The sequence below is a fragment of the Bradyrhizobium sp. UFLA01-814 genome (genome assembly GCF_046718885.1).
GTDB lineage: Bacteria > Pseudomonadota > Alphaproteobacteria > Rhizobiales > Xanthobacteraceae > Bradyrhizobium > Bradyrhizobium elkanii.
Map to the genome: position 1 here is coordinate 1 of NZ_JAQOSR010000062.1, position 44852 is coordinate 44852.

Here is a 44852-nt window from a genome sequence, read left to right on the forward strand (position 1 = left end):
AGTGCGGCGGAGACTCTGGCGGAATCCCATGACTGGAATTTGGTATTTTGTCCAGCAAACTCACAACTTTATCGACCCAGCGCAAAACTGTCGCAGGACAACCATGGTATTGACCTAATCCCGCTCTTGGCAGATGGGCTGTGACCGGCTAATTCGACGGTCCCCCGGAGGATGGAACCGATTTCGCTTCGTACGCCGCTGGCGCTTCTCCTGATCTCGCTCGCCGTGATTGCATCCGTGTGGTGGTGGCTCGCCACGCCGATTACGCTCGTGCGCGCGCCGATCGATCCTGCTGCAAAGCTGCAATGCGTGTCCTATACGCCGTTCCGCGGCGCGCAGACGCCGTTGGATCCCACCACGCAGATTCCAGTCGAGCAGATCGAGCAGGATCTGACCGATCTCGCCAAGGTCACCGACTGCGTGCGCACCTATTCGATCGAGAACGGCCTCGACCAGGTCCCCGGCGTTGCGGCCAAGGTCGGGCTGAAGGTGATGCAGGGCATCTGGCTCAGCAGCAACCGCTTCAAGAATTTGCAGCAGATCGCGATCGCGGTCCGGCTCGCCAAGGAGTATCCCGGCGTCGTCACCTCGCTGATCGTCGGCAACGAGGTGCTGCTGCGCGGCGAGATGACCGCCAACGATCTTGCCGGCAACATCCGCGCGGTGAAGGCGGCGGCGGGCAATCTTCCCGTCACCTATGCCGACGTCTGGGAATACTGGGTGAAGAACCGCGAGATTTATGACGCGGTCGATTTCGTCACCATTCACATCCTGCCGTATTGGGAGGACATCCCGGTCAAGGCGAAGTACGCCGCGGCGCATGTCGACGATATCCGCAAGCGGATGGCGGTGACATTCCCCGGCAAGGAGATCCTGATCGGCGAGACCGGCTGGCCGAGCCAGGGGCGGATGCGGGAGGGCGCATTGCCGTCGCGCACCAACCAGGCGCGGGTGGTGTCCGAGATCCTCGACCTCGCCAAGCGCGAGGGCTTTCGGGTCAACCTGATCGAGGCCTACGACCAGCCCTGGAAGCGCAAGCTCGAGGGCACGGTCGGCGGCAATTGGGGCCTGTTCGATTCGGTCAAGCGGCAGGTGAAATATCCGCCCGGCGTTGCTATCACGAACTATCCGGACTGGAAGCTGCAGATGGCGGGCGGCATGGCGCTATCCGTCGCCACCTTCCTGGCGGCCTGGCTGACGCTGCGCCGCCGGCCCTGGACGCCGCGGCCGTCGGCCTGGATCGCGGTCGCCATTTCGGCGACGACGGCGGGGGCGCTGCTCGGGATTGCCGGCGACAAGATGTATTACGAGAGCTACGGCGTCGGCGGCTGGCTGCATTGGGGCGTGCTGCTCGCGGCGGGCATTGCTGCGCCACTGCTGACGGCGCATGCGCTGATCGCCGGGCGATCGCTGCCGACCTTCCTGGAGCTGGTCGGGCCGCGCGACTATCGCGGCAAGGGCGTGATCGGCGCGGTGCTGGCGATTGTGCTGATCATCACCACGGTGATTGCTGCCGAAACCGCGCTCGGCTTCACCTTCGATCCGCGCTACCGCGATTTCCCGTATGCCTCGCTGACCATGGCGGTGGTGCCATTCGCGCTGCTGACCATGCTCAATCGCCCGAAGGAAGGCATCCGGCCGCTCGCGGAATCCGTATTCGCCGGCCTGTTGGCGATCGCCGCCCTCTACACGATCTACAATGAGGGTACGATCAACTGGCAGTCGGACTGGACCTGCGTGATGTACCTTTTGCTTGCCGCTACGCTGTGGCGGGCGCGGGCCGCGCAAAACCCAGGATGAACAGCCCGATCGCAAGCCCCGACAGCACGACGTTGTAGAGCACGATCCCGAGCCCCGCAGCGATCAAGCCGACGGTGAGCAGCACGATCGACGGCCGCGTCAGGTTGAGCACCGCGATTACCAGCGCGGTGATCCCGAACACCGAGTTCTTGAACAGTACGGTCGACAGCGCGCGAGCCTTGCAGAGCATGGTCTGCGTGCCGGCGTCGCAGGCCAGTGCAACGGGAGAGAACTCGATTGCCAGATAGCGCACGTAGAGCGCATAGCCGACGGTTACGAAGCCCACGACCATCAGGAACTGGACCTGATAGGGGGAGAGGCGGAACGGAGGTTTTGTCATCGCGGCACTATGGTCGGGATCGGGTTGCGGGACAAGCTCGGTCGGAGCATCGAAATCGGTTGAAAATCCGGCCACAATCCCTTGGCTAACATGATTATTGGCTGTTCCGCCGGAACATCGAGGAGATCGTGGTCGGCTCCGGCTTCTTGTCCTCCGCGACCGGTTGCGGCGATGGCGGCGGTGCGACGGCGCGCTTCGGCACGGCCCGCCGATGCGATGGCGCCGGCTTGGCTCCGGCGGGCGGCTCGTTGAGGGCCAGCCGCTGTCCGTCATAGATCGCCGTCTCGCAGGTCCGCTGCACCAGGTTGAGGCCCGCGCAGATCCTGGCGGCGGTGCCGGCATCGTTCAGCGGTCCGGCCACCAGGCGCAGCTGCATGCCGAGCCCGTTGCTGTTCTCCTTGATCACGATGATCGGCCGCAGCGCCGCCAGCGGCGCGTTGGCCTTCGATTTCAACAGGCCGCGCCACAGCGCGCGCAGTCCATTGACCGAATTGGCCGTGCCGAGATCGACGCCGAACTCGGTGCGGTGGATCTGTGCCTGTGGCGCATCGTCCTCGGAGTCCGGATCCGCCGTGATCACCAGCGGAGGGATCGGTGCGGCGGTGACATCGTTGGCGGTCGGCGGCTTGACCGCTTCGGTTGCCTTGTTCGCTGCAGGATCGAGCGATGCCAGGACCGGCTTGTCGGCAGGCGGCTTGTCCGCGATCGGCGCCGGCGCAGCGGGTGCATCCTCGGCGCTGACCGCCGCGGCGCTCATCGGACTGGCGATCGATGCGGCGGAGGCGGAATTCGGCGGCGAATTGTCGGAGGCTGGCGGCTTCTCCGCCGCAGCCTGCGGCTTGGCGGCCGCGAGCGCCGGTTTCTTGTCGGCCGTTACCGGCTTTTCGGCCGCCGCAACCGGCTTCTCGAGCGGCCCAATCGCCTTGCTGTCGCCGGCTGCAGGCGGCTTGTCGATCGCTGCCGGCTTGTCCAACGCGACCGGCGGCGGCGTTGCGACAGCGGCAACGGTTGGCGCGGAGGCGGCGGGAGACGAGCTGGCGGTTGCGGGCGAGGCACCGGACGCCGCCGCCAAGGGCGATGGTGCCGCCGCTGGTGCCGGCGGCTGCCTGGCGATCGCGCCGGTCACGGAGTCGAGACCCTGCTCCAGCGTGGTGACGCGCGAATACAGCCGGTCGCGGTCGCCGTTGAGCGTATCGATCGCGGACGCCAGCCGGCGCGTCTCGTTGTGGCTCTCCTTCGCCAGCGTCTGCAACTGCTGGGCCTGTCGCGCGAGGTCCGCGGCGGCGACCTGGTCGCGCCGCAGCGTCAACGCCGACTGGTTGGCCATCACCGCGACGGTGATGGCGCCGACGGCGGCAACGCCCCACGAGCCGAGCCGCCACAGCATGCGGCGATCCAGAGCATCCTCCTCGGCCAAAAAGCCGGTGGTGCTCTCGGTGTCGAATTCCGCCGCCAGATTGTCGCGATCTTTGGCCAAAGCCCGCTTGGCCCTCCTCAAGGCCCGCCGAATCACGAGGCAAAGATTAACAGGAAATGGACCGGGAACTTGAATCCGGAGCGCCACCGAGGCGAATCGGTTTCTTCTGCCGGGGAAAACAATTAAAGACGGCCTCGAAGAGAGCTTTGCGCAGCGAAACTGCGCGCGACATCGAGGATTGCGAATGACTGCGCGAACGAGCCTGACAGTGGTGCTTGCGGCCGGCGAGGGCACGCGGATGCGCTCGTCGCTGCCGAAGGTGCTGCACCCGGTGGCCGGGCAGCCGCTGCTGGCGCACGTGCTCGACGCCGCGGCCTCCGGCGAGGGATCGCAGCTCGCGGTCGTGATCGGCCCGGACCACGAGGCGGTCGCCGCCGAGGCGCGGCGGGTGCGGCCCGACGCGCAAGCCTTCGTGCAGCGCGAGCGGCTCGGCACCGCGCATGCGGTGCTGGCGGCGCGCGAGGCGATCGCCCGCGGCGCCGACGACCTCTTGATCGCATTCGGCGACACGCCGCTGATCTCGGCCGAGACCTTTGCCCGCATGCGCGCGCCGCTGCGCGGCGGCGCGGCCCTTGCGGTGCTCGGCTTCCATGCTGCCGACCCGACCGGCTATGGCCGGCTGGTGGTCGAGAACGGCAAGCTGGTTGCGATCCGCGAGCAGGCCGATGCCAGTGCCGAAGAGCGCAAGATCACGCTGTGCAATGCCGGCGTGATGGCGTTCGACGGCAAGAAGGCGCTCGCGATCATCGAGAAGATCGGCAACGCCAACGCCAAGGGCGAATATTATCTGACCGATGCCGTCGGCATTGTCAGGGAACTCGGACTGGAGGCCGTCGTGATCGAGACCAGCGAAGACGAAGTGCGCGGCATCAACACCAAGGCGCAGCTCGCCGAGGCCGAGGCCGTGATGCAGGCGCGGCTGCGCAAGCAGGCGCTCGAGGCCGGCGTGACCCTGATCGCGCCGGAGACCATCTATCTCGCCGCCGACACCAAATTCGGCAAGGACGTCACGATCGAGCCATTCGTGGTGATCGGTCCCGGCGTGTCGATCGACGACGGCGCCGTGATCCATTCCTTCTCGCACATCACCCAGTCCACGCTCGGCAAGAAGGTGGAGCTCGGACCCTACGCGCGGCTGCGGCCCGGCACTTCGCTCGGCGACGGCGTGAAGATCGGCAATTTCGTCGAGACCAAGGGTTCGCGGCTGGAGGCCGGGGTCAAGGTCAACCATCTCTCCTATGTCGGCGACGCCCATGTCGGTGCCAATTCCAACCTCGGTGCCGGCACCATCACCTGCAACTATGACGGCTTCCTCAAGCACAAGACGCTGATCGGCGAGGGCGCCTTCATCGGCACCAATACGTCGCTGGTCGCGCCGGTCACGATCGGCAAGGGCGCCTATATCGGCTCGGGCTCGGTGATCACCAAGGATGTTCCCGACGATGCGATGGCGCTCGAGCGCAGCGAGCAGTCCATCCGCGAAGGCGGCGCCGCGCGCTACCGCACGGCGAAGCTGAAGGAGAAGGCCGCGAAGGGGAAGTGATCTTCTCGCGACGTGATTCCGAGTCCCCACGAAGTTGTCGTCCCTGCGAAAGCAGGGACCCATACTCCGCGGCCAGCGTTGTGAACGGGATTCGTCGTTCCAGCATCGTGAAACAATAACCATCGGCGGTTATGGGTCCCTGCTTTCGCAGGGACGACACCGAATAGGTGGCACGGTCAGTGCGACATACATCTGCGTCCCCCGCGCCGCGGTTCATGCCGCATTCTTCGCCTGGCGCGGCTCGTCGGTCTTCTGCTGGACAGGTCCGAGCAGGATGCGCCGCTGCATCTCGTCAAAGGCGAGGTTTGCGTTCTTCTCGCGTGTGACCAGCGACAGCAGGATCGCGACCGCAAAGGATAGCGGCATGCTGATGATCGCGGGATTGCGCAGCGATATGAACCACCATTGATGCTCGACCGCGGCGAGCGGCTTGCCGAGAATGTCGACCTGGATGGTCGGGGACAGATAGATCAGCACCAGCGAGCTCAGCGTGCCGACGAGGATGCTCGCCACGGCAGCAGGCGTCGTGAAGTGGCGCCAGGTGATGGCGAGCACGAGCGAAGGGAAGTTGGCGGCGCAGGCGATCGAGAACGCAAGTCCCGCCATGAAGGCGACATTCTGGCCTTCGAACGCGATGCCCAGGCCGATGGCGAGGATGGAAATCAGAACAGTCGCGACCCGCGCGACCTTGAGCTGCTCGGCCTCCTGAGCGGTGCCGTTCCGGATCACATTGGTCCAGACGTCGTGGCAGAGCGTGGCGACGCCCGACAGCGTCAGCCCCGCGACGACGGCGAGCATGGTCGCGAACGCGACCGCACAGATGAAGCCGAAGAACGCATTGCCGCCGACGGTGAGCGCGAGCAGGGGCGCTGCCATGTTGCCGCCGCCTCCGGCCTTGGCCACCGCCTCGGGGCCGACCAGCACCATGGCGCCAAAGCCGATGATGAAGACCATGAGATGAAAGACACCGATCAGGCCGGTGGCATAGAGGATCGACAGCCGTGCGGCTTTGGAATCCTTCACCGTATAGGCCCGCATCAGCACATGCGGCATCGCGGCGGTTCCGAACATCAGGCCGAGCCCGAGCGAGATGGCATCCCATTGACCCGAGACCACCTTCGATCCCGGCTGCAGCACCTTGGTGCCGTATTTCTCGGACGCCGCGGCGAACAGCTTCAGCGGGTTCATGTCGAAATGGGTCAACACGAGGAAGGCGAGCAGGATGCCGCCGCCCATCAGCAGCACAGCCTTGACCACCTGCACCCAGGTCGTCGCCAACATGCCGCCGAACAGCACATAGACCAGCATCACGCTGCCGACGACGATGACCGACCAGGTGTAGGGCAGGCCGAACAGCAGCTTGATCAGCGATCCTGTCGCGACCATCTGGGCGATCAGGTAGAACAGGATGACGGCAAGTGTACCGATGGCGCCGGCGAGGCGCACCGGGCGCTGGCGCAGGCGATAGGCCACGACGTCGGCGAAGGTGAAGCGGCCGACATTGCGCAATGGTTCGACGATCAGGAACAGAATGATCGGCCAGCCGACCAGCCACCCGATCGAATAGATCATGCCGTCGAAGCCGTTCGAGGTGACGATGCCGGCAATTCCGAGCAGCGCCGCGGCGCTGAGGAAGTCTCCCGCGAGTGCCCAGCCGTTCTGCCACGGCGTGACTTGGCCGCCGGCGGCAAAGAAGTGCTCGGTGGTGCGCGTGCGCCGCGCAGCCCAATAGGTGATCGCCAGCGTCAACGCCATGAAGGCGAAGAAGAACCCGATCGAAAGCGTGCTGCTGCCCATTTGCCTGTCCCCTTAGCGAAGCTCGCGAACGCCTGCGTCGAACACCCGGTTCGCCCACAGCACGTAGACCAGGCAGAGCACGAAGGAAGAGATGATGACGAGCGGGCCGAGCACGATACAAAGCGACAGGCCGGGCATCAGGATGGTGCCGAGCAGCGGCTTGTCGAACGCGAACAGCCCCATGAAGCCGAAATAGATCGCGATCATCGCGACGCTCAGAACGAGCGCGACGGTCAGCCGCTTCTTGGCCAGTTGCTCGGCCTGTTTCTTGGCCGCTTTCTTGGCCAATGCGCCGCCGCTCTGCGCCGGATCGGCATTGCCGGGAATAACCACGTTCATATCGGCCCCCTCAAAACTTCAGCGCGCTCTGCTTGCGCCAATCGGACGAGCTTCAGCCGGGGTCTGACGGAAGGGAATTATGGATTTTTGCAATCTGCTGTGCGCGGCTGCGGCACGACATCGGCCAGCGTGACCTGCATGTCGGGATCCTGCTTCAGGGTATTTTTCAGGAAGGCGCGGACGGCGCGGATGCGCGGGGCGAATTGCAGGTCGCTATGGACGTTGAGCCAGACCTCGCGAACGGTGCCGGCGAGAGTGGGCAGCACGGGTATCAGGTCGGGCCGGTCCCTGGTGGCAAAGCTCGGCAGCATCACGATGCCGAGGCCGCCCGCCGCGGCGTTCATCTGCGCGATCATGCTGTTGGAGTGGAAGGCGATTTTCGGCTCTTCGATGACGTCGGCGAGCCAGCGCACCGAATCGACCTGGATCAGGTCCTCGATATAGGACACGAACCAATGATCCTGCAGGTCGCGCAGGCTTGCGGGCATCCCATGGTTGTCGAGATAGTCCTGGCTCGCGAATAGCCCGAGCCGAAACTTGCCGATGCGCTCCGAGATCAGGCCGGGACCAGGTGGTCGGAAGAAGGACACGAACAGATCGGCCTCGCGCTTATGGACGTAGACCGTCTGGGCGGACGTGACGAGTTCGACGCTGAGCTGTGGCGCGGTGCGTCGCAGCCTGGCAAAGCGTTGCGCCAGATAGAGCGAGGCGATCCCCTCCATGGTGGCGAGCCGCACGGTCCCGACGAGCTCCTGGGTGTCGCTGGCGCTGGCCTCCTCGCGAATGGCGATCACCGCGCTCTCGACCCGCTCGGCATGACGCAACAGCCGCTCGCCGACCTCGTTGAGCTTGAGCCCGGTGCGGTGACGTTCGAACACCGCCATCCCGAGGGAAGCTTCCATCTGGGCGATGCGCCGGCTGACGGTGGAATGGTCGAGCCGCAGCCGCTTTGCTGTCTGACTCAAATTTCCGGCGCGGGCGGCGCAGAGAAACACCCGCAGATCGTCCCAGTTGATCGTGTCGAACATGATCTGCCTCCAGGTTGCGGCCGTTGAGATTGCGGCCCTTGTCAGCAAAGCAATTCCCGTTCCAGCGCGTGGCGGTTCCGATCCTTCGCAACCGACATTGCGACAATTCCCATGCACGCCGGCAAGGCAGGGATGATACCGCTTCGCTCCCCTCATCCTAGAGCCTTCCGTTCCGATTGGATCGGAACGGGCTCCAGATTTTTGTTTTGACGCGTTTCTTCATGCGAACCGGTATCCACTTCGCTGGAAAACGCCTAGCCGGGATTTTCGACATGCTCCCTCGTTTCAAGGCTGCTGCCGTCCACGCCGCGCCCGTCTTCCTCGACAGCTGGGCGACCACCGAAAAGGCGATCGCCATCATTCGCGAGGCGGCGAGGGCCGGCGCCGAGCTGATCGCGTTTCCCGAGACCTATATTCCCGCCTTTCCGGTCTGGGCCGCGCTGTGGCCTCCGATCGACAACCACGATCTGTTCGTGCGCATGGCGGAGCAATCGGTGCTGGCGGACGGACCGGAAGTGGCGCGGCTGTGCGCCGAGGCGCGCGCCCTCGGCGTCACCGTCTCGATCGGCATCAGCGAGCGCTCGGCCGTCAGCGTCGGGGGGCTGTGGAACTCGAACCTGCTGATCGGCGAGACCGGAGAAATTCTCATCCATCACCGCAAGCTGGTTCCGACCTTCTATGAGAAGCTGGTGTGGTCGTCCGGCGATGGTGCGGGCCTTAAGGTCGCGGAGACGCGGCAGGGCCGGATCGGCGGGTTGATTTGCGGCGAGAATACCAATCCATTGGCCCGCTTCGCGCTGATGGCGCAGGGCGAGCAGGTGCACATTTCGAGCTGGCCGCCGATGTGGCCCACCCGGCGCCCGGCAGGCGGCGGCAATTTCGACAACGTGGCCGCCAACCGCATCCGGGCCAGCGCCCACTGCTTCGAAGCCAAGGTATTCGGGATCGTCACCGCCGGCTACATGGACCAGGCGATGCGCGCCTTCCTCATCGAACGCGATCGAACGATCGCCGACGTGATCGACCAGACGCCACGTGCGGCGAGCTTCTTCGTCGATCCGACGGGCAGCGTCTTCGGCGATGCATTGCAGGACGAGGAGGGGATCGCCTACGCGGAGATCGATCTCAATCGCTGCGTCGAGCCGAAACAGTTTCATGACGTGGTCGGCTACTACAACCGCTTCGACATCTTTGGCGTGACGGTCGACCGCAGCCGGCTGACCCCGGCGCGATTCCGCGATGCAGATCAACCGATAGCGGATACGCAAAACGCGGCAATTCTGTCGATCGATGCCGACGCGGGTTTGAACGGGCAGGGGCGCGACTGCCGGAGCTGACGAAGAGCTGGTGCGGCCTCATACAATCCTTCGTCCGCTTGCGGGATCCGATGCGAACATCGAAGTCCGGCATTCTCGATAGCCCGTAAACCTGCACCGTTGCCAACGCGGGAATGTATGGCTACGCTTTACCCCGGGTAGGCTGCCAAACGCTTCTTCGATCGGCCGGACGCTCATGCCAAAATTCCTTCGCATCGGAGTCCATCAGTCGAACGTTTCCGGATACACGTCGAAGGCATGGTGCATTCGACGGGCCGGCTCGATGGTTTTCCTGAAGTGGGGCGCCGTGCAGGTTGATGGCGCGGGCGACGGGCGAAAGGTCTACTGGACGTTTCCACCGCAGGAGAAAACCATTCGCTGCCGCACGGTGCAGCGCGCTCAGGACTACACCAAGGCTGCCATCGCGCGGCGACGCAGCCATCGCTATGAACCGCTGGCTGGGAATATCGCGAACCGGCGCCGAACCGCCGATCGGGACTCGCAGCTCAAGCAGGCGCTCGCCACCATCCTCTATGTCGATATCGTCCGATCCACCGAAAAGGCCGCGCGGCTCGGCGACACGCGCTGGGCGACGGTGATGAATCACTACTACGTCGCTGTGCGCAGGGAGCTGAAGGCCTTGCGGGGGAAGGAAGTCGTGACGACGGGGGACGGGGTGCTGGCGACGTTCCGCGCGCCGGCAGCCGGGATCCGTTGCGCGACGGCAATCCGCGAGTCCGTGCGCACGTTGGGGCTGGAGATCAGGGTTGGACTGCACGCTGGCGAATACCAGGTGAGTGGGGCGGAGGTGATCGGTCTTGCGTTTCACATCGGCGCGCGCGTCGCAGCGAAAGCGCGGGCCGGCGAAGTGCTGGTCTCGAGCGCCGTCAAGGACCTGATGTCAAAGTCCGAAATCCGCTTCAAGGACCGCGGCGCGCACCAGCTCAAAGGCGTGCCGGAGCGATGGCGGCTCTACCGGGTTGAGCATTAGGGCGTCCGGCAAGGATCGACGTCGGCGTTGCATCGCGCTTTCCCGGATCGTGCTCTAGCCCTTGCGGGTCGAGATGTTCTCTCGAATCCGTTCCAGCCAGCCGATGATGGCGCCGAGCGCCTGATCGCCCTTGCCGAGAAGTCCCGCCAGCTCGCGCTCGGCACTGCCGCGCCGCGTGGAATCGGGCTCGGGCAGTGGCGGAAGAATGTGGGCATAGTAGGTCTTGTCGAGCAGCCGGTGCAGCAGGCGTTCGCCCGGGAATGGTTCGTTGTTGTTCAAGGCACGGGCGCCCTTCAGGATGGTCCGGATATCATATTGCGTGGGGCTGATGTCCGGCACCTGCTTGGCGAGTTTGAGCAGCGTGTACACCGCGACCCGCGCGGTGCGGACCGAGCTGTCCATCGTGAAGATGATGTCATTCGATGTTTCCACGAACTGGCCCATCAGGCCCAGATTGGTGCAGCCCGCGGGGACGGGATGCGGCCGGTCGCCCGCCGCGCGCGGCATGAACATCGCGGTGATGTAGGGCATCAAGGCGAGGCGGGCCTTGGTGTTCGCCACGACCGCATCCAGCTTGTCCTCGATGCCGAGGTGGTAGCAGAGCTCCGCCAAGATCTCGCGGCCGGTGCAGGCCGGCATCGGCTTCTTGACGTAGTTGCCCTCCTTGTCCATCAGCAATGCATAGACCCAGACCACCAGGACGTCCTTCGGCTGGGTCGGAAAGTGCGGCTGCCGGTTGCAGGTGAAGCTGAGCACCCAATTGGAGTCGGTGAAGGTGATGATCCCGCCGGTGACCGTCTTGCCGGAATAGGGATCGTTGACTGAAAGCTCCTTCAGCCGGTCGACGAAGGGCGACGGCTTGCAGGTGAGCGTGACCGACTCCCACATTGACTTGTCGACATTGCCGTAGAACTTCTCGGGCTTGCCGAAGATCGGCGATTTCTTCGCCAGGTTCGTCCACAGCGTCCAGTCGCTGGCTTGACCCGGATCATGCTTGCCGCGCTGAAGAACCGGAGCGTGGTCCATGTCGCCATAGGCGGTGCCCTCGGTCATCGATCCCGTGAGCGCGAAGACCAGATCTTTCGGACCGACCGGAATGGTGGTGTCGGCGCCGCCCACCTTGGCGTGGATCGCGGTGACCGTGCGGGCATCGCCGTCGACCTTGATGTCGAGATCGTGGGCGCGGGTATCGAACTGCACCTTGACGCCGCGCTCACGCAGATGCGTCACCAGCGGACGGACGAAGCTGTCGAACTGGTTGTATTTCGGAAATACCAGCGCCGACATGTCGCTCAGCCCGTCGATCGCATCGAGGAAGCGATGCATGTAGAGCTTCATCTCGAGCAGGCTCTGCCAGTTCTCGAAGGCGAACATCGAGCGCCAGAGGAACCAGAAGTTGGTATCGAGGAAGCCCGGGCTGAAGTACTGCTCGATGGTGATGTCGTCGAGATCCTCCTTGCGCTTCAGCAGCAGGCGGATCAATTCCCATTGCTGCGGCTTCGACAGGCCGAGCGTCGAGAAGTCGCGGATCTGGCCGCGCTTGTGCATCAGCCGCGCCTTGGAGAAGTTCGGATCGTTGTCGTTGACGAGCCGGTATTCGTCGAGAACGCTGTAACCCTCGGGCAATTCCAGCGCCTGGACGTCCTGGAACATGTCCCAGAGATTGTCGTAGTTCCAGTTCATCTCGCGACCGCCGCGAATGATGTAGCCGTTCTCGGGATCACCGGCGCCGTCGAGCGAGCCGCCCTCGATGTGCATGGTGTCGAGAATGGTGATGTCGTCGCCCTTCATGCCGCCGTCGCGGATCATGTAGAAGGCCGCGGCCAGTCCCGCGATGCCGCTGCCGATGATCCAGGCCTTGCGGGCTTCGACCGGCTGATTCGACACGGGACGGTTGCGCATGTACGCGCCCATCATGTCCGGCGGCGGCAGCGTGTTGTGGCTCCCGTTGTGCCAGTAGCGCCTGGACGCGTCGGTTTCGACCTCGAAGGTGGGCGTGCCGGAAGCTGCGACTTCAGTCATTGGCGACCTTTCTGCGTGATTGGCTTTCGCGATCTCCGTGGGGCCGATGTTGGCAGTTCGCCATGTCATTTTCTGGCCCGGGCCCGGTTGCGGCGAAGATGTCGCGGCGCGACCGGCGACGCTTCGTTAAGGGAGGGTGTCGCGGAGCCGGCAAATTTTCAGTGATTTGGGGAGGTCGACCGGATCGCCGCGCGCCGGTCCGGGATCGCAGGTGCGTCTCTACCGCGCGCCGAGGATGCGCTGCCATGGCGTGCAGCCGAGCACCTTCTGGGAGCGCCGACTACCTCCGGCGTCGGCTGGCCTCGCCGAAAGGCGTTAATGACGTATTGATGCGGTTAACGGCGTTTGCCGCCGGCGGTTTCATCGCTTTTAGGAGGCGACGAGGCAAAACACGTCATGCGCAAACATGCTGCGACCGCTTTGATTGGAGTCTTTTGCAGCCTCGTGACGTACTTCAGCGCCGCGCGACTCTGCCAATGGGCCGAGACCGGACAGTTGGCGGTGCTGTCCCGGAAGACACACGACCAACCTGAGTTCGTTTCCTGGGGCGACGATCGGCTCAGCTTCGTGCTGCTGTTCGCGCTCTATCTGTTTTTCCTCAAGAACGGACTGCACGGCATGCTGGTTACCTGCCGCGACGTCTGGCTGCGTGGCCGGGGATGGGAACCGTGAGCGCGCGGCTGATCGCTGGATTGATCAAGGTGCTGCTCGGAGGTCTTCTCACGGCCGGTCCGCCGCTCGCGCACGTCGCGCGCGGCGACGAAACTTCGAGCATCAATGCACGACGCGAGGCGCTTCGCGAATGGAGCAGTCTTGCCAATGGACGCACGGACTTTGAAATTTCCGATCCGGCCCTGGTGCCAAGGGTGCTTGCGCTTGCGGCCGAGCAATCCGGCTGCAAATACAGGGATGACATCGAGAAGTTGCCGGTTCGCTTCATGAAAGTGGCCGGGCACCGTCTCGCGCTGATGTTCTGTCGCCTTTCCGTGACCGGATCGCATCGCGCGTTCGATCTTTCCGACGTCAGCAGACCAAAGCCAATGGAGTTTCCGTACGTCGCGCTGAACGGCTTCGGTACGACGGACACTCCGGGTTTCATCACATGGAGGGAGGAGGCCGGCTTGTTTCAGGCCGAAACCGGATCCGACCTGTGTCCCAGCCGACACCTGCGGCATGTCTATCGGCTGGACGTGACCAATCGCGAAAGCTTTGTGGTGCTTCGCGTCGAGGTCAGCGCGCCTGCGTGCGGCGCGGGTCAAGAATGGACCACGATCTGGGAGGCGAAACCGTGGCCAGCGCCGGCGGATCCCCGCTGACGCGCTCTTGCCAAAATGGTTAGCCCCGATTAACCAGCCTTTCGCATCAACCTTGCCGTTTAAGACTGTCGCAATCGGCAATAATTATTGAGTATCTTGCGGCCGGCGATTCCCGTTAAGGGACCGTGTCGCCGCTTTGGCAAATTTTCGGCGATTTTTGGGGACATTGAACCGCATGTGCGGCATCGTCGGCATTCTTGGACGCGCTCCGGTCGCGGAGCAGTTGGTGGATTCGCTCAAGCGGCTGGAATATCGCGGCTATGATTCCGCCGGTGTCGCCACGCTGGAGAATGGCGGCCTGGCGCGGCGCCGCGCCGAGGGCAAGCTGAAGAACCTCGAAGCCCGGCTCGAGGCCAAGCCGCTCGGCGGCCATACCGGCATCGGCCACACCCGCTGGGCCACGCACGGGCGGCCGACCGAGAACAACGCACATCCCCATGCCACCGAGCGCGTCGCCGTGGTGCATAACGGCATCATCGAGAATTTCCGCGAGCTGCGCGAGGAACTCGAGGCCAAGGGCGCGGCGTTCTCGACCGAGACCGACACCGAGGTCGTGGTGCATCTGGTCGACAATCTGCTGAAGGGCGGCGTCAAGCCGATCGAGGCGGTGAGGGCGGTGCTGTCGCAGCTGCGCGGCGCGTTTGCGCTCGGCTTCATCTTCGCCGGCGAGGATGACCTGATGATCGGCGCGCGCAACGGCCCGCCGCTCGCGGTCGGCCATGGCGAGGGCGAGATGTATCTCGGCTCCGACGCGATCGCGCTCGGGCCGTTCACCGACACGATCAGCTATCTCGAGGACGGCGACTGGGTGGTGCTGAACCGCAAGGGCGCCACGATCTTCGACAAGGACAACGCCATCGTCCACCGCGAGGCGATCAAGCACACGACGGCGACTGCGCTGGTCGACAAGGCGAACTACCGCCACTTCATGGCGAAGGAGATCCACGAGCAGCCGGAAGTGGTCGGGCACACGCTCGCGCGTTACGTCGACATGGCGACCGAGCGCGTCACCATGCCGGTGAAACTGCCGTTCGACTTCAAGGATATCCAGCGCATCTCGATCACGGCCTGCGGCACCGCGAGCTATGCCGGCTTCGTCGCGAAATACTGGCTGGAGCGGCTGGCGCGGCTGCCGGTCGAGCTCGATGTCGCCTCCGAATTCCGCTACCGCGAGGCACCGCTGCGCAAGGGCGACCTTGCGGTCTTCATCTCGCAGTCGGGCGAGACCGCCGACACGCTGGCGGCGCTGCGCTACGCCAAGGCGCAGGGCGCGCACACGCTCTCGGTCGTCAACGTGCCGACCTCGACGATCGCGCGCGAGAGCGAGACCGTGCTGCAGACGCTCGCCGGCCCGGAGATCGGCGTCGCCTCGACCAAGGCGTTCACCTGCCAGCTGATGGTGCTGGCCTCGCTCGCGGTCGCCGCCGGCAAGGCGCGCGGCGAGCTGTCCGATGCCGACGAGGCCAAGCTGGTGCATGGCCTGGTCGAGATCCCGCGCCTGATGTCGGAAGCGCTGACCACCGAAGTGCAGATCGAGAAGCTGGCGCGCGAGATCTCGAAGTCGCGCGACGTGCTCTATCTCGGCCGCGGCACCAGCTATCCGCTGGCGCTGGAAGGCGCGCTGAAGCTGAAGGAAATCTCCTACATCCACGCCGAGGGCTATGCCGCCGGCGAGCTCAAGCACGGGCCGATCGCGCTGATCGACGAGCACATGCCTGTCGTGGTGATCGCGCCCTACGACAAGGTGTTCGAGAAGACCGTCTCCAACATGCAGGAGGTCGCCGCCCGCGGCGGCAAGATCATCCTGATGACCGACGCCAAGGGCGCGGCGGAAGCGACCATCCAGTCGTTGGTGACGATCGTGATGCCGGACATGGGGGCGACCTTCGCGCCGATCGTCTACGCCGTTCCGGTGCAGCTGCTCGCCTATCATACCGCTGTCGTGATGGGCACCGACGTCGATCAGCCCCGGAATCTGGCCAAATCGGTCACGGTCGAATAGTCGCAAGCCGCGGCTTCACGCGGCCCTTCAAAAAGCTGCTAGAATGGCTTAGCTGGGTGATGGACTACGGCCGCTCCGACGCCGCTTCGACGACCTTGGAACCGCAATGACCTCCAACCAAGTGCCTCCCGCCTCGACCGGTGAATTGCCCCCGGATGCCCCGCGCGGGCTGATGGCGCGGTTTCGCAACTATTTCCTCACCGGCCTCGTGGTGGCCGGTCCGGTTGCGATCACCCTGTATCTGACCTGGTGGTTCGTGAACTGGGTCGACAATCTGGTCCGGCCGTTTGTGCCCACGGCCTACCGGCCGGAAACCTATCTGCCGTTCGGCCTGCCGGGTTCCGGCCTGATCGTCGCGGTCATCGCGCTGACGCTGCTCGGCTTCCTCACCGCCAACCTGATCGGGCGAACCCTGGTCGATCTCGGCGAACGGCTGCTTGGCCGCATCCCTGCGGTGCGCGCGATCTATCGCGGCCTGAAGCAGGTGTTCGAGACGCTGTTCTCCGGCAACGGCTCGAGCTTCCGCCGCGTCGGCCTCGTCGAGTTTCCCTCGCCCGGCATGTGGTCGATCGTGCTGATCTCGCAGGCGCCGAGCACCGAGCTCGCCGCCAGCTTCCCCGGAGAGGAGGAGCATATTTCGGTGTTCCTGCCGTGCGCGCCGAACCCGACCACCGGCTTCTTCTTCTATGTGCCGAAGAGCAAGATCATCGAGATCGAGATGAGCACCGAGGATGCCGCGACGCTGATCATGTCGGCCGGCGTGGTGCAGCCCGGCGCCAACGACCAGAAGCGCACCGCGGCGCTCGCCGGCATGGCCAATGCCGCGCGCATTGCGAGCCAGGCCTCGACCAACCACGCCTCGCTGCAGCCAGCAACTCAGCCCGCGCCGGCGAAGGTGGAAGGATAGGTGGGAGTCATTCCGGGGCGCATCGAAGATGCGAACCCGGAATCTCGAGATTCCGGGTCTGCGCTTCGCGCATCCCGGAATGACCGTGCAATTCACCCCGCGCCGATCAGCGGCACGGCCTCGTCGCGTTCGTAGAGGTAGAGCAGGACGCGCAGCGCTTCGCCGCGTTCGCCCTTCAGCTTCGGATTGTCCTTCATGATCCGCAGCGCCTCGTCGCGGGCCTGGGTGATCAGCTGGCCGTGCACCTCGGAGCGCGCGATACGGTAGCCGGGCAGGCCGCTTTGGCGGATGCCGAGCACGTCGCCTTCGCCGCGCAGCTTGAGATCCTCCTCGGCGATCCGGAATCCATCCGTGGTCTCGCGGATCACCTTGAGCCGCGCCTTCGACATCTCGCCGAGCGGCTCCTTGTAGAGCAAAAGGCAGGTCGAGGCTTCCGAGCCGCGGCCGATGCGCCCGCGCAATTGATGCAGCTGCGCAAGCCCGAAACGTTCGGCGTTCTCGATCACCATGATGGTCGCCGCGGGCACGTCGACGCCGACCTCAACCACCGTGGTCGCCACCAGGAGGCCGATCTCGTGCGCGGCGAATTGCGCCATCACGCGATCCTTCTCCGCTCCCTTCATCTGGCCGTGCACGAGGCCGACACGATCGCCGAACCGCTGCTGCAAACTCTCGAAACGTTCTGTCGCGTTGGTGAGATGCTCGGTGCCCTCGGCCTCGGATTCATCGACCAGCGGGCAGATCCAGTAGACCAGCTTGCCGGCGGCGAGCGCGCGGCCGACGCCGTCCATGACGTCCTCGATCCGGCTCATCGGCACGGCGCGGGTGTCGATCGGCTGGCGGCCAGCGGGCTTTTCGCGCAGCTCCGAGACGTCCATGTCGCCGAAGTAAGTCAGCACCAGCGTGCGCGGGATCGGGGTGGCGCTCAGCACCAGCACGTCGACGGCCTCGCCCTTGGAGGTCAGCGCGAGGCGTTCGCGCACGCCGAAGCGATGCTGCTCGTCGACCACGGCAAGCGCCAGCGCCTTGTAGATCACATCGTCCTGGATCAGCGCGTGGGTGCCGACCAAGAGATCGATCTCGCCGGCCTCGAGCCGCGCCAACAGTTCGCGGCGCTCCTTGCCTTTCTCGCGGCCGGTGAGGATGGCAACGCGCAGGCCGGCGCTCTCGGCGAGCGGCGCGATGGTCTTGATGTGCTGGCGCGCCAGAATTTCGGTCGGCGCCATCAGCGCGGCCTGCTTGCCGGCTTCCGCAACCGCAGCGGCTGCCAGCAGCGCCACCACGGTCTTGCCGGAACCGACATCGCCCTGCACGAGGCGCAACATTCGCACCGGTTGCTGCAGGTCCGCGATGATCGCCGCGACCGCCTCTTGCTGCGACCTGGTCAGCGCATAGGGCAGGGCATCGATGATCTTCCTGCGTAGATGACCGTCGCCGGCGTTGCGCACGCCGGCTGGGCGGCGCAGCGTGGCGCGGATCAGGGCGAGCGCGAGCTGGCCGGCGAGCAGTTCGTCGAACGCGAGCCGCGACCAGAACGGGCCGTCGGGCAGGATGTCGGTTAGCTCGACCGGCACATGCACGCGGGTCAGCGCCTCCCTGATCGGCGGGAAGTTGCAGCGGCGCAGCACCTCGGGGCTGATCCACTCCGGCAGATCCGGCAGCCTGGTCAGCGCCTGCGCGATGGCGCGGCGGAGCGAGCCGATCGCAAGCCCCTCGGTCAGCGGATAGACCGGATCGATGCCGGACAGTTTTGCAAAGCCCGCTTCATCGACGACGCGATCGGGATGCACGATCTGCGGGATGCCGTCATACATCGCCAGCGTGCCGGAGACGTAGCGCTTCTCGCCGACCGGCAGCAGTTTCTCGACATAGCCGGGCTGGGCGCGGAAGAAGGTCAGCACGACGTCGCCGGTGTCGTCGCTGGCGTAGACGAGGTAGGGTGCGCGCGAATTGCGCGGCGGCGGCGGACGATGGCGGTCGACGGTGACCTCGAGCGTCACCATGGTTCCGACCGCGGCGTCGCGGATCTTCGGCCGGGCGCGCCGGTCGATCACGCTCGCCGGCAGATGCAGCAGCAGGTCGACCAGCCGCGGCGTCTCGCTGCGGTCGAGCAGGTAGCGCAGCAGCTTGTCCTGCTTCGGGCCGACCCCTTGCAGGGTCGTGACCTGGGCAAACAGCGGATTGAGCAGGGCTGGGCGCATCGGTGCCTTTACACACGACTCACGGCATGCGCGCAAGGAAACCCCAAAACGCGGCGAATGAGGGCTGACATCGGCCCTTGCCATGGCTATATCAGGCCCGCCCGGCACGTCCGGGCTTTTGGCGTTGGATGGATTTTGGGACATGACGGGATCGACACGATCGAGCAGCGGGCTCGATGACCGCCGCAAGCGGCTTTTGTTTCGCTGCTGGCACCGCGGCACCCGGGAGATGGACCTGATCCTCGGCCGCTTCGCCGACGCGACCATTGGCGAACTGTCCGACCACGAGCTCGGCGAGCTCGAGCATCTGATCGAGGTGCCGGATCCCGACCTCTACGCGGCGCTGACCGGGGACAAGGTGCTTCCCGCAGAGTACGCGACCGCGCTGTTTGCCCGCATCAAGGCGTTCCGGGTCGCGGATCCCAGCGCATGAAACAGCCTCTGAAATCACCGGCCGCGATGCTCGCGCCCGGCCGGGTGCTGACCATCGCCAACGTCGCCGAGGGCGCCGAGGGGCTCGTCATCTCCGATCTGGCGCGCGCCATCGCGGCGCAGCCGAAGCGTCCGGCGGTGAGCCTTGCCGTGGTGTGCCGCGACGGCGCGCGGATGCAGCAGCTCGCCCGCGCGCTGGAGTTCTTCGCGCCCGACATCGCCGTGATGCAGGTTCCGGCCTGGGACTGCCAGCCCTATGACCGCGTCTCGCCGCATTCCGGCATTTTGGCGCAACGCCTGACCGCATTGGCAAAACTGTCGCGGCTGGTCGGCAGCGACAAACCGCTGATCGTGCTGACCACGGTGAATGCGGCCGTGCAGCGCGTACCGGCGCGCGATCAGGTTGCAGCGCAAGCGCTGTCAGTTGCGCCCGGCAATGTGGTGCCGATGGATTCGGTCGTGGCCTGGCTTGAGCACAACGGCTACACCCGTTCGTCAACGGTGCGCGAGCCCGGCGAATATGCCGTGCGCGGCGGCATCCTCGATCTGTTTCCGGCCGGCCTCGACCAGCCGGTGCGCTTCGACTTCTTCGGCGACAGCCTGGAATCGATCCGCACCTTCGATGCCGAGACCCAGCGCACGCTGCTCGACATGCGCGGGCTTGATCTCGTGCCGGTCTCCGAATTCCAGCTCACCACCGAGACCATCCGGCGTTTCCGTATGGGCTATGTCGCCGCGTTCGGGGCGCCGGAGCGCGACGATCAGCTCTATGAAGCCGTCTCCGAGGGACGGCGTCATCCTGGCATGGAGCACTGGCTGCCGCTGTTCCAGGAGCGGATGGACACGCTGTTCGATTACCTCGACGGCGCGACGGTCGCGATCGAGCCGCAGGGCGAGGACGCCGCGCGCGAGCGCTTCTCGCAGATCGTCGACTACTATGACGCACGGCGCGAGGCGCTGGAGCATCCCGGCAGCGGCGCGATCTACAAGCCGCTGCCGCCGGACCAGCTCTATCTGACCGAGGCCGAATGGACCAAGCTGCTCGGCGATGCGCCGCTGGCGCGGCTGACGCCGTTCGCGGTGCCCGAAGGCACGCCCGACGTGTTCGACGCCGGCGCGCGGCAGGGCCGCAATTTCGCTCCCGAACGCGCCGACAGCAACGTCAACGTGTTCGAGGCCGTGGTCGGCCATGTCGGCGCGCTGCAGTCGCAGCGCAAGAAGGTGGTGATCGCGCTGTGGAGCGAGGGCTCGCGCGACCGCATGGGCGCGATGCTGCGCGACCACAAGCTGCTCAACACCACCAGCGTCAACACCTGGCGGATCGTGCAGGCGACGCCGCGCAACGAGACCATGCTGGCCGTGCTCGGCATGGAATCGGGCTTCGAGACCGACGAGTTCGCCGTCATCAGCGAGCAGGACATTCTCGGGGACCGCCTGGTGCGGCCGCGCAAGGCGAGCCGCAAGCTCGACAATTTCATCTCGGAGGTGACGAGCCTTGCGACCGGCGATCTCGTGGTCCATGTCGAGCACGGCATCGGCCGCTTCGTGGGCTTGCAGACGCTCGAAGTCTCCGGCGCGCCGCATGACTGTCTCGAGTTGCATTATGCCGCCGAGACAAAACTGTTCCTGCCGGTCGAGAACATCGAGCTGTTGTCGCGGTACGGCTCCGATAGCGCCAATGTCGAACTCGACCGTCTCGGTGGCGGCGGCTGGCAGGCGCGCAAGGCCAAGCTCAAGAACCGCATCCGCGAGATCGCGGGCGAGTTGATCAAGATCGCGGCCGAGCGGCAGCTGCACGAGGCGCCGAAATTCCCGCTGCAGCCGCATGTCTATGACGAGTTCTGCGCGCGCTTCGCCTATGAGGAGACCGAGGATCAGCTCGGGGCGATCACCTCGACCTTGAAGGACCTCGAGATCGGCCGCCCGATGGACCGCCTGATCTGCGGCGACGTCGGCTTCGGCAAGACCGAGGTGGCGCTGCGCGCGGCGTTCGCCGTGGCGCTGGAGGGCAAGCAGGTCGCGGTCGTGGTGCCGACCACGCTCTTGGCGCGCCAGCACTCACGGACCTTCACCGAGCGCTTCCGCGGCTTCCCGGTCAATATCGCGCAGGCCTCGCGGCTGGTCTCGACCAAGGAGCTGAACCAGGTCAAGAAGGGGCTCACCGACGGCAATGTCGACATCGTCGTCGGCACCCATGCGCTGCTCGGCAAGGCCATCAAGTTCAGGGATCTCGGCCTGTTGATCGTCGACGAGGAGCAGCATTTCGGCGTCAGCCACAAGGAGCGGCTGAAGCAGCTGCGCGCCCAGGTCCATGTGCTGACGCTGTCGGCGACCCCGATCCCGCGCACCCTTCAACTTGCATTGACCGGCGTCCGCGAGCTCTCGATCATTGCCTCGCCGCCGGTCGATCGCCTTGCGGTGCGCACCTTCGTCGCGCCGCACGATCCCCTGATGATCCGCGAGGCGCTGCTGCGCGAGCGCTACCGTGGCGGACAGGCGTTCTACGTCGTGCCGCGGATCGAGGACCTCGCCGGCGTCAAGGACTTCCTCGACAAGAACGTGCCGGAGATGAAGGTCGCGGTCGCCCACGGCCAGATGCCGCCGACCGTTATCGAGGACATCATGTCCGCGTTCTACGACGGCAAGTACGACATCCTGCTGTCGACCACGATCGTCGAGTCCGGTCTCGACATCCCGAACGCCAACACGCTGATCGTGCACCGCGCCGACATGTTCGGCCTCGCCCAGCTCTATCAGCTGCGCGGCCGCGTCGGCCGCTCCAAGCTGCGCGCCTATGCGCTGTTCACGCTGCCGGCGCAGCAGAAGATCACGGCGCAGGCGGAGCGCCGGCTCAAGGTGTTGCAGTCGCTGGAGACGCTAGGGGCCGGCTTCCAGCTCGCCTCGCACGACCTCGACATCCGCGGCGCCGGCAATCTGCTCGGCGAAGAGCAGTCCGGCCACATCAAGGAAGTCGGCTTCGAGCTGTACCAGTCGATGCTGGAGGAGGCGATCGTCAACCTCAAGGCCGGCGTCGCCGAGCCGGCTGCAGATCGCTGGTCGCCGCAGATCACGATCGGCATGCCGGTCCTGATCCCCGAGGACTATGTCAACGACCTCAGCGTACGGCTGTCGCTGTATCGTCGGCTCGCCGATCTCGACACCGACGAGGACATCGACGCCTTCGCCGCCGAAATGCGCGACCGCTTCGGCGTGCTGCCGGACGAGGTGCGCTATCTGTTCAAGGTCGCGGCGATCAAGGCCTATTGCCGAAGGGCCAATGTCGGGAAGGTCGACGCCGGCCCGAAGGGCGCCGTGATCGCATTCCGCGACAACAGCTTTGCGCATCCGGAGCGGCTGGTGAGCTTCATCCGCCAGCACGGCCAGGCCGCCAAGGTGCGGCCCGATATGAAGGTGGTGTTTTTCCAGGAGTGGGATACACCGGAAGAGCGCCTCGCCGGCACCACCGAGATCCTGCGCCAACTCGCCAACCTCGCGGAGAGCAAGAAGGCGGCTTGACACGCGGTTCGACGCAAGCCCCCGCTCAGGATCGGATCAAATATGGCGCAACGTGGTCGTCGAGTAGTTTCAGGAACTGCTCGGCGAGAACGCTGAGTTCGCCGATCGTCGGCTTGAGGACCCCGACCTCGTAGTGGATCGCCGGCGCGAAGGGGCGGACGACGAGCGCGCTCGCACCGCTGGTTCGCCTGAGCGTTTCGGACGCGCTGAGCGCGTCGACGAGGCAGACCCCCGCGCCATCGATGACGAGGTTGAGCGCGACGGCAAAGAATTCACACTCGATCGCCGGATGAAACGGCGTACCGCTGGCTTCGAAGGCGCGCGATACCGCGGCATAGGTCGATCGGCTCTGCGAGGTGATGATCAGATCATGTCGCTCGAGAAGATCGGGAGTGACGACTTTCCGGTCAGCCAGTGCATGCGTTGCAGGGATCACGCAGTCGAGCGACATCCGGTAGCGCCGCAACACGACATTGGTGCGGTCGAACGGCGGCTCGGCGACTCCGAAGTCGAATGCACGCGCCGAGACCAGGCTCCGGACATTCTCGGAGCTTCGGGTCAGGAGCCTGATCGTCGTTGACGGCCGCTCGCGCTGGAAGCGGCTGACGACGCCCGGAAGCCAGACTATCCCAGGTCCCGGACTCGCGATCGTCAGAACGCCGCGCTTGCCTGCGGAGATCCCGGCAGCGGCATCCTCCAGTTCGGCAAACCCGGCGAGCGCCCGGATCGCTTCATTGTGCAGCAGATGCGCCTCCGGCGTAGGCACGATATGGCGGCTCTCCCGGCGAAACAGCGCAAACCCGACATCCGCCTCCAGCCGTTTCAAGGCCGTACTCACAGCCGGCTGCGATATGCCGAGTGCGCGCGCGGCCTCGGTTGCCGATCGATGCTGCATAACAGCATGGAAAATCTCAATAAGACGCCGATCCATAACCAACATCTATATATCGTTTCGATGCCGCTCGTGGTATGAGCATGGAGGGAAACGCCAATAATACAAGGAATTTTCGCACATCACGCCGGCGAAATTCCAGATAATGTTACCGCAATCTGAGCGTGACGAGCATTGGCATTATATTTGCTTATGTTTCGGGATGAACTCGTCTGGAGGGTCTGCGGGGATGAACACGAGCCACGCATCATGTGCCGCGTCGGTCCTGGCCGCCGAGGCGGTGGTCAAACGCTTCGGCGCCCACACCGTTCTGAACGGCGTCGACCTTGCGCTGGGCACCGGGCAGTCGACCTGCATCATCGGTCCAAGCGGCTCCGGCAAGACGACCCTTCTGCGATGCATGGCGCTGCTGGAAGCTCCTTCCGACGGGCGCGTCGTGATGGAGGGGGCGACGGTCTCGCAGGCCCGGCCATCGTCGGATGTGCGGCTCGCTGCCCGCAAGGTACGGCCGGAAATCGGAATGGTGTTCCAGCAGTTCAATCTGTGGCCGCACATGACGGTGCTGGGAAATATCATCGAGGCCCCGATGCGCGTGCGCGGCGTCAGCCGGGATGAGGCGGTCGTCACGGCCGAACGGCTGCTTCAGAAGGTCGGCATGGAGGCGAAGCGCGATGCCTATCCGGCCAGGCTGTCCGGAGGCCAGCAACAACGCGTCGCGATCGCCCGGGCGCTTGCCATGCAGCCGAAGATACTCCTGTTCGACGAGCCGACGTCGGCTCTCGACCCCGAACTTCGCCGCGAGGTGCTGCAGGTCATGCGCACGCTCGCGCTCGAAGGCATGACGATGCTCGTGGTGACGCACGAGATGGGCTTCGCCCGACGCGTGGCGAGCCATGTCGTGTTCATGGACGAGGGGATGATCGTTGAGCACGGCACGCCGGCCGCCTTTTTCGAACGGCCGACAACCGAGCGCGCCAAGCGCTTCCTCAATCAGTTTGACGAGTGATCACCGCACGACAGGAGATTGAAGCTCATGCCAAATCTGCGCCGACTTGCCTTCGTTTGCGCGCTCTTTCTCTCGATGACGCCGGCGGCTGCCCAGCAGACGCAGTCGCGCCTCTACGAGATCACCAAGAGCGGGGTACTCAGGGTCTGCATCTGGCCCATGTACTATTCGATTTCGTTCCGCAATCCGGATAGCGGACAACTCGAGGGGATCGACATCGACCTCTCCAAGGAGCTCGCAAAGGACATGGGCGTGAAGCTGGACTATGTGGAGACCAGCTTTGGCAGTTTCATCGCCGACCTGCAGGCCAACAAATGCGATCTCGGCATGTTCGGCGTCGGGGCGACGATGAAGCGTGCGCAGGCCGTCGCGTTCTCGGACCCGTATCTGACGAGCGGCGTCTATGCCGTCGTGCGCAAGGGCGGCCCGATCACATCCTGGGCGGATATCGACAAGCCGGGCGTCAACGCCGGCGTCTCGCTCGGCAGCTATGTCGAGAACTTCATGCGGTCCTACTTCAAGAACGCCAAGACCGTCGCGGTTGCACCTCCGGCCACGACCCCGGCTGAGCTGATGGCGCAACGCGTCGACGTCGTCATGACCGATTATCCGGCCTCGATCAAAATGAATGCCCAGTTCGACTGGACCACAACGGTGGCGCCGCCGGAAAACCTGTCCGTGACGCCGTACGCGTACGTCATGAACCAGGGTGACCAGATCTGGCTGAACTACGTGAACCTGTTCGTTCGCACCATCAAGCTCGACGGCCGGCTCAAGGCCGCCGCCGAGAAGAACAAGCTCGGACCGATCGTCGCGCCCTGAGACATCAGATGCAAAGCTACAGCTTTCGCTGGGACGTCATCCCGAACAATCTGGGTTTTCTTGCCTCCGGCATGGAAATGACCCTGTTCATTTCAATTGTCACGCTCGTGGTGGCGACCCTGTTGGGGCTCGTCATCGCGATCATGCAGATGTCCCGTTTCCGCTTCGCGCGCATCATCGCGCTTTCGGTCGGCGAAATCGTCCGCAATACGCCAATCCTCGTGCAACTGCTATGGGTCTATTACGTGCTGCCGATCGTCTTCAATGTGAGGATCGATGCGCTGGCCGCGTCGATCCTCGGTCTCTCGCTCTATTCGGCGGTGTTCATCTCCGAGGTCTTCAGAGCGGGTATCCAGACCGTTCCGGTCGGGCACCGCGAAGCGGCGCAGGTGCTCGGCCTGACGCCCGCGCAAAGCTTTGTGCGGATCGTTGGCCCGCAGGCGATTCGCAGCGTGCTGCCACCGCTGGCCGCCAATTTCGTCCAGCTCATCAAATATTCCTCGCTTGCGTCCGTGGTGTCGGTCGGCGAGGTCACGCGGCGCGGCATGGAGTTGTCGTCGTCGACGTTCAGGCCGCTGGAAATATTCACCTTCATCGCGGTGCTGTATTTCGCGATCTGCTGGCCGCTCACCCACTCAATCCGCATATGGGAAGCGCGCCTTGCACGACGTTGATCAAGTTCGCCGCGCGGTTTCGAGCGATCGGACCAGCCAGGTCGTCGAGCTGGCGATGCGGCTGATCGGAGTGCCGTCGCCGAATCCGGACGGTGACACGCGCGCCGTGGCGGCGCTGGCGGCCGATCTTCTCAGGGCGCATGTGCCTGGCGTTGCGGTTGAGCTGCATCCGGGGACAGCCGAGATCGTCAACGTCGTCGCGCGGATCAAGGGCCATGCCCCCGGCCGCCGCATCGTGTTCAACGGCCATCTCGACACCTATCCGTTGGGCGAGCGGATGAGCTGGTCGGTCAATCCCGACGGAGAGGTCGCAGGCGGCCACCTTTACGGCCGCGGCGCTGCCGACATGAAGGGCGGCATTGCGGCATCGATGGCCGCGATGGCCGCATTGGCCGAGCAGCGCGAGGCATGGGCGGGAGAGGTGGTGCTGACGCTCGCCGGCGACGAGGAAAGTATGGGTCCGTACGGGACCAAATACCTGCTCGACCAGGTCCCCCATGCCAGCGGCGACGCCGTGATCATTGGCGACGCCGGTTCACCGATGGTGCTGCGCTTCGGCGAAAAGGGATTTCTCTGGATCGAGATCGAGGCGGAGGGCAGCGCGGCGCACGGCGCGCACGTCCATCTCGGCATCAATGCGATCGATCGCTTGCGCGAAGCGCTGGACAGAGTGAGTGAGCTGCGCAGCCTGGCGGTTGCGATGCCGGTCAATGTCGCCGACGCCATCCGCCGTGCAAGGCCTGTCTCCGAACCGCTGTGCGGCGCCGGCGAAGCCGACGTCCTGTCGAGCGTCACGGTCAACATCGGAACGGTGAGTGGCGGTTCGTCACCGAATCTGGTGCCGAGCCAGGCGCGAGCTGCCATCGACCTGCGTCTGCCGGTCGGCGTCACGTCGGAAGCTGTTCTCTCACTGTTGCGGGAGGTGCTCGATCTGCCCGGCATCACATGGCGCGTGTTGCGCTGCTTCGAACCCAATCACACCGGCCCCGGTGACGAGATCGTCACGCGCTGCGCAACTGCGGCGACGGACATCATCGGCAGGGCGCCGGCGATCAACATGCGCGTCGGCGGCTCCGATGCGCGCTGGTTTCGAATGGCCGGAATCCCGACGGTGGTCTATGGGCCGACTCCTCACAACATGGGCGCGCCGGATGAGTACGCTGACATCGCCGAACTGGCGACCGTCTCCCGCGTGCACGCGCTGACCGCTTTCGACATGCTGACAAGAGAGAACAGAAAATGAGCGACGTGGCGGCTTTCGTGGGTCCGGAAACATTCATGGGATTGCCGGCGGGGTTGCCGCGGCCGGGCAGCCGCGCTGCCGTGCTCGGCGTGCCGTTCGACTGCGGCACGCATCCGTTCCGTGTCGGCGCCCGGCAAGGTCCGCTGGAAGTCCGGCGGGAGTCGCGGCTCATTCGGCGCTATCATCCGTCGCTCGCCGACGTCGATGTGCTGTCATTGCTGGGTGCAGTCGATGCCGGCGATGTTGCCTTGGTGCCGGGACGCATCGAAGACGCCTTTGTCAAGATCGAGGCTGCCGCCGGTCGGATTCTCGAGCTTGGCGCGGTGCCTGTCGGGATCGGCGGCGACGGTTCGGTCTCGCTTCCGCTGATGCGCGCCGCCGCCCGGTATCACAAGGATCTCGTCGCGCTGCATATCGACAGCCATACCGATGCATATCCGTATACGCCCGACGATCGGTACAATGCGGCCACGCAGTTCACCAACGCGGCGCAGGAAGGCGTGGTGAACGCCGGCCGATCCTGGCACATCGGCGTGCGCGGATTCACCTATTGCCCGGGTGTGCTCGAACATACGCGGTCGCTCGGATTTCGTGTCGTCACGATCGAGGAGCTGATGCGGCGCGGTTTCGCGCAGACCGTCGCGGAATTCAGCCAGGTCGTCGGCGCGCGACCGGTCTATCTGTGCTGGGACATGGATGTGTTCGATCCATCAGTCGCTCCCGGGGTATGCACGCCCGCCTGGGGAGGCCTGTCGGCCCGCGAGGGGATCGAATTGCTGCGCAGCCTTTCAGGCTTGAATATCGTCGCGATGGATTTCAACACGGTCAGCCCGCCACAGGACGTTCAGGGGATGGCCGCGCAGCTCTGCGCCCATATGATCATGGAGGCTCTCGTGCTGCTTGCCGCGGGCATGGGGTTGTTGCCGGACTGAAATCGCAGCGGCTTGATGGGGTATGCTGCGCCGGCGATGACCGTGCCCTAAAATCCGCGGGCCTTACGACGCCGCGCGCTCCGGCGTTCCGAACAGGCGCCCGAGCAAGGAGATCGCGGAATCGCCCGGCATCAGCGTTGCGACGCTGACGGCGGGCTCGGCACGCGTGTCGCGGCGGCCGTTCTGGGTGTGGCGCATCACGCTGGCCAAGCGCCGCGTGATCGCCTGCGCATTGCGCAGGTCGGTTCCGGCGAACGCAACGACGAGCGAGCGGTCGTCGTGCACCGCGCCGAAATCGGCCTGGCGCATCAGCCGGCTGATGATCCGCGCGCCGTCGAATTGCGCGCGCGGCTGCGTGTCGTCGAAGGTGAACCGCGCCACCGAGAGCGCGCCGCCGCGCTCGGCGGTCTGGTAGACGGCGGTCGCGAAGTCGCGCTCGAACGCGGCCTTGGTGAGCAGGCCGGTGCGCGCGTCGATCAGGCCCTTGGCGTCGATCGCCTTCAGCATGCGGCCGAGCCGCGCCTCGAAGGCATGCTGGCGGATCATCGGCAGCGCCATGTCGGCGATGCGCGTCGGCCCGGCCGTGACGATCTCGAGATTGGGCAGCTCGTATCGCGGCGTCAGCTCGCCCGAGGCGACGATCACGGGCAACGGGCGGAAGCGGACATCCTCGGTCAGCACGGTCAGGAACGCATCCATCACCCGCGGCGTGAATCCTTCCGCCAGCACGATGCCGTCGATATCGCGGCTCGAGAGATGCTTGGCGGCGGCCTCGATGCTGAGCGCGCCGACCACGCCGGCGCGCTCGCCGAGCGCGACCGACAGCGTCGGGTAGGCGCCGCCGCGGCCGATCAACAGCGCGGTGGCCTCTCCGATCGGATCGATGTCAGACAGGGCGATCGGTACCGGCGGCACCAGGCGGCGCATCACGGTGGCATGCAGGCCGCGAACGCGTAAGGACGCATTGAGCCGGGCGACCAGCCGATCCGGCAGACCCTTGTTCTGGAAGAATGCGATCACGGTGTCGGGCAGGGTGGTCGCAGGATCGACCGCGATCAGCGGCAGATACGGCGCGCGGGCGGCGGCGCGCTTGGCGAGACCCGACAGGGTGACGAAGTCGACGCCCTCGGCGGCCGCGATGATCGCTGCCGGCTTGACCTGCTCGATGGCCCGTCCGGCCTCGTTCCAGTCGCTGACCACGACCGGAAACAGTTTCGTCTCATCGAGGACTGCGGCAAACGACGGCTTTGTCGACGCCGATACGATGAGGACCGGACCTTGTTGGGACATTCGAACGCTCGAAACCAATGCTTAAGATCAGCAAACGGCTGCGATGCTAGTTCGCATGGCTTAATGCGGCGTCAACACAATGATAAGACTAACGCAATGATAAGATTTTAACTCACCCCGGCGCCGCCACGGTCGCGAAATGCTTCGACCATCAAGGGGTTAAGCCCAAGTTCCGTGAGGGCGTCGCGGGCGCGCGCATTGTCCTGCGCCCGTCCGGCCAGCCGGTGGCCGCTGAGACGGTCCGGTAATGCCGTGAGCAGCGCACCCTGGCCGAGGCGGCGCGACCACTCCTGGAGCTCCTGGGCAAGGAAGCGGTAGCCGCCGACCGTCATTACCCCCGACGGCGGCGCGGTGATGTTGATGGCCCCGGTCGCGCGATCGACCCGTGCAGCATATTCGGTGTCGACGAAATCGCGCGGCGGCGGCGCAATCAGGCTGTCGCCGGGCGGAGGCGGCGGCGCATAGGCGGCGACCGGCACCATCGGGCCGCGCAGGCCGAGCGTGCCCTTCGGCGTCAGCAGGATCTCGCCGGCGATCGATGCGCCGGGCGCTTCGCGCGGCGCGCTGTGCGGCCCCGGCTTGATCAGGGCCGGCGATCCGTCCTCGGCGGTGCGGCGGGCGCCGAACAGCCCGGCCTCGCCGAACAGATAGACGTCGGTCATGGTCACCGGCCGCGAGGTCCAGTGCGCACTGGAGGCAACCTGCTCCGGCGTGCGCCAGAGGCCGATCACGTTGCGCAGGCTGGGCAGGCGCTCCGACAGGCCGCGTTCGTCGAGCCGCAGCGCGAGCTGCGCCGGCGCGATCAGCGTGTTGCAGGCGTGATCGTTGAACTGGGTCTCGAACGCGTCCTCGTCGAACGGGTGGTGCAGCACCAGCGTTCCGCCCGACAGCAGCCAGGTCACCAGCGACGCGCAGATGCCGGCGAACGACATCGGCGCGAACGCCGACATGATGGTGGCGCCTGGCGGCAGATCGCTCTCCAGCGACATCGCGAGCCCGCCGGCGATCAGGCCGAAATGCGCGCGCGGCACCGGACGAAGACCGTCGCTGGTGACATCGAAGGAGATCAGCGCCGGCTTGCGGCCGTCCTCGATCATCGGGCGCGAGGCCCGGGAGTCCTCCAGGATCGCCTGGTCGAGCGAGGCCATGCCTTCGGGCAGATCGCTCCCGAAGCCGCAGACATGGCGGATCGAGAAGGCTTCCGCCGCGGCGTTCATGGCGATGTCGGCATAGGAGACGCCGTCGATCCGGCCGCAGCTGACGATCGCCCGCGCCGCGGTGCGGTTGAGCACGGACGTCAGCTCGGCCTGCCGCCACAGCAGCGGCAGCGGCACCACCACCAGGCCGACCCGATGCGCGGCGAGGACCGTGAGGGCGAATTCAACCGTGCCGGGCAGCTGCACGGCGATCACCGTGTTGGCCGGCAACCCGCTCTGGACGAAGTGGGCGGCGATCGCCGAGATCGCGCGGTCGGCCTGGGCGTAGGTCAGGCGCTTGCGGGTCTGTCCGGTGATGCGCTGCTTGTTGAGCGGGTCGACCAGCGCCAGCGCCTCGGGCTGCCGCGCCAAGGTGCGCTTGAACAGGGTATCGAGCGTTGGCGAGGTGATCGACTGGTTCACGGGTTCAACGTCGGTTGCATCGCTTCGGTCGGACCAGATCATGCCGCGTCGGGTCGCATCACTCGGCCAATCATCTGGATTGCGGGCCGGGCTTCTGCCACCAGGTCTCCGGCAGGTAGCCCGTCAACGCCGTGGTCGAAGGCCGTTCTATCCGATTCCAGCGCGCGATCCATTGCTCTCCCAAGTTAAATAGGGGGATAGCGTAGAAGCCCGACATCAGGGCCCGGTCCAGCGCCCGTACCGCCGAGACGAAGGCCGGCCGCTCGCGCGCCGCGAGCAGCGCCGCGATCATGGCGTCGATGGCGGGATCCTTGGCGCCCATGTAATTCCTTGTGCCCGGCACATCGGCGGCCTGGCTGCCCCAGTAAAACCACTGCTCGTTGCCCGGCGACAGCGACTGGTCCCAGCGGATGGGGATCATGTCGAAGTCATAGCCGACCCGGCGCTGCTCGAACTGCACCGCGTCGACCACCCGCACCGCGGCTTCGATGCCGGCCCGCTTCAGGTCACGCTGATAGGCGAGGGCGATCCGCTCATGCTCGCGCGTCGTCACCAGGATCTCGATCCGCAGCGGTGTCCCTGTCGACCGCTGCTTCAAGACGGTGCCGTCGAGCGCGTAACCCGCCTCGGCGAGCAGCGCGAGCGCACTGCGCAGAAGGCTGCGGTCGCGCCCCGACCCGTCGGTGACCGGCAGACGATAGCGGCCGTCGAGGATATCGGGCTGGATGTGCGACAGGTATGGCTTGAGCAGCTCGCGCTCGCGATCGTCGGCGGGGCGGCCATAGGCGGACAGATCTGATCCGGCGAAGAAACCGCCGGCGCGCGAGAACAGTCCGAAATAGTAGTTGCGGTTGACCCATTCGAAATCGAACAGCATCGCCAGTGCCTGACGCACCCGCAGGTCGGCGAATTTCGGCCGCCGGCTGTTGAACACCAGAAATTCGGACGGCCGCGGCGTGCCGATCTTGATGGTGTCGCGGATCACCTCGCCGTTGCGCGCCGCCGGGAAGTCATAGCCGTCGTGCCAGCGCAGCGGCTCGGTCTCGGTCCGGAAATCATACAGGCCGCGCTTGAAGGCCTCGAACATGCCGTTGGCCTCGCGGTAGTAATCGAGCCTGATCTCGTCGAAGTTCCAGAGGCCGCGGTTGATGGGCAGGTCGCGGCCCCAATAATTGGGATCGCGCGTGAAGGTGACGCTGGCGCCGGGCTTGACCGCCGTCACGCGGTAGGGGCCGGACCCGATCGGCGGGGCCAAGGTCGTTTCCTCGAATTTTTCGGGGTCGATGGCGTGCCGCGGCAGGACCGGCATCAGGCCGAGGATCAGCGGCAATTCGCGATCCGCCACGCCGCCGAAATCGAACCGGACCGCGAGCGGGTCGAGCGCCTCGGCCTTTGCGACTTTCGAATAATACTGACGGTGCATCGGACGGCCGTGGTCGCGCAGCAGCGCCAGCGAGAACAGCACGTCGTCGGCGAGTACTGGCTGTCCATCCGAGAAGCGGGCGCGGGGATCGATGTGGAATGTCACATAGCTTCTGGCGTCGTCGGTCTCGACGCTGCGCGCGAGCAGGCCGTACAGCGTGAACGGCTCGTTGTTGCCCCGCGCCATCAGGCTTTCGTAGACATAACCGCGCTCATAGCCGTAGCCCCTGACCTGCTGCACGGCGACGCCCCTGATGATCATCGGATTGAGGCTGTCGAAGGTGCCGATCACGCCCTGGATCAGGCGGCCGCCCTTGGGAGCGTCGGGATTGGCATAGGGCAGGTAGGTAAAGTCGGGTGGTAGCGCGGGGGCGCCATGCATCGCGATCGCGTGGCTCTCGGCGGCCGCCGCAGGGGCCAGCCCGCTCGTCATGCATCCCAAGACCAGCCATCCCAAGGCCAGCCAGATCGCGGCCAATGCGGCGCGCCAAGTGTGCCCGGGAACACGTGCGTGAGGCGCCGGATTTGATTCGCGAAACGTCACGTCCAAGGGTTTATCACAGGCCGCTGAAACCCGCCGGGAGATGGGCGCAAATACGCTTGTCGGCATTGATCTTTCCGCGCGCCGCTGTATTGAAGGCGTGCAATTCGAAGGCGGGAACGCCTGTCACGTATCCGCCTCAATTGACTAGGAGACAGCCGCCCAAACGGCTATGTGTCGGCGCCTGCAGCGGTTTCGGGCTTCCGTTCAGAAAGGGTTTTCCGCAATGAATTTCCGTATCTTGGCCGCCCCGGTCCGGCCGCATGGGCGAATTGTTGCCCTGATGGCGGCGACGGCATTCTCTGCAGCGCTCCTGGTTCCTGCCGCTCGGGCCCAGCAGCCGGCAGCGCCGGCGCCTGCGGCACCGAAGGCTGCGCCCAAGGCGGCACCCAAGGCAGCTCCGAAGGCTCCGGCAGCCCAGGCGCCCGCCCAAGCACCGGCCGCCGGCCAGCCGCCCGCTGCGGCCGCCCAGCCGCCGGCGCAGGATCAGCAGATCCAGCTGATCTACGCCCCCTGGACCAAGTTCTGCCTGAAGGGCCAGGAAGCCAACGCCAAGCAGGTCTGCTTCACCGGCAAGGACGGCCGCATCGAGTCCGGCCAGCCGGTGATTGCCGCCGTGATCATCGAGCCGGAAGGCGAGCCGAAGAAGATCCTGCGCGTCACGCTGCCGCTCGGCATGCAGCTCGTGCACGGCACCCGCATCATCGTCGACGGCAACCCGCCGCAGCAGGCGCCCTATGTGATCTGCTTCCAGAACGGCTGCATGTCCGACTATGAAGCAACGCCCGAGCTGATCGCCAACATGAAGAAGGGCCAGAACCTCGTGGTCCAGGCGATCAATTCCAACGGCGCGCCGCTGACGCTGCCGCTGCCGCTCAACACCGAATTCGCCAAGGCCTATGACGGCCCGCCGACCGATCCGAAGGTGTTCGAGGAAAACTCGAAGAAGCTGCAGGAAGAGTTGCAGAAGCGCGCCGAAGAGCAGCGCAAGAAGCTGGAAGGCGCGGGCGGTGGCTCCGCGCAGGCTCCGGCACCGGCCAATCCGGCGGCCAAGTAAACACTTCAGTCACGCGTTCAAGAAAACGCGAGATCATCGCGATCAAAAGGCGTCCGGAAGGGCGCCTTTTTTTGTCATGCGAAACAGACTGGCTGCTGGCAGCCTGCTGCGCTGGTGATCGCGCAGATCGTGTGCGATGGTTGTCGAAGGGTGCTTCGATTGCGTCGCGCGATGAGCGCGCATCGTTCGTGCCTCGTCCGGACAAGTCCGGCGTCGAAGCACAATCATAAATCCGATACGGGAGGCCAGACGAAAGCGCGGACAGCGCCTTCGATGCGCAAATCTGCGCGTGGTTCTTCCGCGAATCCTGGCCGCCGTTCGCAGTCATGGAAGTCGCGCAATGTCCCAGCAAGTCAGCACGCAGCGGCGCGAACCGCGCTCCCGGCCTCCGGAACGGCCGACCGGCCGCCCTTCGGTCGATGCTGGCGTTCGCGTTGGCCAGGACAACATCCCCCGAGCGTTTCATCCCGGCATCGTCCATCTCGCGCTGGCGATGGGCGGGTTCGCGATCGGCATCGCCGAATTCGCGACCATGAGCCTGTTGCCGTTCTTCGCCCACGATCTGCACGTCAGCGAGCCCCAGGCCGGTCACGCGATCAGCGCCTACGCGCTCGGCGTCGTCGTCGGTGCGCCGGTCATCGCGGTGCTGTCGGCGCGCATGACGCGGCGGACGCTGCTGATCGCGTTGATGGGCTTCTTCGCGCTGATGAACGGCCTTTCGGGGCTCGCGCCCGATTATCACACCATGCTGGCGCTGCGCTTCATGGCGGGGCTGCCGCACGGCGCTTATTTCGGCATCGCCATGCTGGTCGCAGCCTCGCTGGTCCCGATCGACAAGCGCACGGCGGCGGTCGGCCGCGTGCTGCTGGGGCTCACCATCGCGACGACGATCGGCGTTCCGCTCGCCAACGGGGTCGGGCAGGCAATTGGCTGGCGCTGGGCCTTCGCGATCGTTGCCGGCCTCGCGCTCTTGACCGCGATCCTGGTCCTGATCTTCGCCCCGCGTGATGCCGCCAACAGCAAGGCGAGCCCGCTGCGTGAACTGTCGGCACTCGGGCGCAAGCATGTCTGGCTGACGCTGGCGATCGGCGCCATCGGTTTCGGCGGACTGTTCTCGGTCTACACCTATCTGGCGTCGACCATGCTGGCGGTGACCCACACCTCGCCCGCGCTGGTGCCGGTCACGCTGTGCGTGTTCGGCGCCGGCCTCACCGCCGGCAACATCATCGTGCCACGCTTTGCCGACCGCGCGCTGATGGCAACCGCAGGCGGGCTCCTGCTGTGGTCGGCGGCGACGCTCGCGCTCTATCCGCTGGCGGCAGGAAATTTCTGGACGCTGACCGCCGATGTGTTCCTGATCGGGCTGGGCGGGGCGCTCGCCACCGTGTTGCAGACCCGGCTGATGGACGTCGCGGGCGAGGCACAGAGCCTCGCCGCCGCGCTCAACCACTCCGCCTTCAACGTCGCCAATGCGCTGGGGCCGTGGCTCGGCGGGATGGCGGTTGCCGCGGGTTATGGCTGGACGTCGACCGGCCTCGTCGGCGCGGGGCTGGCGCTGGCGGGCTTTGTCGTCTGGGCGATCGCGGTGGCATTGGCCAAGCGCGAGGGGGTGTGAGCGTGGCAGCGCGAACGCCGCGGCATTCGCCGGACAGCCGCCGAACCTCAGTTCAGCGACGGGTTGCGCGGACGATAGCCGCCCGATTTGTCCTTGATGAAGATCTCTGCCACCTGCGAATGCCGGATCGGCTCGCCCGACTCGTCGGGCAAGAGGTTCTGCTCCGAGACATAGGCGACGTACTCGGTCTCCGAGTTTTCCGCGAGCAGATGGTAGAACGGCTGGTCCTTGTGGGGCCGCATGTCCTCGGGGATCGACAGCCACCATTCCTCGGTGTTGTTGAACTCCGGGTCGATATCAAAAATCACGCCCCGGAAGGAGAACACCCGGTGACGGACGATCTGCCCGATCTGAAACTTGGCGGTGCGCGCTTTGATCATGGCTCGTCGATAGACCAACATTGTGGCCGATGCTAGGGGCTAAGGTCCGAATTAACCCGCGCTTTACCGATTCCAGCCCTGCAAAAACGACCCGAAATCCGGCCGAGAAACTACTTTCAGAATGATCGATATCCTCAATCTGGCGTTGCCGTATTTCGGCTTGATCTTCATCGGTTACGCGTGCGGCAAGGCCAAGGGTTTGCCCGAGAGCGGGCTCGCCTGGATGAATTTCTTCCTGCTTTACGTTTCGTTGCCGGCGCTGCTGTTCGGGATCATGTCCAAGACGCCGTTTGCGGAGCTGAACAACCCGCCATTCCTGATCGCCACCACGCTCGGAACCGTGCTCGCGTTCTTCCTGGCGATGGTCGCGGGCAAGGTGATCGGCGGGCTCACGCTGCGCGAGGCGACGCTGGCCGGCCTGTCGGGCGCCTACGGCAATATCGGTTACATGGGGCCTGGCCTCGCGCTCGCCGTGCTCGGTGCCAAGGCGGCGGCGCCGACCGCGCTGATCTTCTGCTGCGACAGCATCTTCCTGTTCTCGATCGTGCCGCTGCTGATCGAGCTCACCGACCGCGACCATCCCTCGCTGCTGCACGCACTTGGCGTGGTGCTGCGGCAGATCGTGCAGAACCCGCTGATCATGTCGGCCGTGTTCGGGGCGCTGGTCGCGGCGTTTCACATCCCGATCCCGGTCGCGCTCGATCGCACCATCCAGTTCCTGGAAAACGCCGCCGCGCCGACTGCGCTGTTCGTGCTCGGCATCACGGTGGCGCTGCGTCCGTTCGAGCGGGTGCCGTGGGAGGTCCCGGGCGTGGTCGCGATCAAGCTTTTGATCCATCCGCTGCTGGCGTTCGGCCTGATGCTGCTGTTCGGCCCGTTCGCGCAGCCTTGGGCTGCGACAGCGGTGCTGATGGCTTCGCTGCCGCCGGCGCTCAACGTGTTCGTGATCGCGCGGCAGAACGACACCTGGATCGAGCCGGCCTCGGTCGCGGTGCTGATCGGCACCTTCGCCTCGGTGGTCACGCTGACCAGCGTGATGTGGTTCATCCAGAGCGGACGGCTGGTGTTTCCCTAACGTACGCCGTTCTCACCGCCGCCACGACGGCGCGAGGCCCTCGCGCATCGCTAGTCGCCGCAACGGGCCGAATGCGCCGAGCAGATGCAGGCCGGCAGCACGCGCCGTCTGCATGCCGAGGAAATCGCTCAGCAGCGACCGGTTGGCGATGTCGATCGCCCAGGTCCGGCTGGCGACATCGGGGCGCCGCGCCGCCTGGTAGCGCCACAGCACATTGGGCGCGCCGGGATCTTCGCCACGACCGATCGCCTGGCCCGTGATCTCGGCGATATCGGCGGCATCGCGCAGTCCCATATTGAGACCCTGCGCGCCGATCGGCGGCAGCACATGCGCGGATTCCCCGACCAGCGCGATCCGGTCCTTGGCGAATTGCCGCGGCCGCTCGATCGCGAGCGGAAACACGTGACGGCCGCCCTGGACTTCGACGCGGCCGAGGATCGAATGCGATTGCCGCTCGGCGGCGAGGGACAATTCGTCGTCGCCGAGCGCCATCAGCCGCTCGGCCTCCTTGGGCGCCGAGACCCAGACCACGCTGCTTCTGACGCCGCTGAGCGGCACGAACACGCAGGGGCCGTGCTCGGTGTGGAACTCGGTCGAGATGTTCTGGTGCGGGCGGGTATGGGTGATGTTGAAGGTGAGGGCGGACTGCCCGAGGTCGCGGCTCGTCACCGCGATGCCGGCGGCCTCGCGGGACAGTGAATTGCGCCCGTCGGCACCGACCACGAGCCGGGCCTGAAGCGACTGGCCCTGCCGCGTCACCACGGTGATCGTGGCATCGTCCGGCCGCACCGAGGCGGCCTCATCGTCGAACCGCGTCAGCGCGGACAGTTCTCCGGCGCGGTCCTCGAGCGCGGCGACCAGCGAGCGGTTGTCGATGTTGAAGCCGAATTGCTCGCGGCCGATCTCGTCGGATGAGAAGCGCACCTCGGGCGCACGGATCAGGCGGCCGGTGTCGTCGACGAGGCGCATGGTCTTGAGTGCCGCCGATCGGTCGCTGCAGCGTCGCCAGACGTCGAGCCGCTCCAGGATATCGGTCGAGGCGCCGAGGAGCGCGGTGGTCCGGTTGTCGGCATAGGGCGCGCGGCGCGCCAGCAGCGCGGTCCGTGCACCTGCCTCGGCAAGGGCAATCGCAGCCGTCAATCCGGCCGGACCGCCGCCTATTACGATAACGTCATAATCCAGCGAGCTGTCGGTCATATCAGGACATTTGACATGCTTGGCCCGATTTTCAAGCCATCGGTAACCACCAAGAGTTTCCAACGCTTTGCGCGGCGGAACGCCGCAAGACCGCACATGCAAACCGGTCCGATTCCTGATAGCACTTCGGCCGATGGAGCATTCGAGCCAGCCCGATGCGTTGCCAGAACGGATGCGGACCGCCGCATTCTCCGTTCATATTTTCACGGCGCTCGGCGCCGGGGTCGCGCTGCTGGCGATGCTGGAGGCGGTGCGCGAGCACTGGGCCAACATGTTCGCCTGGCTCGGGGTCGCGCTGATCATCGACGGGATCGACGGCCCGCTGGCGCGCCGGCTCGACGTGGTGCGGCTACAGCCGAACTGGTCGGGCGAGGTGCTCGACCTGGTGGTTGATTTCGTCACCTATGTGTTCGTGCCGGCCTATGCGATCACCGCGAGCGGCATGCTGCTGCCGCTGGCCGCGCCGATCCTCGGCATCGGCATCGTGGTCTCCAGCGCGCTGTATTTCGCCGACCGCCGCATGAAGGCCGATGACAACCATTTCCGCGGCTTCCCGGCGCTGTGGAATGCGGCGGCGTTCTATCTGTTCCTGCTGCACCTGCCGCCGGTGCTGTCGACGATCGTGGTCGCGGCCCTGATCGCGCTGACCTTCGCGCCGTTCCACGTGCTGCACCCGCTGCGTGTGGTGCGGCTGCGCTGGCTGACGCTGTGGCTGCTCTTCGCATGGGCGCTGCTCGGCATGTACACGCTCGCCAACGACTTCGTGGTGGGAGCTCCGATCACCTTCGGGCTCTGCGCCATCGCCGCCTACATCATCGGCAGCGATACCGTGATCCGCCGGATGAAAGCCTTCAGAGCATGATGCAATTGATCACCAGCCCGGAAGCCTGGGCGGCGCTGTTGACCCTGACTGCGCTCGAGATCGTGCTCGGCATCGACAACGTGATTTTCCTGTCGGTGATCGTGTCGCGGATCCCGCCGGCACAGGCCAAGCGCGCGCGGCAGATCGGCCTGCTGCTGGCGCTGGTGTTCCGCATTCTGCTGCTCTCGATCCTGGTCTGGCTGATCGGGCTGACCCAGCCGGTGATATCAGTGAAGGACGTCGAGCTGTCGTGGCGCGACATCATCCTGATCGGCGGCGGCCTGTTCCTGATCGCGAAAGCGACCCACGAGATCCACGGCGAGGTCGAGGCACGCGAGGCGGAAGCCGACGACAGGCCGAGCGCCAGCGCGTTCTTCTGGGTGATCGTGCAGATCATCATCATCGACCTGGTGTTCTCGCTGGACTCGATCATCACCGCGATCGGCATGGCGCAGGACATCGAGATCATGGTCGCTGCGGTGGTGATCGCCTGCGCCATCATGTACATCTCGTCGGGACCGGTGGCGCGGTTTGTCGCGGAGCACCCGACCACCAAGATGCTGGCGCTGGCCTTCCTGGTGCTGATCGGCGTGGCGCTGGTGGCCGACGGATTCAAATTCCACATTCCGCGCGGCTACATCTATTTCGCGATTGCCTTCTCGGCCGCCGTCGAGGCGTTCAACGTCATGGCCAAGCGCAACCGCAGGAAGCCGGCGCGCTAATGGGCATGGTCTCCGCGCAAACGCTGCGCGTTTGTCGCGAGGGAAAACCGCTTCGCACTTTTCCGGACCATGCCGTAGCCGGTTCCGGCCCGCTTGGTTGACAAGCCGGCCGCGATGGCATTCGCTCGCTTGACGCTGATATCTGAGGGGAGCGACGACATGACCAAGGCTGTGCGCGTGCACCAGGTGGGGGGCCCGGAAGTCCTGACCTATGAGGACGTCGAGGTGGGCGCGCCGGGGACCGGCGAGGTCCGGATCCGCCAGCATGCGGTCGGTCTGAATTTCATCGACGTCTATTTCCGCACCGGCCTCTACAAGGCGCCCGGCCTGCCGTTCATCGCCGGCAATGAGGCTGCAGGCGAGGTGTTGGCCGTGGGTCCGGGCGTGACCAATTTCCACCCCGGCGACCGCGTCGCTTATTACTACAATCTCGGGGGCTACGCGTCCGAGCGCGTCATCCCGGCCGACAAGCTCGTCAAACTGCCCGACCACATCACCTACGAGCAGGGCGCCGTGCTGATGCTCAAGGGACTCACGGTCTGGTATCTCTTGCACAAGACCTTCAAGGTCGAGCAGGGCCATCGCGTGCTGATCCACGCCGCGGCGGGTGGCATCGGGCTGCTCGCCTGCCAATGGGCGCGGGCGCTCGGCGCGCATGTCATCGGTACCGTCGGCTCGAAGGCGAAGGCCGATCTCGCGCTCGCCAATGGCTGCGATCACGTCATCCTCTACAATGAGGAGAACTTCGTCGAACGCGTCAAGCAGATCAGCCGCGGCGAGCTCTGCGACGTCGTCTATGACGGCGTCGGCAAGACCACGTTCCCGGGATCGCTGTCCTGCCTCAGGCCGCGCGGCCTGTTCGTCTCCTTCGGCAACGCGTCGGGTCCGGTGCCTCCGTTCCCGCTCGCCGAGCTCAACAACCACGGCTCGCTGTTCGCGACGCGGCCCAAGCTCAACGACTATGTCGGCACCCGCAAGGAATTGCTCGAAGGCGCCGACACGCTGTTCGCCGCCGTGATCAACGGCAAGCTGCACGTGCCGATCAACCACGCCTATGCGCTGAAGGATGCTGCCAAGGCGCATATCGACCTGGAGAGCCGGGCGACCACCGGCGCAGCGATCCTGCGGCCGTAGGCAGATCGTCATTCCGGGGCGATGCGTAAGCATCGAACCCGGAATCTCGAGGTTCCGGGTTCACGCTTCGCGTGCCCCGGAACGACAGTTGAACTACGCCACCCGGCGCGCAGCGCCGACCTTGGTCAGCACCGTATCCAGGCAGTCGATGACCAGGGAAATCTCCTCCCGCGTCACGTTCAGCGCCGGCATGAAGCGCAGCGTGTCCGGCTGCGGCGAGTTGATCAGCACGCCGGCCGCGAACGCCTCGGCAACCACGGCCGCGCCGATCGGCATCTTGAGGTCGAGCGCCAGCAGGAGGCCGCGCCCCCTGATCTCGCCGAGACCGTGCCGCGACGACAGCCGCTGCAATTCGCGCTCGAGCAAAAGGCCGGCATCGACGACCGATTTCAGGAAATCGGGCTTTCCGATCTGATCGAGCACGACAAGCCCCGCGGCGCACATCAGTGGATTGCCGTTGAAGGTGCCGCCCTGATCGCCGTGATCGAAGCACGAGGCATGCTCGGTCGCGAGCAGGGCCGCGAGCGGCACGCCGCCGCCGATGCCCTTGCCGAGCGTCATGATGTCGGGTTCGATCCCGGCGTGCTGATAGCCGAACAGCTTTCCGGTCCGGCCGATGCCGGTCTGGATCTCGTCGACAATGAGCAGCAGGCCGCGCTGCTGGGTCAGCGCCCGCAACTCCTTCAAAAACTCATCCGTCGCGGGCCAGACGCCGGCCTCGCCCTGGATCGGCTCCAGCATGACCGCGACCGTCGACGACGAGATCAACTTTCGCACCGACTCGATGTCGTTCAGCCTGGCCTTGCGGAAGCCCGGGACCTTCGGCTCGAACAGGGGCTCGAACGCCTTCTTGCCCGAGGCCGACATGGTCGCGAGCGTGCGGCCGTGGAAGCCGCCTTCGAAGGTGATGATCTCGTGGGCGCCATTCTTGTACTTGGCGCCGAATTTCCGCGCGAGCTTGATCGCGCCTTCATTGGCCTCCGCGCCCGAATTGGCAAAGAACACCTGGTCGAAGCAGCTGTTGTCGACCAGCAGCTTTGCCAGTTTCAGGCTCTGCTCGTTGTAGAACGCGGGGCTTGGCGTGAGCAGCCGTCTGGCCTGCGCGGCCAGCGCGTCGGCCACGATGACCGGCGAGTGGCCGAGAGGGTTCACGGCCCAGCCCTGCACGAAGTCGAGATAGCGGTTGCGGTTGCTGTCCCACAAATACGAGCCGGCGCCGCGCACGAACACGACCTCGGGGCGAGCGGTGATGTCCATCAGCGCATCGAACGGAGGGGTAGCATTGGTCATGTCGTTCTCCTCTGGGGTCGGTGTTGGGAAAGGGCAGGCCGAAAAGCGAGAAGGCCGCGCTTTGGGGGCGCGGCCTTCTCGAAAACCTTGGCTGATTTATAAGATCAGCGATGGCGTCGGACACGGCGCAGCCCAGCATCGTCGCGGGTGCGACGACGGCAGATGGCGCGGCGGTGGGTCCGGTTCAGCTTCATGGCGCACGGCCATACAGCGAGAGGGGCGGAGGTGTCAAGCGCCGACCGCGCCTCATTCGACGGGCATAGCGCGCGTCGCCGGCGGGCAGGATTACGAGGTGCGCTACGAGGCGAAGAAAACCCGGAAGTCGGCAGCGTCAGTGAAGAAGGCCGTCAAAGAAGGTCGGCACCAGCCGCAAGCGAGTTGAGCGCCGGCTCGGGTCGGCGATAAGGAAGACGTTAGGAACGGTACCTTCGACGCGTCGTTAGCAATGCGCTGCTCCTCGGCAGAGCGGCATTGGACGAATGAACGTGCCCCGGGTCTTGTCCCCGAAGACCCGGGGCACATTCGCGACCATTTCCATTGGACCGTCGCCTTGGACAGGAAAAAGCGGAAATTTGTCTCGCCGAGATTCACACGAGTTATTTCCGGAACTGGATGTCGTTGGGATGATCCGGGCAACAGGGCGCGTGATTTTCATTTCGTGTTTTTTCAGCCCTAGAACGACGACCGCTGCTTCTCGGTGAACAGCGGATCGGCGATCCAGCTTGGCCCCAGCATGATCCGGATGCTGGGGCCACTTCTTCAGGGTGAGTGAGGCGGCTTTGTCGCCCCCTCACTGTCGTCACCAATCGGTTCTTAGTTGATAACGATGCTTCAATCTGAACGCCGCGGCTTCCGCGGCGTGCTGGATTCGGTTGAGATCGGCGCCGTCCCTGACCGTCGCATGAAGACTCCAATCCGCGCTCGCTGGAATGACTTCCACATGGCACACATATTCACCGCCGGGAAAACTGCGAATCTCGCGCAGCGCGATCAACTCCAGGTCCTTCACCGATATTGGCGTTCTCATGCCGTCTAAGCCTTGCCGCCCACGTTGCCTTGAACGGTAACTGATCAGGCCGCTTGGGCTGGCCGAGCGAGATCAGCAAGCAGCCGTTCCAGGTTTCGCTTCTCTTCTTCGATCCTTTTCGCGAATGTCTCCCGCTCCTGTTCCGATTCGGCTGTGTCCAACAAAAACTGATAGTGACTAATTACCTTCTGGCTTCCACGTATCAGAAATTGCGTACTCATGGTGAGGCCCCTTCCGATCGACTGGCTGTGCCGCCGAGTGGTGGCCGTTCATGGACGAGAAGGGGAATCTGAGCCGCCAGACTTTCCATCGCCGACGATTCCTCGGACAGACGTCGTTCGATAAAGTTGCGCTCGAGGTCGCTCAGCTGTGTGCTGAGTAGCCATCGATACCGCTGGATGTTGTTGCGATGCGCCCGAAGCTGTTCGAGCTGGCGGTCGACGATCTCGCGCTTTTCTTTTGCCGAGACATGCCGGGCGCACCAGCGGGCGTCGATCCTGTCCACGATATGTTTCGGAAGGTTGATGTTGTTCACGTCACCCTCCTAAGCGGCTAGCGGATGCGCGGTTGAACGAAGACGACGGGGTCTACCTCCCGGCGGATGATGAGGATCGCTGTCGAGACGGCATAAGGCGTCGAGAATGGCCTCGAGCCTGACCGGTGATCGTAGATCCCGTGGCGCCCGTAAGCCTGGATGGCTAGGAACCGCGGCAGCGTCAGACGCCCATGACGCCAAGAGCGCGCGTTTTTCTTCCGTGGTTAGGGACAGATCCGCCAAGACATCTCGGGGATGCTTAAACCGCGCCTCATTGCGGTCAGATACATTCAGGGAAATGACATTCGCGGTCGTCGGCCGCATGTTTGCCTCCGTTCCAAGACGAGAATTGATGATCGAAGCCGCGTGCGGGAGATCCGGACGCGACTTCGCGGCTGTCAGGCTGCAGCGGGCTCGAGCTGTTGCGGCCGGCTCGGCTGCGAGTTGATCGCGATCCGCCGCGGCTTCATGGCTTCCGGAATTTCGCGCG

Annotated in this window: 37 protein-coding genes and 2 pseudogenes; 22 read left to right on the plus strand and 17 right to left on the minus strand. The window is 65.2% G+C overall.

From position 1 onward, the window contains the following. The first annotated feature begins 171 nt into the window (after positions 1 to 171). Positions 172 to 1800 (plus strand): beta-(1-6) glucans synthase, encoded by a 1629-nt coding sequence (locus PMN64_RS19890; protein ID WP_411781837.1) that lies wholly within the window; start codon positions 172 to 174, stop codon positions 1798 to 1800. Here PMN64_RS19890 and PMN64_RS19895 read toward each other — a convergent pair. Continuing rightward, positions 1760 to 2140 (minus strand): hypothetical protein, encoded by a 381-nt coding sequence (locus PMN64_RS19895; RefSeq protein ID WP_018271584.1) that lies wholly within the window; start codon positions 2138 to 2140, stop codon positions 1760 to 1762. The two genes, PMN64_RS19890 and PMN64_RS19895, sit on opposite strands and share 41 nt — an antisense overlap. 94 nt (positions 2141 to 2234) lie before the next feature. Then, entirely contained in the window at positions 2235 to 3617 is a 1383-nt protein-coding gene (locus PMN64_RS19900) for a hypothetical protein (protein WP_411781838.1), read from the minus strand. A gap of 184 nt (positions 3618 to 3801) precedes the next feature. Between PMN64_RS19900 and glmU the strand changes: the two genes are divergently transcribed. Next, positions 3802 to 5160, plus strand: a complete 1359-nt coding sequence (gene glmU, locus PMN64_RS19905; RefSeq protein WP_411781839.1) for a bifunctional UDP-N-acetylglucosamine diphosphorylase/glucosamine-1-phosphate N-acetyltransferase GlmU — start codon at positions 3802 to 3804, stop codon at positions 5158 to 5160. Positions 5161 to 5373: 213 nt separating this feature from the next. Here glmU and PMN64_RS19910 read toward each other — a convergent pair whose 3' ends face one another. From PMN64_RS19910 to PMN64_RS19920, 3 genes are all read right to left on the minus strand, one after another. After that, positions 5374 to 6957: a cation acetate symporter gene (locus PMN64_RS19910; RefSeq protein WP_411781840.1), complete on the minus strand. Its 1584-nt coding sequence runs from the start codon at positions 6955 to 6957 to the stop codon at positions 5374 to 5376. 12 nt (positions 6958 to 6969) lie between these two features. After that, positions 6970 to 7296 (minus strand): DUF485 domain-containing protein, encoded by a 327-nt coding sequence (locus PMN64_RS19915; protein ID WP_411781841.1) that lies wholly within the window; start codon positions 7294 to 7296, stop codon positions 6970 to 6972. A 77-nt stretch (positions 7297 to 7373) separates the two neighbouring features. Continuing rightward, positions 7374 to 8324 carry a LysR family transcriptional regulator gene (locus tag PMN64_RS19920; protein ID WP_411781842.1) on the minus strand — a complete coding sequence of 317 codons (951 nt, stop codon included), beginning with the start codon at positions 8322 to 8324 and terminating at the stop codon, positions 7374 to 7376. 272 nt (positions 8325 to 8596) lie between these two features. On the opposite strand from PMN64_RS19920, the gene PMN64_RS19925 reads away from it, so the two are divergent. Both PMN64_RS19925 and PMN64_RS19930 read left to right on the plus strand, forming a co-directional pair. Beyond that, on the plus strand, positions 8597 to 9661 hold the full coding sequence (locus PMN64_RS19925) for a carbon-nitrogen hydrolase family protein (protein WP_028340712.1): 1065 nt from the start codon (positions 8597 to 8599) through the stop codon (positions 9659 to 9661). Positions 9662 to 9836: 175 nt separating this feature from the next. Continuing rightward, entirely contained in the window at positions 9837 to 10631 is a 795-nt protein-coding gene (locus tag PMN64_RS19930) for an adenylate/guanylate cyclase domain-containing protein (RefSeq protein WP_028340711.1), read from the plus strand. A gap of 54 nt (positions 10632 to 10685) precedes the next feature. Here the strand turns inward: PMN64_RS19930 and PMN64_RS19935 are convergent, their stop codons facing one another. Further along, complete coding sequence (locus tag PMN64_RS19935) at positions 10686 to 12653, minus strand: oleate hydratase (protein WP_411781843.1); 1968 nt, start codon at positions 12651 to 12653, stop codon at positions 10686 to 10688. 396 nt (positions 12654 to 13049) lie between these two features. On the opposite strand from PMN64_RS19935, the gene PMN64_RS19940 reads away from it, so the two are divergent. The 4 genes from PMN64_RS19940 (at position 13050) to PMN64_RS19955 (ending at position 16878) form a co-directional block, all read left to right on the plus strand. Further along, positions 13050 to 13325: a hypothetical protein gene (locus PMN64_RS19940; RefSeq protein ID WP_304495359.1), complete on the plus strand. Its 276-nt coding sequence runs from the start codon at positions 13050 to 13052 to the stop codon at positions 13323 to 13325. After that, positions 13322 to 13969, plus strand: a complete 648-nt coding sequence (locus PMN64_RS19945; protein WP_411781844.1) for a hypothetical protein — start codon at positions 13322 to 13324, stop codon at positions 13967 to 13969. Before PMN64_RS19940 ends, PMN64_RS19945 begins: the two co-directional genes overlap by 4 nt. Positions 13970 to 14144: 175 nt before the next feature. Continuing rightward, positions 14145 to 15971, plus strand: coding sequence for a glutamine--fructose-6-phosphate transaminase (isomerizing) (glmS, locus tag PMN64_RS19950; protein WP_028340707.1), 1827 nt, complete (start codon positions 14145 to 14147; stop codon positions 15969 to 15971). A 106-nt stretch (positions 15972 to 16077) separates the two neighbouring features. After that, entirely contained in the window at positions 16078 to 16878 is an 801-nt protein-coding gene (locus PMN64_RS19955; RefSeq protein ID WP_411781845.1) for a DUF502 domain-containing protein, read from the plus strand. A gap of 92 nt (positions 16879 to 16970) precedes the next feature. Here the strand turns inward: PMN64_RS19955 and recG are convergent, their stop codons facing one another. Beyond that, complete coding sequence (gene recG, locus PMN64_RS19960; RefSeq protein ID WP_411781846.1) at positions 16971 to 19079, minus strand: ATP-dependent DNA helicase RecG; 2109 nt, start codon at positions 19077 to 19079, stop codon at positions 16971 to 16973. A 142-nt stretch (positions 19080 to 19221) separates the two neighbouring features. Here recG and PMN64_RS19965 point away from each other — a divergent pair, with 142 nt between their 5' ends. Both PMN64_RS19965 and mfd read left to right on the plus strand, forming a co-directional pair. Further along, positions 19222 to 19512, plus strand: a complete 291-nt coding sequence (locus PMN64_RS19965) for a succinate dehydrogenase assembly factor 2 (RefSeq protein WP_028332052.1) — start codon at positions 19222 to 19224, stop codon at positions 19510 to 19512. Then, positions 19509 to 23027 carry a transcription-repair coupling factor gene (mfd, locus tag PMN64_RS19970; protein ID WP_411781847.1) on the plus strand — a complete coding sequence of 1173 codons (3519 nt, stop codon included), beginning with the start codon at positions 19509 to 19511 and terminating at the stop codon, positions 23025 to 23027. The genes PMN64_RS19965 and mfd overlap by 4 nt, the downstream gene beginning before the upstream one ends. A 25-nt stretch (positions 23028 to 23052) precedes the next feature. Here the strand turns inward: mfd and PMN64_RS19975 are convergent, their stop codons facing one another. Continuing rightward, positions 23053 to 23967 carry a LysR family transcriptional regulator gene (locus PMN64_RS19975; RefSeq protein ID WP_411781848.1) on the minus strand — a complete coding sequence of 305 codons (915 nt, stop codon included), beginning with the start codon at positions 23965 to 23967 and terminating at the stop codon, positions 23053 to 23055. Positions 23968 to 24148: 181 nt separating this feature from the next. Between PMN64_RS19975 and PMN64_RS19980 the strand changes: the two genes are divergently transcribed. From PMN64_RS19980 to PMN64_RS20000, 5 genes are read left to right on the plus strand one after another with little or no spacing between them, the layout of a single operon-like run. Further along, entirely contained in the window at positions 24149 to 24925 is a 777-nt protein-coding gene (locus tag PMN64_RS19980) for an amino acid ABC transporter ATP-binding protein (RefSeq protein WP_038386315.1), read from the plus strand. Between the two features lie 27 nt (positions 24926 to 24952). Beyond that, entirely contained in the window at positions 24953 to 25747 is a 795-nt protein-coding gene (locus PMN64_RS19985) for an ABC transporter substrate-binding protein (protein ID WP_304495366.1), read from the plus strand. A gap of 8 nt (positions 25748 to 25755) precedes the next feature. After that, positions 25756 to 26421 carry an amino acid ABC transporter permease gene (locus PMN64_RS19990; protein ID WP_411781849.1) on the plus strand — a complete coding sequence of 222 codons (666 nt, stop codon included), beginning with the start codon at positions 25756 to 25758 and terminating at the stop codon, positions 26419 to 26421. Then, positions 26408 to 27664 carry a M20/M25/M40 family metallo-hydrolase gene (locus PMN64_RS19995; protein WP_411781850.1) on the plus strand — a complete coding sequence of 419 codons (1257 nt, stop codon included), beginning with the start codon at positions 26408 to 26410 and terminating at the stop codon, positions 27662 to 27664. The genes PMN64_RS19990 and PMN64_RS19995 overlap by 14 nt, the downstream gene beginning before the upstream one ends. Next, positions 27661 to 28596 carry an arginase family protein gene (locus PMN64_RS20000; RefSeq protein WP_083715059.1) on the plus strand — a complete coding sequence of 312 codons (936 nt, stop codon included), beginning with the start codon at positions 27661 to 27663 and terminating at the stop codon, positions 28594 to 28596. The genes PMN64_RS19995 and PMN64_RS20000 overlap by 4 nt, the downstream gene beginning before the upstream one ends. A 63-nt stretch (positions 28597 to 28659) precedes the next feature. Here PMN64_RS20000 and PMN64_RS20005 read toward each other — a convergent pair whose 3' ends face one another. The 3 genes from PMN64_RS20005 to PMN64_RS20015 form a co-directional block, all read right to left on the minus strand. Continuing rightward, the gene (locus PMN64_RS20005; RefSeq protein WP_411781851.1) at positions 28660 to 29886 is read right to left on the minus strand and encodes a GGDEF domain-containing protein; all 1227 of its coding nucleotides are present in this window, start codon (positions 29884 to 29886) and stop codon (positions 28660 to 28662) included. A gap of 107 nt (positions 29887 to 29993) precedes the next feature. Continuing rightward, positions 29994 to 31547 carry an AMP-binding protein gene (locus PMN64_RS20010; RefSeq protein ID WP_411781852.1) on the minus strand — a complete coding sequence of 518 codons (1554 nt, stop codon included), beginning with the start codon at positions 31545 to 31547 and terminating at the stop codon, positions 29994 to 29996. A gap of 28 nt (positions 31548 to 31575) precedes the next feature. After that, a complete protein-coding gene (locus PMN64_RS20015; RefSeq protein WP_411781853.1) occupies positions 31576 to 33360 on the minus strand; it encodes an extracellular solute-binding protein in 1785 nt (594 codons plus the stop codon). Between the two features lie 334 nt (positions 33361 to 33694). Here PMN64_RS20015 and PMN64_RS20020 point away from each other — a divergent pair, with 334 nt between their 5' ends. Both PMN64_RS20020 and PMN64_RS20025 read left to right on the plus strand, forming a co-directional pair. After that, positions 33695 to 34525: an invasion associated locus B family protein gene (locus PMN64_RS20020; protein ID WP_028340693.1), complete on the plus strand. Its 831-nt coding sequence runs from the start codon at positions 33695 to 33697 to the stop codon at positions 34523 to 34525. A gap of 340 nt (positions 34526 to 34865) precedes the next feature. Then, on the plus strand, positions 34866 to 36140 hold the full coding sequence (locus tag PMN64_RS20025) for an MFS transporter (protein WP_411781854.1): 1275 nt from the start codon (positions 34866 to 34868) through the stop codon (positions 36138 to 36140). A gap of 47 nt (positions 36141 to 36187) precedes the next feature. Here the strand turns inward: PMN64_RS20025 and hspQ are convergent, their stop codons facing one another. Further along, entirely contained in the window at positions 36188 to 36520 is a 333-nt protein-coding gene (gene hspQ / locus PMN64_RS20030) for a heat shock protein HspQ (RefSeq protein WP_021081543.1), read from the minus strand. 121 nt (positions 36521 to 36641) lie between these two features. Between hspQ and PMN64_RS20035 the strand changes: the two genes are divergently transcribed. Then, positions 36642 to 37595, plus strand: a complete 954-nt coding sequence (locus PMN64_RS20035) for an AEC family transporter (RefSeq protein ID WP_016845765.1) — start codon at positions 36642 to 36644, stop codon at positions 37593 to 37595. Between the two features lie 12 nt (positions 37596 to 37607). Here the strand turns inward: PMN64_RS20035 and PMN64_RS20040 are convergent, their stop codons facing one another. Then, positions 37608 to 38792 (minus strand): UbiH/UbiF family hydroxylase, encoded by a 1185-nt coding sequence (locus PMN64_RS20040; RefSeq protein ID WP_411781855.1) that lies wholly within the window; start codon positions 38790 to 38792, stop codon positions 37608 to 37610. Between the two features lie 133 nt (positions 38793 to 38925). On the opposite strand from PMN64_RS20040, the gene pcsA reads away from it, so the two are divergent. From pcsA to PMN64_RS20055, 3 genes are all read left to right on the plus strand, one after another. Then, positions 38926 to 39654, plus strand: coding sequence for a phosphatidylcholine synthase (pcsA, locus tag PMN64_RS20045; protein ID WP_304495374.1), 729 nt, complete (start codon positions 38926 to 38928; stop codon positions 39652 to 39654). Further along, on the plus strand, positions 39651 to 40376 hold the full coding sequence (locus tag PMN64_RS20050) for a TerC family protein (RefSeq protein ID WP_411781856.1): 726 nt from the start codon (positions 39651 to 39653) through the stop codon (positions 40374 to 40376). The genes pcsA and PMN64_RS20050 overlap by 4 nt, the downstream gene beginning before the upstream one ends. A 159-nt stretch (positions 40377 to 40535) precedes the next feature. Further along, positions 40536 to 41510 (plus strand): quinone oxidoreductase family protein, encoded by a 975-nt coding sequence (locus PMN64_RS20055; protein WP_026192759.1) that lies wholly within the window; start codon positions 40536 to 40538, stop codon positions 41508 to 41510. Positions 41511 to 41603: 93 nt separating this feature from the next. Here PMN64_RS20055 and PMN64_RS20060 read toward each other — a convergent pair whose 3' ends face one another. Then, positions 41604 to 42800 carry an acetylornithine transaminase gene (locus PMN64_RS20060; RefSeq protein WP_411781857.1) on the minus strand — a complete coding sequence of 399 codons (1197 nt, stop codon included), beginning with the start codon at positions 42798 to 42800 and terminating at the stop codon, positions 41604 to 41606. A 205-nt stretch (positions 42801 to 43005) separates the two neighbouring features. Here PMN64_RS20060 and PMN64_RS20065 point away from each other — a divergent pair. Further along, positions 43006 to 43243, plus strand: a pseudogene (locus PMN64_RS20065) (DUF3606 domain-containing protein). Between the two features lie 356 nt (positions 43244 to 43599). On the opposite strand, the gene PMN64_RS20070 reads toward PMN64_RS20065, so the two are convergent. From PMN64_RS20070 to PMN64_RS20080, 3 genes and pseudogenes are all read right to left on the minus strand, one after another. Then, entirely contained in the window at positions 43600 to 43809 is a 210-nt protein-coding gene (locus PMN64_RS20070) for a hypothetical protein (protein ID WP_245288817.1), read from the minus strand. Between the two features lie 235 nt (positions 43810 to 44044). Beyond that, positions 44045 to 44362, minus strand: a complete 318-nt coding sequence (locus PMN64_RS20075) for a hypothetical protein (RefSeq protein WP_411781858.1) — start codon at positions 44360 to 44362, stop codon at positions 44045 to 44047. A gap of 398 nt (positions 44363 to 44760) precedes the next feature. Continuing rightward, positions 44761 to 44852: pseudogene (locus PMN64_RS20080) on the minus strand (heat-shock protein); the annotation flags it as partial.

Excerpts from the sequence above, each read along its gene's own strand:
- PMN64_RS19890 (WP_411781837.1), top strand. The coding sequence starts at position 172 with ATGGAACCGATTTCGCTTCGTACGCCGCTGGCGCTTCTCCTGATCTCG.
- PMN64_RS19895 (WP_018271584.1), bottom strand. The coding sequence starts at position 2,140 with ATGACAAAACCTCCGTTCCGCCTCTCCCCCTATCAGGTCCAGTTCCTG.
- glmU (WP_411781839.1), top strand. The coding sequence starts at position 3,802 with ATGACTGCGCGAACGAGCCTGACAGTGGTGCTTGCGGCCGGCGAGGGC.
- PMN64_RS19910 (WP_411781840.1), bottom strand. The coding sequence starts at position 6,957 with ATGGGCAGCAGCACGCTTTCGATCGGGTTCTTCTTCGCCTTCATGGCG.
- PMN64_RS19915 (WP_411781841.1), bottom strand. The coding sequence starts at position 7,296 with ATGAACGTGGTTATTCCCGGCAATGCCGATCCGGCGCAGAGCGGCGGC.
- PMN64_RS19920 (WP_411781842.1), bottom strand. The coding sequence starts at position 8,324 with ATGTTCGACACGATCAACTGGGACGATCTGCGGGTGTTTCTCTGCGCC.
- PMN64_RS19925 (WP_028340712.1), top strand. The coding sequence starts at position 8,597 with ATGCTCCCTCGTTTCAAGGCTGCTGCCGTCCACGCCGCGCCCGTCTTC.
- PMN64_RS19930 (WP_028340711.1), top strand. The coding sequence starts at position 9,837 with ATGCCAAAATTCCTTCGCATCGGAGTCCATCAGTCGAACGTTTCCGGA.
- PMN64_RS19935 (WP_411781843.1), bottom strand. The coding sequence starts at position 12,653 with ATGACTGAAGTCGCAGCTTCCGGCACGCCCACCTTCGAGGTCGAAACC.
- PMN64_RS19940 (WP_304495359.1), top strand. The coding sequence starts at position 13,050 with ATGCGCAAACATGCTGCGACCGCTTTGATTGGAGTCTTTTGCAGCCTC.
- glmS (WP_028340707.1), top strand. The coding sequence starts at position 14,145 with ATGTGCGGCATCGTCGGCATTCTTGGACGCGCTCCGGTCGCGGAGCAG.
- PMN64_RS19955 (WP_411781845.1), top strand. The coding sequence starts at position 16,078 with ATGACCTCCAACCAAGTGCCTCCCGCCTCGACCGGTGAATTGCCCCCG.
- recG (WP_411781846.1), bottom strand. The coding sequence starts at position 19,079 with ATGCGCCCAGCCCTGCTCAATCCGCTGTTTGCCCAGGTCACGACCCTG.
- PMN64_RS19965 (WP_028332052.1), top strand. The coding sequence starts at position 19,222 with ATGACGGGATCGACACGATCGAGCAGCGGGCTCGATGACCGCCGCAAG.
- mfd (WP_411781847.1), top strand. The coding sequence starts at position 19,509 with ATGAAACAGCCTCTGAAATCACCGGCCGCGATGCTCGCGCCCGGCCGG.
- PMN64_RS19975 (WP_411781848.1), bottom strand. The coding sequence starts at position 23,967 with ATGTTGGTTATGGATCGGCGTCTTATTGAGATTTTCCATGCTGTTATG.
- PMN64_RS19980 (WP_038386315.1), top strand. The coding sequence starts at position 24,149 with ATGAACACGAGCCACGCATCATGTGCCGCGTCGGTCCTGGCCGCCGAG.
- PMN64_RS19985 (WP_304495366.1), top strand. The coding sequence starts at position 24,953 with ATGCCAAATCTGCGCCGACTTGCCTTCGTTTGCGCGCTCTTTCTCTCG.
- PMN64_RS19990 (WP_411781849.1), top strand. The coding sequence starts at position 25,756 with ATGCAAAGCTACAGCTTTCGCTGGGACGTCATCCCGAACAATCTGGGT.
- PMN64_RS20000 (WP_083715059.1), top strand. The coding sequence starts at position 27,661 with ATGAGCGACGTGGCGGCTTTCGTGGGTCCGGAAACATTCATGGGATTG.
- PMN64_RS20005 (WP_411781851.1), bottom strand. The coding sequence starts at position 29,886 with ATGTCCCAACAAGGTCCGGTCCTCATCGTATCGGCGTCGACAAAGCCG.
- PMN64_RS20010 (WP_411781852.1), bottom strand. The coding sequence starts at position 31,547 with ATGATCTGGTCCGACCGAAGCGATGCAACCGACGTTGAACCCGTGAAC.
- PMN64_RS20015 (WP_411781853.1), bottom strand. The coding sequence starts at position 33,360 with ATGACGAGCGGGCTGGCCCCTGCGGCGGCCGCCGAGAGCCACGCGATC.
- PMN64_RS20020 (WP_028340693.1), top strand. The coding sequence starts at position 33,695 with ATGAATTTCCGTATCTTGGCCGCCCCGGTCCGGCCGCATGGGCGAATT.
- PMN64_RS20025 (WP_411781854.1), top strand. The coding sequence starts at position 34,866 with ATGTCCCAGCAAGTCAGCACGCAGCGGCGCGAACCGCGCTCCCGGCCT.
- hspQ (WP_021081543.1), bottom strand. The coding sequence starts at position 36,520 with ATGATCAAAGCGCGCACCGCCAAGTTTCAGATCGGGCAGATCGTCCGT.
- PMN64_RS20035 (WP_016845765.1), top strand. The coding sequence starts at position 36,642 with ATGATCGATATCCTCAATCTGGCGTTGCCGTATTTCGGCTTGATCTTC.
- PMN64_RS20040 (WP_411781855.1), bottom strand. The coding sequence starts at position 38,792 with ATGACCGACAGCTCGCTGGATTATGACGTTATCGTAATAGGCGGCGGT.
- pcsA (WP_304495374.1), top strand. The coding sequence starts at position 38,926 with ATGGAGCATTCGAGCCAGCCCGATGCGTTGCCAGAACGGATGCGGACC.
- PMN64_RS20050 (WP_411781856.1), top strand. The coding sequence starts at position 39,651 with ATGATGCAATTGATCACCAGCCCGGAAGCCTGGGCGGCGCTGTTGACC.
- PMN64_RS20055 (WP_026192759.1), top strand. The coding sequence starts at position 40,536 with ATGACCAAGGCTGTGCGCGTGCACCAGGTGGGGGGCCCGGAAGTCCTG.
- PMN64_RS20060 (WP_411781857.1), bottom strand. The coding sequence starts at position 42,800 with ATGACCAATGCTACCCCTCCGTTCGATGCGCTGATGGACATCACCGCT.